The organism is Pyruvatibacter mobilis, assembly GCF_012848855.1.
Classification (GTDB): domain Bacteria; phylum Pseudomonadota; class Alphaproteobacteria; order CGMCC-115125; family CGMCC-115125; genus Pyruvatibacter; species Pyruvatibacter mobilis.
This window is the reverse complement of the sequence record NZ_CP051630.1, coordinates 2,389,414-2,445,316: the sequence shown is the minus strand read 5'-3', so window position 1 is coordinate 2,445,316 and position 55,903 is coordinate 2,389,414. Positions and strand designations below refer to the sequence as shown.

The window sequence follows — 55,903 nt, the reverse complement described above, 5'->3', positions numbered from 1 at the left end:
TGGACACGATCATCCCCTGGAAACCGGCTTCGATGGCAGCGTCCACCGCGTCCACGATGTCGTCCTCGGCAAGGTCCGGGGCGATCTTCAGCACCAGCGGCAGGATCCGCGTCTCGTAGCCGTCCAGCGCGTTCCGCGCCGAACTCACCCGTGCCGCAAGGTCGCGCAGGGCATCCCGCGCCTGCAGGTCGCGCAGGCCCGGTGTGTTGGGGGAAGAAATGTTGACCGTCACATAGGACGCATAGGGCGCCACGCGCGACAGCCCGGTCACATAGTCGGCGACGCGGTCGGCACTGTCCTTGTTGGCCCCGATATTGGCGCCCACGATGCCAGGCTGCCCCTGCCGCGCCGCCAGCCGGGCGCAGAAGGCATCAAGCCCCTGATTGTTGAAACCCAGCCGGTTGATCACGCCCTTGTCTTCCGTCAGGCGGAACATGCGCGGGCGCGGATTGCCTGGCTGCGGGCGCGGCGTCACCGTGCCGGCCTCAGCAAAGCCGAAGCCCAGCGCCAGCAGCGCGTCCGGCGCGCGGGCATCCTTGTCGAAGCCCGCGGCGATGCCGACCGGGTTGGGAAAATCGAGCCCCATGGCATGAATGCGCAGCACCGGGTCGGGGATCTGCGGCTCCATCGGCCCCAGCCCCATGGCCAGCGCGCGCACGGCGATCACATGGGCGGTTTCAGGCGGCAGCAGCCGCAGCAGCTTGGCGGCGAAGAAGGCAGGGCTTGTCATGATGGGGCAGATGTCGCGTCCGGACCGGCCTCGCTGTCCAGCGCCGGGAGCTGCGGCACGCCGTCCTCGCCCAGGGGCAGGGGAATGACCGCGGTTACGGCTGCCAGCGGCAGCGGGCCGTAGAGATGGGGAAACAGGTCACCGCCGCGCGAAGGCTCCCATTTGAGAGCCTCCCCGAGCAGGGCCGCATCCACCGCCACCAGCACCAGCCCGCTCTGCCCGGCAAAGTGCAGCCGCGCGGTCTCCGGTGCCTGTTCGGCAGTGGAAAAATGGATATAGCCATCCACAAGATCGATGCCCGCCCCGGCAAAGGCGCCGGCCGGCCGGGCCTCGTCCCAGACCGATTGCGGACAGATTTTGTAGATCACCGTCATAGGCCGTGACGTGCCATAGGCCGCGCGGCACGGCAACACCCTGTGCGCGTTCATCGCGGCGCATCAGCCATGCCACCCTGACGTGAGACCAAAGGGCGCAGGGGACTGCTTGCCGGTAAAGGAATTTGTTCCTATGGTGGCGTCTAAGTGATTCTCTCCCCGTCTCTTGCAACGCGTCCCTCTACCCATGAATGCCGAACCATCCCTTACCCATCGCCAGATCTGGCAGGCGATCGACATGCTGGCCCTGCGCTCGGGCCTCAGCGCCTCGGGCCTTGCCCGTGCCGCCGGGCTTGACCCCACCACCTTCAACCGGTCAAAGCGCCTGGCAGCCAACGGCAAGCAGCGCTGGCCCTCCACCGAAAGCCTGTCCAAGGCGCTGGAAGCGGCGGGCACCAGCATGGAGGAATTTGTCGGCTTCCTGCGCAGCGGCGGCAACCTGGCCGACCCGGCCCAGGGTGAGTTGGCCAGTGGCCTGGGAAGTGATCTGGCGGGCGTGCTGATGGGCAATGGCGAACCCACCTCCGGCGTGCCCGTCATCGGCCTTGCCCAGGCGGGCAGCGGCGGCTTCTTCGATGATGGCGGCTTTCCCGTCGGCGGCGGCTGGGACCGGGTGGACCTGCCCGGCGGGGCCGCGGGCGCGGCGGGTGACGACAACATGTATGCGCTGGAAATCTCCGGCGACAGCATGGCGCCCGTCTACCGCAAGGGCGACATCATCGTGGTGTCGCCTGCGTCCCCCGTGCGCGTCGGCGACCGGGTGGTGGTGAAGACGACCGAGGGCGAGGTGCTGGCCAAGGAGCTGAAGTCACGCAACACCCGCCGCATCGTGCTCGCGTCCCTCAATCCTTCGTTCGAGGACAGGGTCTTCGCCCCCGCCGACATCGAATGGATCGCCCGCATCGTCTGGGCGCGCCAGTAAGGCTGCCCGGCAGGGGCGCCTCTTCCCGATCAGAAGGTCAGCCGCTCGCGCTCGATCTCGCGGGCCAGCATGGCGTGGCTGCCGGAGCGCAGGGCGCGGAGCAGGCGGTCGGCCTGGCGGGCCATGTGGCGCTCGAAATGGGTGCCGGCGTCCCTGGCGCGGGCGGCCATCAGCATGCGTTCCGCCTGGCGGGCGAAGCTGCGGCTGTCATAGCTGAGCAGGTGCAGGGCCATCTGGTGCAGCACCAGCAGGCTCACCTCCGGATGCGCTTCTGCTGCGCGGAAGGCTTTGAGCCCCTCGTCGAGGCTCGCTCCATAAAGCGTTGCCGCCAGCAGCGGCCCCGCCCCGGTGACGATCTCCACATGCCAGCTGCCCAGAAGCGCCTGCGCCCACGGGTTGTCCGGGGCAACCGCCAGCGCCGTGTCGATCGCTGCCCGTGCCTCCTCCGCCAGCCCGCGCTGATGCGCGGCGAGATTGCCCATCGCCCGGCCCTGATAGCCGAGCGCCAGGGCCAGTTGCAGATTGCCTTCAAGATGCTGCGGGTCGCGGGCAACGGCACGGCGTGCGGCCTCAAGCGCCCGGCCCACGAGACCGGCCCGCTCTCCGCGCGGGGCCAGCCGCGCCTGCGCCAGCAGGGCCCGCGCCGCCAGCGCGTCCATGCCGGCATCGCCATGGGCGTCACCAAGCGCAAGAGCGGCGGCCACAGCCTCCGCATAGGCCCCCTCCGCATAGAGCGCAGCGGGGGAGGGGGCGGCCTGCTCAGCGGGGACAGGTTCAATGGGGGCAGGCTCAGGGGGGGCAGGCTCAGTAGTGGCGGGCTCGGGCACCTCGGCCCGCGCGGCCCCTGCCATCCCGATCCCCGCCACAGGCAGGAGGAGGAAGGCCAGACCGGCAATGATGCGGGTGCGGAGCAAGTTCATGACCCCAACACTCGCCCCGATGGGCCGGGTGCGCAAGCGGAAGCCGGGTCACATAAGTGCCATCAGGCGACGGGCGCGGCTCAGGCCGGAAGTGCCTCAGGCCGGGCGTGCAAGTGCCTCGTCGATCATCGCGCGGGTCTCGGCAATGCCGTAGAGCGCCACGAAGGAGCCGAAGCGCGGCCCCTGGCTCTGGCCCAGCAGCACTTCATAAAGCGCGCTGAACCATGCCCGCAGCGGTTCGAAGCCATGCTCCTTGCCCACCGCGAAGACCTCGTTCTGGATCGTTTCCGCGTCCGCATCCTTATCCAGCTTCGACAGCCGCTCGGACAGATCCCGCATGGCGGCCTCTTCCTGCGCGGTGGCCGGGCGGAAGGTCTTGGCCGGCTTCACGAAGTCATGGAAATAGGTGATGGCGTAGCCCACCATCTCGTCCAGCAGCGGGTGCGTCTCGGGCGAGGCCTCCGGCACATAGCGCGAAATGAAGCCCCACAGCACGTCCTTGTCCTCCGAGTTGGAGGCGCTCACCAGATTGAGCAGGATGTTAAACGAGATCGGCGCGTCCGTAGCGGGCGGATTGCCCTCATGGATATGCCAGACAGGGTTCGTCAGCTGCTTGGCCGGCTCAAGCTTCGGATAGCTCGCCAGATGCGACAGATATTCGTCCACATTCTTGGGGATCACATCGAAATACAGACGCTTCGCCTTGCGCGGGGCGTTGTACATGAAATTGCTCAGGCTCTCGGGCGAGGCATAGCGCAGCCACTCATCAATGGTGAGGCCGTTGCCGCGCGACTTCGAAATCTTCTCGCCGTTCTCGTCGAGGAACAATTCGTAGTTGAAGCCTTCCGGCGGCGTGCCGCCCAATGCCGCGCAGATGCGGCTTGAGAGCTTCACGGAATCGATCAGGTCCTTGCCCGCCATCTCGTAGTCGACGCCAAGCGCGAACCAGCGCAACGCCCAGTCGGCCTTCCACTGGCACTTCACCGCACCGCCCGTGACCGCAACATCCACCGGGTCGCCGGTTTGCGGGTCTTCATAGGTGACGATGCCGTTTGCCACGTCGCGCTTTACCAGCGGCACCTGCAGCACCACGCCGGTGCGCGGGCAGATCGGCAGGAAGGGCGAGTAGGTCGCCCGCCGCTCCGGGCCAAGCGTCGGCAGGATGATGTCCATGACCTTGTCATAGACCTCCAGCATCCGCATCAGCGCCTCGTCGAACCGGCCGGACGTATAATTGTCGGTTGCGCTTTCAAACTCGTAGTCGAAACCGAAGGTGTCGAGGAAGGCGCGCAGGCGGGCATTGTTGGCAGCGCCGAAGCTCGTGTGCTCATTGGAAAACGGGTCCGGCACCTGGGTCAGTGGCTTGCCCAGATGGGCCGTCATCAGCTCCTTGTTGGGCACATTGTCCGGCACCTTGCGGAAGCCGTCCATGTCGTCGGAGAAGCAGACAAGCCTGGTCGGCGCATCGCTGAGCAATGAGAACGCGTGCCGCACCATGGAGGTGCGGGCCACCTCGCCGAAGGTGCCGATATGCGGCAGGCCGGAGGGGCCGTAGCCCGTCTCGAACAGCACGAAGCCCTTGTCGCCGAGACCCTGTTTCTCCACCCGCGCCACCAGTTTCCGGGCTTCTTCGAAAGGCCAGGCTTTGCTGTCGGCAGCCAGTGCCGACAGGGTGGGGTCGAGGGCGGATTGAGCTGTCTCACTCATGGAAAAGGTCCCGGTTTCAGCGGTTTTAGCGTTAAGGGAATTTAAGGCCGCGGACCCTAGGCTTGCCGGACTGTGCCGTCAATTCGCTTCGGCGCATGGCAGCAGCCCCAAAAACCGGGGCACCCCGGGGCATGTAGGCCGCGGGGCGGGGGCAATGAGTAAACGAGAGTAATGCCGGCAATGGCTCTGGGTCATGTCAGGAACTGGGTTGCGCGCAGGTTCGGGGAGAAAAACCCCGACGCCGTTCTGCTGTCCCCCTGGCCGATCCTGCTGTTCGGCGGCAAGGCCCGCTCTCCATCTGGAAAGGCGTCCGGAGTGACCAGCGACGAAGCACGGCTCAACAAGAAAGCCGCCGATGATGTTGTGGACTTCCTCTATGCCCAGTCCGCCAATGGCCGCCTGACCCCGACCTTCTGCTTTCTCATCACCTACATGGTCTTCCTCGAGACCGTGGCCTGGTGGTCGATCATTCCCATTCTCGGTTTCCAGCTCGGCGGCACCGCCATTTGCGAGGTGCTGCGCCGCCAACACGCGCGGCTGGAGCCTGACGCCGACCGCACGCCCTGGGCCTATGGCTATGCGGCGGCCAGCGGTATCTGCGGCATCAGCTGGGGGCTTGCGGGCGTGCTGTGGTTCATCCCCGGCGACCCCATGCAGCAGCTCGTCGTCGCCGTGCTCATCCTCGCAGGCATCACGGGCTCCGTCGTCTCGCGCTCCGGCTATCTGCCGAGCCTTGTGACCTTCCTTGCCGGCATCAACGTGCCGTTCATCCCGGCGCTGCTGTTCATCGGCACGCCTCTGAGCTTCGCCATGGCCTTCATGGGCCTGTTCTACGTGGTGGGCTCCTATGGCTGGGCCTGCGGCCTCAACCGCATGTATCTGCGCGAGGCCCATGCGCGCCTGCGCGGCGACCAGCTGGTGCATGACCTCGAGATCGCCCGCGACGTGGCCGAAGCCCGTGCGGAGGATGCCGAGCGGGCGAAGATCGCAGCGGAAGCCGGCGAGCGCGCCAAATCGCAATTCCTCTCCACCATCAGCCACGAAATCCGCACGCCGCTGAACGGCATCCAAGGCATGGCCGAGCTGCTCGACGGCAGCGACCTCTCCGATGACCAGCGCGAGAATCTCGCCATCATCCGCCAGAGCTCGGACGCCCTGCGGCTGCTGCTCGAAGACGTGCTGGAAATCTCCCGTATCGACGCAGGCGTGCAGAAGCTCGACATCGCCGAATTCGAGCCCGAGGCCATTGCCCGCCAGGTGGTGGACATCATGGAGCCGGAAGCCCGCCGCAAGGGGCTGACCCTCAACGTCACCATCATGCCGGACGTGCCGTCCCATTCCCGCGGCGACGAGAAATGCTGCCGTCAGGCACTGCTCAACATTCTCGGCAACGCGGTGAAGTTCACCGATCAGGGCCATGCCACCGTGCGCCTGTCGCTGGAGCCGGGCCGCGAGGGCGACGAGCTGGAATATCTGCGCTTCGCCGTCCGCGACACCGGCCCCGGCATCGCCGCCGACCAGCTCTCGGGCCTGTTCACCGAATTCGCCCAGGTCGATCAGTCCATGACCCGCCGCCATGGCGGGGGCGGGCTTGGCCTGGCCCTGGTCAAGCGGCTGGCCGACCAGATGCAGGGCAGCGTCGGCGTGCGCTCTACTGAAGGGGAGGGGGCTGAATTCTGGTTCGACGTCCCCGTCGTCATCCCCGCCCACCGCAAACAGGACATGATGATCGAAGCTGTTTCGGCTCCGGCGTTGGACAGGGCCCGCATCGAGGCCCTGGAAACCGTGCTCGGCCCCGACAAGGCGCTTGAGATCGTCGAGGCCTGCCTCGACACCGCCTGGGAGCTTACCGAAACCATCGAGATCGCCCGCCGCGACCGGGATTCGGACGCCATGGCGCGCGCTGCCCACGATCTCAAATCCGCTGCCGGCAATGTGGGCCTCACCGCCCTGTCTGACAGCGCCGCGCGCATTTCAGCCGCCATCCGCGACGGCGATTTTGCCGAGGCCTTCGACGAGGCCGCCCGCCTGCCGGGCGAAACATCCAAGGCGCAGGATGATCTGCTGCGCGCCTATCCGCCGCTGGCTGCCGCAAAAGCCTCGTAAGCCCCGCCCGCATCGCTATGATGCGCGCATCCATGGCTGATGCGTCTGATTCAGATCCCGACATGCCGTCCCCTGACCGGTCTCCCACCGGGCCAGCGACAGGCCCGCTGACGCGCCGCGTCATGCTGCCTGCGATCCCGGCGCTGGTCGCAACACCCACGGGCGCCGTCATCCTCACGCCCGATGGCGAAGTGGTGGAGACCGACAAGGCGGAGGCCGCTGCCCGGCTCAAGCGCGAGCCCCACCTCATCGTTCATACGCGTTTCACCGCCCGCCGCTTCCGCGTGCGTCTGGGCGACATGGCCCAGCCATATGATGCGCTGGAGCTGTTCGGGTTCACTTTCCCCGCGCGCTTCTGCACCCCGACGCCCCAGGGCCTCGCCCGTGCCCTCGGCCTTGAAGACCTGCCTGCCGTGCCGCAGCCGGAAGACCTGGTGATTGCGCTTGCCACTGCTACGCACCGCATGGTGGCCACCCTGGCGGACGCAGCCTATCCGGGCCGCGAGCAGGCAGCCGCCCTCGCCGCCACAATGGATAAGGCCGGTTGGGCCTGGGGCCCGTCCGTCACCGCAGCCCTCGGCGCGCCCGCGCCTTACGCGGAGACCGGCTGGCTCACCGGGCTTGAAAGCTGGAAGAAGCTTGCTGAATGGGAGGAGCCCGCCCCGCGCGGCCGCCCGGGCAACCGCCCCGTGGCCCCGGAGGAAGCCGGCGGCCGCCTGCGCCAGCTCGTCGGCCCCGGCGCCGAAGACCGCCAGGTGCAGCGCGACTATGCCGCCGCGGCCTCCCGCGCCTTCCTGCCGCGCGAGCCGGGCGAACCCCATGTGGTGCTGGCCGAAGCAGGCACCGGCACCGGCAAGACCCTGGGCTATATCGCCCCCGCCAGCCTGTGGGCCGAGCGCAATGATGCGGCCGTCTGGCTGTCCACCTATACCAAGAACCTCCAGCGCCAGCTCGACCAGGAGCTCACGCGTCTTTATCCGGACCCGGAGGAAAAGGCGGAGAAAATCGTGCTGCGCAAGGGGCGCGAGAACTATCTCTGCCTGCTCAATTTCGAGGAGGCCGCAGGCCGCGCCAATGCGGGCGTGGCGCTGGGGGCGGGCGGCGGCAATCCGTCGCTCATCCCGCTCGGCCTCATCGCGAGATGGATCAGCGCCACCCGCGACGGCGACATGCTCGGCGGTGACTTCCCCTCCTGGCTGGTGCCGGGCGCGGCTCGGGCCGGCAATGAAGGCGGCATCGGCCTCACTGACCGCCGCGGTGAATGCGTCTATTCCGCCTGCACCCATTACCGCCGCTGTTTCATCGAGCGCGCCGTGCGCCGGTCCCGCGCCGCCGACATCGTGGTTGCCAACCACGCGCTGGTGCTCACCCAGGCGGCCAACGCCCATATCCCTGATGCATCCGGCGAGCCGCTGCAATCGGAGATGACCGAACGCGTCGTGTTTGACGAGGGGCATCATGTCTTTGATGCCGCCGACAGTGCCTTCGCCGTGGTGCTGTCCGGCCAGGAAACTTCCGAATTGCGGCGCTGGATCAGGGGCGCTGAAAACCGCCGCAGCCGCCGCAGCCGCGGCCTGCGCGAGCGCATCGGCGATCTCGTCGAGGGCGAGGACGAAGGCATGGCCCTGCTGGAGGAGGCGGAAGCCAGGGCCCGCGTGCTCGCAGGCCCCGGCTGGCAGTCGCGGTTGGATGCAGGGGCCCCGACCGGGCCTGCCGAGCAGTTCCTGTCCCTTGTCCGCCTGCAGGTCTTCACCCGCCACCCGGATGACCGCACACCGTTTTCCCTCGAGACGGAAGTCTCCCCGCCCATTGAGGAACTGCCGCGCGCGGCATCAGCCTTTGCCTCCGGTCTTGCGGAGCTGGCCCGCCCCTTGCGTGCGCTTGCGGGGCTTCTGTCCAAGCGGCTGCAGGAGGATGGCGACAGCCTGGATATCCAGACCCGCATCCGCATCGAGGCGGCCCATCGCGGTATCATCCGGCGCACCGGCGGGCTGATCCCCGCCTGGACGGCCATGCTGCAGGGTATCGGCCACGAGCCCGATGAGGGCTTCGTTGAATGGTTCGAGATCGAGCGCAGCGACGGGCGCGAGCGTGACGTGGCCATGCGCCGTCACTGGCTGGACCCCACACGGCCCCTGGCCGACGTGGTACTGGACCGGGCCCAGGGCGTGCTGCTGACCTCCGCCACCCTGCGCGATGAACCGGTGATGGCACCGGCGGGCGACCCGCTTGATCCGTTCCCGGACCATGCCCCGGCCGGCGACGACATGCACCCGGACGACCGCCCGGCGGACCTGCACTGGGCCAGCGCCGAGGTGCGCACCGGTGCCATGCACCTGCCGGTCCCCGCCATCCGCGCCACCTTCCCGTCGCCCTTTGACTATGCGCACCAGGCAAAGGTCATCGCCGTGCACGAAATGGCGCGGGTGCGGCCGGATGTGCTGGCGGGCGCCTACCGCACCCTGTTTGAAGCCTCCGGCGGCGGGGGGCTGGGCATCTTCACCGCCATCGCCCGCCTGCGCGCGGTGCAGGAGCGGCTGGCCCCGGCCATGGCGGCGCGCGGCATCAACCTCTATGCCCAGCATGTGGACGCCATGGATGTGGGCACGCTGGTGGATATCTTCCGCTCCGAGCGCGACAGCTGCCTGCTGGGCACCGACGCCGTGCGGGACGGGGTGGACGTGCCGGGCGACGCCCTGCGCATGCTTGTCTTCGACCGCGTGCCGTGGCCGCGCCCGGACATTCTCCACAAGGCGCGCCGGGCGGCCTTCGGCGGCGGACGCTATGACGACCTGATCGCCCGTCTGCGCCTGCGGCAGGCATTCGGGCGGCTGATCCGCAGCCGCGATGACAGGGGCGTCTTTGTCATCCTCGCGCCCCTGCCGACCAAGCTGCTGGGCGCCCTGCCGCGCGGGGTAACGGTGGAGCGCATGGGGCTGGCTGAGGCTGCTGAGGCCAGCGCTGCCTTCCTCCGCCGCGGATAGTGCGCCAACGGGGCGCCGCCTTGCAGCCCGTCCCGCGATTGCCTAGTGTCCGCGCTCCCGGCATCCATTCCGCAAGGCACACCACCCCATGGATTCGACGATCAACCCGCAGGCAGCCCTCATCTACGTCATGGTCACCATGGCGGCGGTGGACGGCAATATCTCTGAAACCGAACTGAGGAAGATCGGCAACATCACGTCGATGCTCCCGGCCTTTGCGGGCTATGCCAAGGAAAAGCTGATCCCCACGGCCCAGCAATGCGCCGCCATCCTGCAGGAAGATGACGGCCTGCAGACGGTGCTGGGGCTCGCCAAGGAGGCCTTGCCCGGCGACATGAAGGAAACCGCCTACGCGCTCGCCACCGAAGTGGCGGCGGCGGACCTCCAGCTCGGCCAGGAAGAGTTGCGGCTTCTGGAAATCATCCGCGCCAGCCTCGGCATCGACCGCCTGGCGGCTGCCGCCATCGAGCGCGCCACCCGCGCCCGTCACCTCAAGCCGTAAACGCTGCTCGCATCACTTTGCCCGCGTCAGTTGCTGCAGGGCGCTTCGTAGACTTCGCTCAGCAGCGCGTCGCTGTCCGCGCCGGTCAGCAGCGCCTCCGCCGTCACGCGGCCCTTGGGTTCATAGGCGGTGGTCATGCATTTGCCCGCCTCATCGAACACCGACACCGTCCGCTTGCGGAGCACCAGCTCACCGTCATCCCAGGCGAAGCTGTCCGTCCCATGGGTCACCGCATTGCCGCGCCACTCGCTGACCACGAGTTTCTCAGCCGCATCAAATGACGGCGCGCTCACCATGTTGAGCGCGTCCGCCGTCACGTGGCGGCCCTTACGGGGGTCATAGAGGGCATTGTAATAGGCGACATTCGGGCCTGCCGGTAGGAACTCGATCAGCCGGAAATCCTGATAGCCGTCGAAATTGAAATCCCCGAATTCAAAGCCGTTGGCGCGCATGGACAGCGGGGCCCGGCTGTCGAGGTCAAGCGTGGCCATGGCCTTGCCCGTTTCGCTGCGGGCGGTCTCGATGCGGAAGACATGCCATTCATCCGTATCCGCCAGGATATCCCAGTAAAGGCGCACCACCAGGGGCTTGCCCTTGGCGGACAGCTGCGTCCGGCAGATCACCGGCTCGCCCATCTCGGCCTCTTCGGGCGCGCTGCAGGCAAAGCGCTCCTCCGCCCCCACCGGCGCCGCCGCCTGCGCAGGCAGCGACGTGATGGCAAGGCCGAGGGACAGGAAAAAGGCCGGAAAACCGGTGCGGATGGTCGGAAAAACAAAGCATGTCTTGATCATGGGCGGGAGTTTTCCAGCCCCTCGCGAAACCGTCAATTGACTTGGCGCGCGCCGGAGACATTTTTGGGACCATGGAGCAATTTCTCGTCAGCCATGAAGGGACCGTGCGGCTTTTCGCGTTCGCCGGGCTGCTGCTTGCGTTTGTGGCGGCGGAAGCCCTGTGGCCCCGGCGCGACCGCCGGCAGCCGCGCCTGCGCCGCTGGGCCACCAATGGTGCGATCACCCTGCTCAATACTGTGGCCCTGCGCGTGGCTGTGCCGGTGCTGGCGGTGGGGGCGGCGGGCTTTGCCCAGCGTCTGGATGTGGGCCTACTCAACCTGTGGGATCCCGCGCCCTGGCTGGCCTTCGTCATCGCGCTGGTGGTGCTTGATCTTGTGATCTATGCGCAGCATGTGGTCTTCCATCACGTTCCGCTGCTGTGGCGCATCCACCGGGTGCACCATGCCGACCGGGACATTGATGCGTCCACCGCGCTGCGCTTCCACCCGGTGGAAATCATCCTCAGCATGGGGATCAAGATCGCGGTGGTGATGGCGCTCGGCGCCCCGCCCGCGGCGGTCATCGCCTTTGAAATCATCCTCAACGGCATGGCCATGTTCAACCACGCCAACCTCCGCTTGCCCGGCGCGCTGGACGGCCTGCTGCGCCTTGCTGTGGTGACGCCGGACATGCACCGGGTCCATCATTCGGTGCATATGCGCGAAACCAACAGCAATTTCGGCTTCAACCTGTCGCTTTGGGACCGGCTCTTTGGTACCTATAGGGCGGCGCCGGCGGATGGGCATGACCGCATGACCATCGGCCTCGCCGAGTATCAGGATGACCGTCCCTCGCAGTTGGGTTTTGCGCTCTGGCTGCCTTTCACCAAGGGGCGCTAACGCGGAAGACCCGAAATCCCGTGAAACGGCTGCTGCTTCTCCGTCACGCCAAGTCCGACTGGTCGGATGATGATCTCGATGATCACGCCCGCCCGCTCAACGCCCGTGGCCGCGCGGCGGCAACCCGCATGGGCCAGTATCTGCGGGATAACGGCCTCAGGCCGGACCTCGTGATCTGCTCCACCGCGACCCGCACCCGCGAGACCCTGGACCGCATTCTCGAGGTGCTGCCGGTGGATGCCGAGATCATCCACGACCGGGGCATGTATCTCGCCATGCCGGACCGGATGCTGGAACTGGCGCTGGACCATGCGGCGGCGGTCGATTTCGACCCGTCCGTGATTCTCGTCATCGCCCACAACCCCGGTACGCACAGCCTGGCGCTGGAGCTGGCTGCCGAGGGCGACCCTGAGACCCTCCGCACCCTGAACATGAAATACCCGACCGGCAGCCTGACGGTGATCGAGAGCGACAGCGACAGCTGGCCCGACATCATGAAGGGCGGCCGCCTCGCGGGCTTCATCATGCCCCGCGCTCTGCCGCCCGTCGGCGGCTAGCTGTCTTCCCCCGGGGCGAGGGGGAAGGGCAGGTAGCGGTCGGTGATTTCGTCGATCCGGCCTGCGGCCCTGAGCCGGCTGAGGGCTGCGTCAAGCGACGCGGCCAGCGCCTCGTTCTCCGCCGCTACCACGAACCCCACCCCGCGCCCCAGCGCCATGTCATCAAAATGCGGGCCGCCGGTCATGCGGCAGCAGCTGCCGGACGCATCATTGAGCCAGCGGTCAAGCCGCACCGCGTCATCGACAATCAGCGTGACCTCGCCGGTGATGAGCCCGGCATAAAGCGCCCGTGCGCTTGGATAAGGGCGCATCTGCATATCCGGCCGGTGCGCCGCAAGCCAGGCGGCCGGCCGCGTGTCCGCGACAACGCCGACCGGCGGGGCAGCGGTGCCGGCGGCGGGGACATTGCTGTCCTTCCGGGCGGCGAAGGCTATGGCGTGGGACAGATAGGGCTGCGTGTAACGGACGGGGCCTGAGACCGTGTCTCCCTCCGGCAGGCGGATCGAGGCTGCCACCGCCTCATGCTCCCCGCGCGCCAGGCCGGGCAGCAGGGCGTCCCAGGCCACGGCCCTGATCTCGCACCGCACCAGAAGATCAGCGCAGACCGCATGGATGATGTCGATCTCGATGCCGCGCAGGGCACCGGTCGCGTCAACGAAGTTAAATGGCGGATACGCGCCCTCGGTGGCGAAGCCCAGCACGTGACCAGTATCGGCCCCGTCCGGAATGATGATGTCCGTCTGCGTGCCTTCAACGGGCAGCGGCACGCCATCCGCCAGCATGCGCCCATAGGGCACATCCATCAGCGCCAGCCCATCGATCCGGGCACTGACGAGACCGCCGGCCCAGAAGGCCAGAAGCAGCAGCACGGCCGAGCGGCGGCGATGCGGCCAGGTGGTGATCCACCTCACCGGCGCACTTCGCCACAGCCTGCCAAGCCTTGCCCGCATGATCCCCGATGCCGCCCCCAAGCGTGTTCCGTCTGCCACCCGGCTGCGCGTTGGCCGGGCAAGGCAGCATGACGCGCCTTTATGACGGTTTGCTGCCGCCGAACAGGATGTCGAACAGGCGCACGGCGATCCAGATCGGCACCACGATGATCGCGCCCATCACGAGATACTTGCCCGCCCAGACGAACCAATCCAGCGCATAGCCCCACACTTCGCCGATGGTGGAGAAAGCGTCTTCCCACACCATCAGCGGGTCCATGCCCGTGATGGCGAGCAGAAGTCCCACGCACACGCTGGCGATGGCGATTTTCAGAATGACGGCCGGCGGTGATCCGCCGAAGAGATTGTTCATGACCTGTCTGCCCTCGTGTCGGGGCACCCGCGCAATGGTGATTGGCGCACCATAGGCCACAAAAACCTGGCGCGAAATGTGGCGGGCGCGATTGGCTGCGCGCCTGCGTCAGCCGGGCAACAGCGCTTCCAGCGTCTCCAGCCGGTCCGCTTCCGCCGGCGGCTTGTCCCAGCGCAGGCGGGAGACGCGCGGAAACCGCATGGCAACGCCGGATTTATGCCGCGTGGAGGCGTTGAGCCCCTCAAACGCCACTTCCAGCACAAGGCCTTGCTCGGCCGTATGCGTCACCTCCCGTACCGGCCCGAAGCGGTTGGTGGTGTTGTTCCGCACGAACTTGTCGATCTGCTTCAGCTCCTCATCGGTGAAGCCGAAATAGGCCTTGCCGACGGGCACAAGATCATCGCCCCGCCAGACGCCGAACGTGTAGTCCGAATAAAATGACGACCGCTTGCCGTGCCCGCGCTGGGCATACATCAGCACCGCGTCGATGATGTGCGGGTCGCGTTTCCACTTCCACCACGGCCCCTTCGGGCGCCCGGCTTCATAGGTGCTGTCATGGCGCTTGAGCATCAGCCCCTCGACGCCGGTCGCCTGATTGGTCTCCCGCGCAGTGGCAAGCTCGTCCCAGGTCGAGAACGGCACCATTTCCGACAAGTCGATGCGCGCGGGTTTGGTGGCGGTATGCCAGGCTTCGAGTCGCGCCCGGCGGTCATCGAAGGGCAGGGTGCGCAAATCTTCCCCGTCCAGCACCAGCGCGTCATAGGCGCGGATGAAGGCAGGGCTGTCCGCCAGCATCTTCTTCGACACAGTCTTCCGGTTGAGCCGCTTCTGAAGGACGCTGAAGGGCCGCGGCACGCCGTCTGCCCCCACCAGCAATTCGCCATCAAGCGCGGCGTCGAAATCAAGGGCCTCGATCACATCCGGGAAGGCATGGGAAATGTCGTCGCCGGTGCGGCTGTAAAGCCGCCGCGTGCCGCCCTCGCTGACGGCCTGCACGCGGATGCCGTCCCATTTCCACTCGGCACGGAAATCACCGGGGGCGAGCCTGTCGAAGTCCTTGTCCTCAATCGGGTGCGCCAGCATGACCGGGCGGAACGGGGCAAGCGCTGCGTGTTCGGGCTTTGCCGCTGTGCCCTCGGCCCAGGCAAAAAGCTCCGTATAGGGCATATCGAGCCCGTGCCACAGTTCCTCCACCTCGGCCACCGGCAGGTCACCGAACTGGGCAACGGCGGTCTTCGCCAGCCGCGCCGACACGCCCACGCGCAGGCCGCCGGTCACAAGCTTGATGAGCGCCCAGCGGCCATTGGCATCCAGCGCGTCGAGCCAGCTTTCGATCAGCCGCGGCGTCTCGCTCTTGGCCGCCCCGCGCAGGGTCTCCACCACGTCCGACAGGCCTGGCACCCGGTTGGCACCGGGCTTGGCAGGCCAGATCAGCGCGGTGGTCTCAGCGAGGTCGCCCACATAATCGTAGGACAGCGCAAACAAAGTCGCGTCCACGCGCTGGGTCACCAGTTCGCGGATCAGCGCCGGCTTGGCATGGCGGAAATCAAGCCCGCCCGTCAGCGCCGCCAGCGCATAGCCGCGCTCGGGGTCCGGCACCTCGGCGAAATAGGCGGCCATCAGGGCAAGCTTGCCGTTGCGGCGCGGCTCATAGGAGAGCGCGTCGAGAAACTGCGCGAAGCGGTTCACGAGGTCGCCTCCGCGACAGCATCAGTATCCGCGTCACCATCCTCATCGTCATAGCCGACAAGGCTCAGCGGTTTGGCCTTGATCCCCATCTGGGTCGCCGCATGCACCAGGGCGTCCTCACGCCCATGGGTCACCCACAGATGCTCGGGCGCCAATTCCTCGATGGTGGCGATCAGCTCGTCCCAGTCTGCGTGGTCCGAGATGATCAGCGGCAGTTCGACCTGCGATTGCCGGGCGCGCGCCCGCACCCGCATCCAGCCGGACGCAAACGCCGTCACCGGGTCCGCAAAGCGCCGCGACCACCGGTCCCGCGTGGCGGAGGGTGGGGCCACCACGATCTGCCCGGCCAGTTCCTCCCTGGAGCGCTTGGCGACCGGCAGCAACTCACCGAGATCAACGCCGAAATCCTGATACAGCGCGCACAGCTTTTCCATCGCCCCATGCAGATAGATGGGCCGGTCATAGCCCTGCTCGCGCAGATGCTTGATGACCCGCTGCGCCTTGCCCAGCGCATAGGCGCCGACAAGATGTGTGCGGTCAGGAAAATTGCCGAGCGAGGTCAGAAGCTTGCCCACTTCCTGCGCCGTCGGCGGATGGCGGAAGACGGGCAGGGCGAAGGTGGCCTCGGTGACGAAGACATCGCACGGCACCGGCTCGAACAGGGCGCAGGTGGGGTCGGGCCGCCGCTTGTAGTCGCCGGAGACGACAATGCGCGTGCCCCTGTGGGTGATGACCGCCTGCGCTGAGCCCAGCACATGGCCGGCGGGCACGAGACACACATCGACGCCGTTGATCGTCACCCCCTCGCCATAGCCGAGCGCCTGGCGCTGACCGGTGAAGTCCTCGCCATAGCGCACCGCCATGATGGCGAGCGTTTCAGGCGTTGCCAGCACCGCCCCGTGGCCCGCGCGGGCGTGATCCGCATGCCCATGGGTGATCACCGCCTTGTCCACCGGACGGACGGGATCCACATAGAAATCGCCCGGGGGGCAATAAAGCCCCTGGGGCGTCGGGTGCAGAAGTTCGTCCGGGGGCATGGCCATGGGCCTGAATCTAGGTGAACATAGCAAGAACCCAAGCACTTTGTTTCAGGCCGCCCAAAACCCGCGCATGACCGCCAGTCCCGCCACCACGAATGACGCTGATTTGCCGGCACCGGTCCTGCCGGACGCCTTTGCCGCGTGGTTTGCCTCCCGCGGCTGGCAGGCGCGGCCGCATCAGCTGGCGCTGGCCGAAGCAGGCCTTGCGGGCCGCTCGGCGCTGCTGATCGCGCCGACGGGCGGCGGCAAGACGCTGGCGGGCTTCCTGCCGAGCCTCATCGACCTGGCGGAACGCGGCCCCCGCAAGCCGGGGCAGGTGAAAAAGCTGCACACGCTCTACATCTCGCCGCTCAAGGCACTGGCCGTGGACGTGGCGCGCAACCTTGAAATGCCCATCGCCGAAATGGGCCTCGACATCCGGGTCGAGACGCGCACCGGCGACACGCCGCAGAACCGCCGCCAGCGCCAGCGCCGCGACCCGCCGGACGTGCTGATGACAACGCCGGAACAGCTGGCGCTGCTTCTGTCCTATGCCGACAGTGACACATTCTTTTCGGGCCTCAAGGCGGTGGTACTGGACGAGCTGCACGCGCTGGCCCCCTCCAAGCGCGGCGACCAGCTGGCGCTGTGTCTGGCCCAGCTGCGCCGCTTCGCGCCGGGCCTGCGGCTCACCGGCCTCTCCGCCACCGTCGAAAACCCCGACCGCCTGCGCCGCTACCTCGTGCCCCAGGACGGCACGGAGGAGGCGCTGGCTGAGCTCGTGATCGGCGCGGGCGGCACGCTGCCCGATGTCTCGATCCTCGACAGTGCCGAACGCATCCCATGGTCCGGCCACTCGGCCCGCCACGCCATGCAGGAAGTCTATGACGCGGTATGCGCCAACCGGCTGGTGCTGATCTTCGTCAACACCCGCAGCCAGGCGGAATTCGTGTTCCAGAGCCTGTGGCACCTCAACGAGGACACGCTGCCCATCGCCCTGCATCACGGCTCGCTCGCCACCGAGCAGCGCCGCAAGGTGGAAGCCGCCATGGCGGCAGGCGAGCTGCGCGCGGTGGTGTGTACCTCGACGCTTGATCTCGGCATCGACTGGGGCGACGTGGACCTTGTGGTGAATATCGGCGCACCGAAGGGTGCAAGCCGCCTGCTGCAGCGCATCGGCCGCGCCAACCACCGGCTGGATGATCCAAGCCGCGCCCTGCTGGTGCCCTCCAACCGCTTCGAGGTGCTGGAATGTGAGGCCGCGCGCGAAGCGGCATTGACGGGCACCCAGGACGGCGATATCGACCGCCCCGGCGCGCTCGACGTGCTGGCCCAGCACATTCTGGGGATTGCCTGCGCGGCCCCGTTTGATGCGGACACGCTCTACCGTGATGTCATTTCGGCGGCGCCCTATCGCGAGCTGCCGCGCGATACCTTCGACCGCGCGGTGGAATTCGTCGCCACCGGCGGCTACGCGCTCAAGGCCTATGACCGCTTTGCCCGCCTGCGCAAAACGCCGGAAGGGCTGTGGCGGCTGGCGCATCCTTCCATCGCCCAGCGCTTCCGCATGAATGTGGGCACCATCGTTGAAGCGCCGATGCTGAAGGTGAAGCTGGTGCGCAAAGGCGGCCGCGCGTCGCGCGGCGGGCGCTATCTGGGCGAGATCGAGGAGTATTTCATCGAGCAGCTGGCACCGGGTGACACTTTCATGTTTGCCGGCCACATCCTGCGCTTTGAGGGCATTCACGAGCAGGAAGCGCTGGCGTCCAAGACCAAGGACGATACGCCCGCCATCCCCGCCTATTATGGCGGCAAGTTCCCGCTCTCCACCTATCTGGCCGAGCGCGTGCGCGAAATGCTGTCGGACCCCAAACACTGGTCGGCGCTGCCGGGGCAGGTGTCCGAATGGCTGACGATCCAGCAATGGCGCTCGGTGCTGCCCAAGCCCGGCGAACTGTTGGTGGAAATCTTTCCGCGTGCGGACAAGTTCTACATGGTGATGTACCCCTTTGAGGGGCGGCTGGCACACCAGACCCTCGGCATGCTGCTGACCCGGCGGCTGGAACGCTTCGGGGCGCGCCCCATGGGCTTTGTCGCCAGCGAATATGCGCTCGCCGTCTGGTGCCTGCGCGACCCGGGCCTGATGGCCGAACGCGGGCTTTTTACCTTCGGCGATCTGTTCGACGAGGACATGCTGGGCGATGACCTCGAAGCGTGGCTGGCCGAGAGTTATTTGCTCAAGCGCACCTTCCGCAATTGCGCGGTGATCGCGGGGCTGATCGAGCGCAAGTTTCCCGGCCACGAAAAGTCAGGCCGCCAGGTCACCTTCTCGTCTGATCTCATCTATGACGTGCTGCGCGAGCACGAGCCGGATCATCTGTTGATGCAGGCGACCTGGGCGGATGCGTCCGCCGGGCTTCTGGACCTGAAACGTTTGGCCGCATTGCTCGCCCGGGTGAAAAACAGAATCGTGGTAAAGCGCTTGGACCGGGTGTCACCGCTGGCGGTGCCGGTGATGCTGGAGATCGGCAAGGAGCAGGTGGCGGGCGAAGCCAATGAGGCGCTGCTGGCCGAAGCGTCCGAGCAACTGATTGACGAGGCGATGAGGCTCATATGATTTCGATCTGCGGGGAACGCCTGGTGCCGGACGCCTCAGGCGCGCTGCACCTGCCCGCCCACAACACCCTCATCGTCTCGGACCTGCACCTTGAGAAGGGCTCGTCCTATGCGCGCCGGGGCATCAACCTGCCGCCCTATGACACGCGCACGACCCTGAAAACGCTTGCCCGCGTGATCCGCAAATACAAGCCCGCCCGCGTGGTGTCGCTGGGCGACAGCTTCCATGACCCCGAAGGGCCGGAACGGCTGACGCAGGCCGACCGTGACGCGCTCCTTGCCCTGACGCGCGCCCATGACTGGCTGTGGATCGCGGGCAACCATGAAGGGCTGGTGGACGGCAATGCCCTGGGCGGCACGGCGATCGAGGAAATGGAGCTGGGCCGGCTGATCCTGCGCCATGAGCCTGCACCCGCGCCCGCCACCGGCGAGATCGCCGGCCATTTGCATCCCTGCGGGGTGGTGCGCCAGCGCGGCCGCCGCCTGCGCAGGCGCTGCTTTGCCTCCGACGGCACGCGGCTGGTGATGCCCGCCTTCGGCGCGTATACGGGCGGCCTCAACGTGCTCGACCGGGCCTTCGGCCCTGTCTTCGACGGCCGGTTCAATGCCTGGCTGATGGGGGATGCACAGGTCTATCCCATGCCCGCCGCCCGGCTGGTGCCGGACGAGCTGGAGCCCGCGCGCGCTAGCTCCGCAGCAGCATACCCGCGGCGCTCACTAGCAGGGCGGCCACGACCAGGATCGTGATCCGCACGCGGTAGCCGCCATACCAGCGCGGGGCCTGATTGCGTTTGGTCGCCGCAACGTCCGACGACGCCTGCGCCCAGAAAGCCGCGATCAGCAGCGGCAGGCCCCAGGCCGGCGGCACGATCAGCGCCACCCAGCCGGTCAGCGCGGGCAGGGTGGAGAGTGCCAGCTTTTTCAGCAGCGCCTCGTCTTCGGGAAACAGCATCGCCAGCGCCCAGCGGATGCCGCCGAGGAAGGAGAGGATCACAGCGCCATAGCCGATCTGGATCGCCAGCACGGTCTGCGCTTCGTCGCGCGGATAGAGGAAGAAAACGATCACCGCCGCCGTGATGAAGGGAATGGCGCCTGCATAGCCCAGCAGCGCCGCTGCGCGCGGCGGATCCAGCGGGTCGCGCGGATCAGCGGCCGCAGGCGTCTGGGCGGTGTCGTCAGTCATGGCAGATATCCCCCGTCGCAGGGCGGCGACACGCGCCGTCCCGTCCCCCGTCAAAATCCCCTGCCGACAGTCTTACCCCAGCTTGGCCAGACCGGGAAAGGCGTCGATCAGCCAATAGGCGATGGTCTCAAGCGACCCGAAGAAGATCAGCAGGCCCGTGCCCACCAGCAGGACGCCCGCCGCAATTTCGACCTTGTGCATGTGCCGCTTGAAACGGGCGGAGAACGCCAGGAACGAGCGGATGCCGAGCGCCGCCAGGATGAAGGGCAGGCCGAGCCCCATGGAATAGACGCTGAGAAGCGACACGCCATAGCCCAGATCGTCCCGGCTGGCGGCGATGGAGAGGATGGTTGCCAGGATCGGCCCGATGCACGGCGTCCACCCGAAACCGAAGGCCAGCCCGATGCCATAGGGCGCCAGCGCCTGCATGACCGGGGAAGGGCTTGCGTCATCGCTGCCCGACGGCCCAAGCGTCGCCGGCATCAGCCGCATTTCCCTGTCCAGCAGGCGGATGCGGAACAGGCCCATGTAATGCAGGCCGAGAATGATGATGACGCTGCCGGCGACATAGCCGATCACCACCTTGTTGGCGAGGATCAGCGGGCTGATGGCCGAGGCCGTGGCCCCCAGCGCAACAAAGACGGTGGAAAAGCCGAGCACGAAGCCGAAGGACCCCACCAGCGCCCGGCGCGTGACATCTTCGTCTTCCGAGGACAGGGCCTCGAAGGTGGTGCCCGCCATGTAGCTCAGATAGGCCGGCACCAGCGGCAGCACGCAGGGGCTCAGAAAGCTGATGAGCCCGCCCAGAAATGCTGCGAAATAGGAAATGCTGCCGGTATCCATGAAGGCTGTGTCCGAGGGATGGGGAGAATGTGTCCGTGCCCGATCATATGGGGCGGCACGCATCATAGGCCCGTCAAAGCCGCGTGAGGCGTGCGAAAAAACCGCGCGGGGCAGGATGGGCGGGAGCAGGCGTGGTTAACGCCCTAGCGCTCGCGGAACACGGTGCCCGCGATCCAGCCCGCCAGCAGCGCCACCAGCACCGACGCCACGCCATAGAAGAACGGCGTCTTCTGCGCGAAATTGTACATGAAGCGTTCGATGCCGCTCTTGTTGATGATGAGATTGATCGAGCGCTGATTGGTGATCTGCCCGTCGCGCAGCAGATAGACGGTCGCGATGTAGGAGCCCACCGGCACATTGGCGGGCAGGGCGATCTCGGCGCGGAACAGCGACGGGCCGACGAAGGTGATCGAGCCCGGCGCCTGGGCATAAAGCCCTTCGCGCGTCTTGGCGCGCAGGATCGCCTCCCGGTACGCCTCCGGCAGCGCTGCGCTGCCGTCACCCTTCAGCTCGATGGCCTCAAGCCCGATCTGCGCGTCCGCATAGACATCCGCATCGGCAATCTCTGAAAGAAGCCGTGTGCTGGCCACGTGATAGAAGCCGGGCGCCGCGGGCACTTCCTCGGCATCGCTGTTGACCCAGATGCCTGCCACGCGCTGCTTGCGGCGCACGGTCAGCGGCTCATAGGGCCCGCGCACCACGGCCACCACGTCGCGCTGCAGGGCGGGCGTCACCATGTCCGGCGCATCCACATTGCCGAACAGCAGAAGCTCCGCCCCGGTGAAATTGGACGTGATGGCGATCAGCTTCTCGCTGAGATCAGCCACCACCGCTTCGCCGCGGCCGGCCTCCGGCCCGCGCGAGAGGGGCTCCTGCGCGGAGGCGGGCAGCATCAGCGCCAGCAGGGCAGCAACGGTCAGGCCGGAGAGCGGAAAGGAGAGGGCACGGCTCATGCGCCACCCCCGATCATCACCGTGAAGAGGTCTTCCGGCGTTGCCACCAGGTCCCACGCAAGCCGCAGGCAGACCAGCAGAACCATCGCGGCCAGCAGCGCGCGCAGCTGTTCGCCGCGCAGCTTGTGCCCGACCCGCACACCGATCTGTGCGCCCAACACGCCGCCCACCAGCAGCAGCATCGCCAGCACGATGTCCACGGTCTGGTTCAGGGTCGCATGCATGATGGAGGCAAGGGCCGTCACGAACATGATCTGGAACAGCGAGGTGCCCACCACCACATTTGTCGGCATACGGAGCAGGTAGATCATGGCCGGCACCATGATGAAGCCGCCGCCCACGCCCATGATCGCCGAGAGGATGCCGACCAGCAGGCCGATCAGCAGCGGCGGCACGGCGGAGATGTAGAGCCGCGACCGGCGGAACCGGACCTTGAGCGGCAGGCCGTGGATCCAGCCATGGGTGCCGGGCTTGCGCACCGCCACCGAGCGGCCCTGCCGCTGGGCGCGGATGGCACGCAGGCTCTCATTCATCATCAAGGCGCCGATGACGCCGAGAAACACCACATAGGCCAGCGAGATGAAGAGGTCGATCTGCCCTTCATTGCGCAGGGCGGAGAAGATGAGGACACCGGTGACGGACCCGACCGCACCGCCTGCCAGCAGCACGCCGGCCATCTTGAAGTCCACCGCCTTGCGCCGCCAGTGCGCCAAAACGCCGGACATGGAGGTGGCGACGATCTGCACGGCTTCAGTGCCCACCGCGACGGCGGGCGGAATGCCGGTGAAGATGAGGAGCGGGGTCATCAGGAAGCCGCCGCCGACACCGAACATGCCGGACAGGAACCCCACCGCACCCCCGAGCCCGAGCAACACGAACGCGTTGACCGAAAGCTCAGCAATGGGGAGGTAAATCTGCACCCTGATTATCGACCGTTACTTGAGTATGTGTCTGCCTTCGTGGCGGGCAGCGCTGAAGTGCTTCCTTGCTATCACACAAGAAACGCCGCTGCCACGGAAACCCGTCGCGCGGCCAGGATCCGGGCGGGAAGGGGATCAGATGGCGGCGCGCTCAAGCGCGTCCAGCAGGCGGGCATCGATCCGGCCGGTGACGGCCATGCCCTTGTCGCGCTCGAACTGGCGCACGGCATCCAGCGTGCGGGAGCCGGGCTGGCCGTCTGCCGGGCCCGCGTCATAGCCAAGCGCGCCCAGAAGCCGCTGGGCCTCGCGCACCATGGCAGCCGTGGTGAGCTTCGGCGCCCAGGCCACTTCGTTGGCGGCAGGGTCGGAGGCCTTGGGGGCGAAGGTGCGCGCGGCAAGCTCCGCATCCACCAGCTTCGCCGCATCAACCGAGTTCTTCAGCGCTTCAGCCCGCGCGCCCGCATCGGCGTCGCCATTGGCGGCGGCGACCGAGAACCACTTGTAGGCTTCCGCCAGATTGCGCTCCACGCCCAGGCCGCGCTCATGCAGGATGGCGAGGTTGTACTGGGAATCCGCAAGGCCACGGTCGGCGGCGGCGGTGAAGCTGCGCGCGGCAGCAGCGAAATCCTGCGGGCCCCCGGCCCCTTCCGCCAGCATCACGGCCAGATTGTGCATGGCCTTGACGTTGCCCTGACCGGCTGCACGCTCATACCAGCTACGGGCCTTGGTCGGGTTCTCCGGCACGCCCACGCCCTTTTCGAACATGGTGCCGAGGCGGTACTGCGCCGGGGCAAGGCCCTGCTCGGCGGCGCGGGTGATCCAGTAGGCTGCCTGATCGTCATCCTGCGGCAGGCCGCTGGAGCCGGTCGCATAGCGCTGGCCGATTTCATATTGCGCGGCCGCATCGCCATTGGTGGCCGCTTCGCGCAGGGTCTGGCGGGCGGGAGACGTTGCCCCCGGCTCCAGCGACGCCACATCCACGTTCTTGCGCGGAGTAATTGCCTTGGGCCCGTTGATCGCTTCACCAGCGACGGCCTGCTCGGCGGAGCGCGGCACATCGGCGGGCGCGGACGCCTGCGCGTCGGTCACCACATCCGGCAGCTCGCGCGCCGGGGCGCGTTCCGGCGCAGGTGTTGGCGCGGGCGCGGCCTCGGCCACATCCGTCGTGTCCGGTGCGGCTGCATCCGCCCCATCGGTGCCGCCGGCATTGTCAGCGGGGGAGGCTCCGTCCGGAGACGCCGTGAGGTCCGTCACCGTGCCTTCGACGATCATCGGCTCGCTGCCAGTGGCGGCGGGTGTGATGTCGGTGGCATCGCCGTCGATCTCCGCCAGCACGTCTGACGGGATGGCCACATCGTCCGGCGGCCCGGCGACATCTTTCTGGCCGCCGCCCATCAGCGTGACCACAAGGCCCGCCACCGCCACCACGGCAAGGGCCGCAGCGATCAGCGCCAGCGGCTTGCGGCTGGAGGAGGACTGGGTGTCGTCATAGGCAGCGGCGGGATCCGCAAAGGGAGAGCGGGCGCTTTCGCTGCCCGGCGCGCCGGCAGCAGCGCGGGCTGCCTGACGGGCGCTTTCAAGAAAGCTGTTGCGGCCGCCGGCGTCCGGCTGGGCTGCCTGGGCGTCCGGCTGCTGGGGACCGAAATCCGGGAAGGGCGGTTCGCCCGCACCCTGGGCGCCGTCGAAGGGCGGGGCGCCCATGGTGCCTGCTTCCGGCATCGGGCCGAAGCCGGAGGTGAAGGGGCCGTCCTCGCGGGTGCCGGTCCAGTCGCCCTGGGGCGGCGGCGGCGGCGCGACGGCGGTATCGGCCTGCGGGGCGCTGGCCATGAACCCCATTTCCGGCGCGGCGGGCGCTGACGTGTCGGTCTTGGCGCTGGCCTCGATCAGATTCAGCCGCGCATCCACATTTTCGACGCTGGCCTTGATCTCGCGGATGTCGTCCGACGCCTGGTTGCTGTCGATCTTGCGCAGCAGCTCGTCGGACACCTCTTCCACCTTGGCCAGGGCCTGGGCGGAACGCTGGTCGGTCGTCTGCAGCCGCTCGCCCATATCGGCGATGGCGGCTTCGAGCGCGGCCAGCGGCTCGGCAAACACGCTCTTGCCGCCATTGGTGAGGTCGGCGATCTGGCGCATCTGGCCGGCGATGTCGCTGACGCTGGTCTCGATGGTCTGGATGGCGTCGGCGCTGTGCTGCTCGGCCTGGGCGATGCGGCTGTTGGTGGCCTCGATCTTCTCGCTGGCATCCGCTGCCTGCTGGCGCGTGGCTTCCACCCGCTCTTCAAGCTGGGCAACGAGCTGGGCGGTGGGGCTGGTCTCCTTGCGCGCCGCCTCGGCGGCAGCGGCAATGGCGCCTTCGCGGATACCGTCCAGACGACCGCCCATGTCGTCGATGGCGCGGGCGATCTGGTCCACGTCGCGCTGGGCATTTGTCTCCACCTGGCCGATGCGGCCGGTGACCTCGGCAAGGTTCTGCTGCAGGGCGGCGATGGTGCCTTCAAGAGACTGGATCGCCTCCACGCTGACGCCGGGCTTGGTGTCGGCAGCGGCCTTCTCGAGCTTCTCAAGATCACCGCGCAGGCCCGACAGCGCCTTTGCGGTGCGCGTATCCGAGGCTTCGATGTGGTCCACCACATTGCCGATGGCACGCTCGAGCGCTGAGACGGCGTCGTCATTGCTGGTCGACCGCGCCGTGGCGGCAGATGCGGCCTGCATGGCCTGCTCGCGCGCCGCATCAACGGCGGTTTCGGTCTTGTCGAGGCGGCGGGACAGGTCGGACAGGGAAGATTGCAGGCTGCGCACGACTTCCGGCGTCTGGGTATCGACGGAGCGCGCCCGCGTGGCGGCTTCCTCGGCCCGGCGCTCGGTTTCCTCCAGCCGGTTGGAGATGGCGCGCAGGCCGCGCTCCACCGTGCGCATGGCATCGGTGTTGAGCATCTCGGCCTTCTCAAGCCCGCGCTCGGACTTTTCCAGCCGCTCGCGCAATTCGGACAGGGTGGTTTCAAGGCCGGAGTTACCGCCCATGCCGCCGTCGCGGCTCAGGCGCTCGGTCTGGTCCAGCCGCGCGGACATGTCCGCCAGCGCGTCGTCAAGACCGGACAGGGCCGTCTCGCTGCGCCGTTCGGACCGTTCCAGACGATGGACGAGGTCTCGCAGCGCGTCAGTCACGGGGCTGAAGTCGATCTGTAGCGCCTGCTGGGGCATGGGGGTCCCTGTCGGCGACGCAGGCGGTGTGGAGGCGGGTGCGCCGGGCATGTCCGGCATATCCGCGTCCGACGCGTCGATGATCTTTTCGTTGAGCCATTGCCCAAGGGTTTTCCCCTCGCGACGCGCTGCACTCTTGGCCGCTTCGCGAGCTTCCGGCTCTATGCCTTTTACGCTCCAGGGAACCCCAGGTCTCATCCGAATCGCATCCGCCCTCTTTGATTCGGAACGTATCCATGGGTGAGTCTTGTGTAAAGCTGCGCGCCAGCCCCAAAATCTGGGCCAAACACGCGCGATTCAAGGTTAATGGCGGGGCGCACACGGGCCCCCCGGCCGGTGAATTCGTTAAGGCTAGTTAAGAGGGGGTAAAGAAGCGGTTAACGCGGGCCCGCCCCTGTGGATCATTTCCGCTGTTTTCTGCGGATTTTGGCGGGGTTCGGCGCGGTGCGGCGGCTCAGGGGCGTGGGGACAGACCGTCCGCATCCGGATCTGCGTCGGCGGAACCGTCCGTTTCAGGCCCCGGCCCGGCCTCTGTATCGGGCTCCGGCTCCGGCTCCGGTAGGGGCCGCAGCGACGGCTCACTGGCCAGCAGCATCACGATATAGACCGCCCGGCCATTCTCAGCCGCTCCCAGCCCCACATGGCCGTGGCGCTGGTCGAACAGGTTGCGCCGGTGCGGCGCGCTGTCGATCCAGGCCTCGACGGCTGCCAGCGCCGTGTCGTCGGCATCCTCGCGGGGGCGGATCGTCCGCATGGCAATGTTCTCGCCCGCAATGCCGATGAAGTCCGGGAACTTGGCCATTACCCGCTCGCGCGGGCCGTCCCCTTCCGGTGACCGGTGAGCCATGTAGCGGCGTTCTACCATGTCGCGGGCATGCTCGATGGCGATGGCCTCAAAGCCCGCATCCCGCTCCACCCGGCGCGCGCCGACCCCGCCGCGGGCCTTGTTGACCTGTTTGTAGAGCGCCAGGCGCAGGGCGCGCATGGCCTCGGTCTCGCTGTCCAGCACGGACGAGATATCTGAGTCGCCGGACGCGCTTTCGGTGGCCTCGGCGGTTAATTTTTTTTCATCACTCCCCCGTGACCGGTCGTCGTCGCGGGCGGCGGCAGGCAGCGCGAGGGTTGAGCCGAGCAGCAGGGCAAGGCCCAGCGCCGCGGCGGACAGGCCACGGCAGGTGCCGGTCAGGTCGTTGAATTTATTATGCTTTCCGGCCATCTGGTCCGCCCCTGAGGTCCCCGCTCCGGCGCACTATGGCCCAGCCGGCCGGGCGGCGGAAGGCGGGCTGCGCCGCATGATGAATTGACAGGTTCTGAAAAAGAACTCAGTGTTGACGTTTACGTCAACGGAACCTAGAGTTCTTGTGTGAAAACTGGACACTGTGTTCAGTTTTTGCGATCAACCGGCCTGGCACCCCTCTAACCGGCCATTCAGGGAGGGGCGGCACCCGCAGCGGCAAGCGCCGCGCGGCCCGCTTTGATGAAACGGCCCCGTTCACAACGGACGGACCAGGAAGAAAGGTAGAGCACCATGGATACCCAGACCGCCCACAAGGACAGTTCAGCCGCCAATGCGGCCCTGCCGGCCCACGCCGCCCGCCCGGGCGAGCCCGGCCATGACGCCGACGGCCCCACCTTCTCGATCACCCAGCTGGCCGAGGAATTCGACGTCACCACCCGCGCGATCCGCTTCTACGAGGACAAGGATCTGCTGCACCCGGCCCGTGACGGCCAGACGCGCATCTATTCCGCCCGCGACCGCGCCCGCCTGCTGCTGATCCAGCGCGGCAAGCGCGTCGGCTTCTCGCTGTCGGAAATCCGCGAGATCATCGACATGTATGACCTGCGCGACGGCCTCACCAAGCAGCTGGTGCATGCGCGCGGCAAATATGAAGAGCAGATTGCCAAGCTCGAATCCCAGCGCAAGGACATTGATGAATCCATCAAGCTCCTTCGGACCGGCCTTGAGTTTGTCGACGGCGAGCTTACCAAGCGCAAGGGCGCAGGTGAGTGCGCAAAGGCCGCAAAGAGCCCAAAAATCACAAGCGCCGAGCAGCCTCAGGCGTAAGTTTCAGGGAGATTGGCGGGATGCGGCTGTCGCATCCCAGTGATCAACTTATTTCAGATTGCAGCGGGCCCCTCTCCCGCAAGGAGAGGGCCGGCCCCACATCCACCCCCGGCATACCCGCGCAATCAGGAGCAAGATCCCCATGCCCACATACAAGGCCCCCACGCGTGAATATGGTTTCCTGCTGCATGAGCTGCTGGACCTGTCCCGCTTTTCCAACCTTCCCGGTTTCGCCGAGGCGACGCCTGATCTGCTCGACCAGATCATGGAGCAGGCGGCGAAATTCACCGAAGAAGTCCTCCAGCCCCTCAACAAGGTGGGCGACGAGCAGGGCTGCACCCTGAAGGACGGCGAAGTCACCACGCCCGACGGGTTTGCCGATGCCTACAAGCAGCTGGTGGACGGCGGCTGGCCGGCGCTGGTGTGCGACCCGGATTATGGCGGCCAGGGCCTGCCCAACACGGTGGGCGTGCTGTTCAACGAGATGGTGTCCTCCGCCAACATGGCCTTCGGCATGTATCCGGGCCTGAGCCATGGCGCCTATTCCGCGCTGATCCACCACGGCTCCGACGAGCAGAAGGACATGTATCTGCCCAAGCTCGTCTCCGGCGAGTGGACCGGCACCATGAACCTGACCGAACCCCATTGCGGCACCGATCTGGGCCTGCTGCGCTCCAAGGCCGTGCCCGATGGCGACGGCAGCTACGCGATCTCCGGCCAGAAGATCTGGATCTCCGCCGGTGAGCATTCGATGTCCGACAACATCATCCACCTGGTGCTCGCCCGCATCGAGGGCGCACCGGAAGGTGTCGGCGGCATCTCGCTGTTCATCGTGCCCAAGTTCCTCGTCAACGACGACGGCTCACTGGGCGAGCGCAACACGCTTCAGTGCGGCGGCCTCGAAGAGAAGATGGGCATCCACGGCAACGCCACCTGCGTGATGAACTATGACGGCGCCAAGGGCTGGCTGGTCGGTGAGGAGAACAAGGGCCTGCGCGCCATGTTCACCATGATGAACGAAGCGCGCCTCGGCGTCGGCCTGCAGGGCATCTCCCAGTCGGAAGTCGCCTACCAGAACGCCCGCGACTTCGCGCTTGAGCGCATCCAGGGGCGCGCGCTTACCGGGCCGAAAAACGAGGACGGCCCGGCCGACCCGATCATCGTGCACCCGGATGTGCGCCGCATGCTGCTCAATGTGCGCACCTTCAACGAAGGCGCCCGTGCGCTGCTGGTGTGGACCGCCCTGTGGGGCGACCTCGCCGAAAAGGCCGAGGATGAGGAAACCCGTCAGAAGGCGGATGATCTCATGGGCCTGATGACGCCCATCCTCAAGGGTTATTGCACCGACAAGGGCTTTGCCAATGCGGTGGAAAGCCAGCAGGTCTATGGCGGCTCCGGCTACACCCGGGAATGGGGCGCTGAACAGTTTGTGCGCGATGCGCGCATTGCCATGATCTATGAGGGCACCAACGGCATCCAGGCGCTGGACCTTGTGGGCCGCAAGCTTGCCGCCAATGGCGGCCGCGCGGTCTTCACCTTCTTCAAGGAGGTGGACGACTTCATCGCCGCCAACAAGGACGACGAGACGCTGGCCGAGATCATCGCACCCCTCGGCGTGGCCCGGAAGCAGCTCGAGGAAGCGACCATGTGGTTCATGGAAAACGCCCTCAAGAACCCGGATCACGCAGGCGCGGGTGCGGCTGATTACCTGCACCTCTTCGCCCTCACGGCCATTGGCCTGATGTGGGGCCAGATGGCGAAGATCGCCCATCAGCGCCTCGCAGGCGACGCGGCGGGCGACGCCTTCTACGAGACCAAGCTCGTGACCGCCCGCTATTTCGTGAACCGCATGCTGCCCCAGGCCGCAACCCATCTCGCCGCCATCAAGGCCGGTGCCGATGATGTGATGGCCCTGACGGCAGACGCCTTCTGACACGCATCCTATACAGACAAGACGACAGGGAGACGCAATCAAGATGTCGGCACTACAGGTCGAAACCCCGGACTGGATGACCGAAGATCTCCAGATCTTTTCCGACGCCGTGGGCAAGTTCTTTGAAAAGGAACTGAAGCCCCACGTGGACAAGTGGGAAAAGCAGGAAATCGTCGATCGCGACGCCTGGACCAAGGCCGGTGAGGCCGGCATCCTGTGCGCCTCCATGCCGGAGCAATATGGCGGCGGCGGCGGCACCTTTGCCCATGAGGCGGTGATCATCCACCAGATGGGCAAGCAGGGCATCGGCGGCTTCGGTGCCTCGCTGCACAACGCCATCATCGCTCCCTACATCAACGAGTACGGCACCGAGGAACAGAAGCAGCGCTGGCTGCCGAAGATGGCCACCGGCGAACTCGTCGGCGCCATCGCGATGACCGAGCCGGGCACCGGCTCCGACCTTCAGGCGGTGAAGACAACCGCCAAGCAGGACGGCAACGAATACGTCATCAACGGTTCCAAGACCTTCATCACCAACGGCCAGACGGCAAACCTCATCATCGTGGTTGCCAAGACCAACCCGGACGAGGGCGCCAAGGGCATCTCGCTCATCATCGTCGAAACCGACGAGGTGGAAGGCTTCAAGCGCGGCCGCAACCTCGACAAGATCGGCCAGAAGTCCCAGGACACCTCCGAGCTGTTCTTCGACAATGTCCGCGTGCCCACCTCCAACCTTCTGGGTACGGATGAAGGCCAGGGCTTCATCCAGCTGATGCAGCAGCTCCCCTCCGAGCGCCTGCAGATCGGCCTCCAGGGCGTTGCCGCCATGGAATCCGCGCTGGACGAAACCATCGCCTATGTGAAGGAGCGCAAGGCCTTCGGCCGGTCGATCCTCGATTTCCAGAACACCCAGTTCAAGCTCGCCGAGTGCAAGACCAAGGCGACCATCGCCAAGGTGTTCTGCGATTACTGCACGGGCCTTCTGCTCGAGGGCAAGCTCGATGCGTCAACGGCTTCCATGGCCAAATACTGGGTCTCCGATGCCCAGTGCGAAGTGGTGGACGAGTGCCTCCAGCTCTTCGGCGGCTATGGCTACATGAACGAATACCCGATTGCACGGCTGTATCGGGACAGCCGTGTGCAGAAGATCTATGGCGGCACCAACGAGGTGCAGAAGCTGCTCATCGCGCGCACGCTCTAGCCGCCATAAAAAGTCAGACTACGGATTAACAGCAGTTACTTTGCCAACAGGGAGAACGACCTATGGCTGAATGCTATATCTACGATCACGTGCGCACACCGCGCGGCAAGGGCAAGTCCGACGGTGCGCTGCACGAAGTGACCGCGCTCGAGCTGTCCACCCAGGTGCTGAAGGCCCTGCGCGACCGCAACAACCTCGACACCTCCAAGGTGGACGACGTGGTGCTGGGCTGCGTGGACCCGGTGGGTGAAGCCGGCTCCAACATCGCGCGTATCGCCGTGATGAACGCCGACTATGCCGAAACCACTGCCGGCGTGCAGATCAACCGCTTCTGCGCCTCGGGCCTCGAAGCCACCAACATGGCAGCGGCCAAGGTCATGTCCGGTGAGGCCGACATGGCCATCGGCGGCGGCATCGAGAGCATGAGCCGCGTCGGCATGGGTGCCTCGGGCGGTGCCTGGTCGTCCGACCCGTCCATCGCGCTCAAGTCCTACTTCACCCCGCAGGGCATCGGTGCCGACCTGATCGCCACCAAGTACGGCTTCTCCCGCGATGACGTGGATGCCTATGCTGTGGAAAGCCAGAAGCGCGCCGCCAACGCCTGGGACAACGGCTATTTCGACAAGTCCGTGATGGCCGTGAAGGACATCAACGGCCTCACCATCCTGGACAAGGACGAGCACATCCGCCCGGACGCCACCATGCAGTCCCTGGCCGCCCTGCAGCCGTCCTTCGCCGGTCTTGGCGAGTTCGCCTTCGACGGTGTGGCCACCGACCGCTACCCGGAAGTGGAGCAGATGAACCACGTGCACCACGCGGGCAATTCCTCGGGCATCGTGGACGGCTCCGCCGGCATCCTGCTCGGCACCAAGGAAATGGGCGATGCCCTCGGCCTCAAGCCGCGCGCCAAGATCCGCACCATGGCGTCGATCGGCTCCGAGCCCTGCATCATGCTGACGGGCCCTTCGGACGTGTCCCGCAAGGCGCTGAAGAAGGCCGGCATGGAAGTCGGTGACATCGACCTCTACGAGCTGAACGAAGCGTTTGCCTCCGTCGTGCTGCGCATGATGCAGGCGCTGGATATCCCGCATGAGAAAATGAACGTGAACGGCGGCGCCATCGCCATGGGTCACCCGCTGGGTGCCACCGGTGCGATGATCCTCGGCACGGTGCTCGACGAACTCGAGCGCCGCGACCTCAACACGGCGCTCGCCACCCTGTGCGTCGGCGCCGGCATGGGCACCGCCACCATCATCGAACGCGTCTAAGGCGAGGCTGTTTCGAAGGCTGGCGGGCTGTCGCCCGCTGACCCTCACCCCAACCCTCCGCACAAGGGGGAGGGGGACATCTCTCACCCCTCCCCTTGATGGGGAGGGGCCGGGGGTGGGGTGACGCCCCACGGGGCCAGCCAGAAACTGTCCTCCGCAAACGGAGCATTTTGAAAATGTCAGACTACGAGAATTTCGGATTTGAAGTGGATGGCGACGGCATTGCGGTCGCCACCTGGGACATGCCGGGCCGCTCGATGAACGTGCTGAGCCAGTCCTCCATGAAGGATTTGGCCGACATCATCGAGAAGGTGGCAACGGACGATGCCATCAAGGGCCTCGTCCTCACCTCCGGCAAGGGCGCGTTCTGCGCCGGTGCTGATCTGTCCATGATGGGCTCCAATGCCGGCGGGGGCGCCGGCGGGTCCGAACAGGACAAGGTGAAGGCGCTGTATGAAGGCAACATCGCCTTCAACATGCAGCTGCGCCGCATGGAAACCTGCGGCAAGCCGATTGCGGCCGCCATCACCGGCACGGCGCTCGGCGGCGGCCTTGAAGTGACGCTGGCCTGCCACGCGCGCTTTGTGGCCGACAACCCCAAGGCCCAGCTCGGCCTGCCGGAATCCAAGGTCGGCCTGCTGCCCGGCGGTGGTGGCACCCAGCGTCTGCCGCGCATGATCGGCGCCGCAGCCGCCCTGCCGCTGATCCTGCAGGGCCAGGCCCTGTCGCCGGAAAAGGCGCAGGCCACCGGCATCGTCAACAAGGTCGTTCCGGCGGACAAGCTGGTGGACGAAGCCAAGGCGTGGATCAAGGAAGGCCTCACCGCCGAGCCGATCAAGCTTGGCAAGCGCGGGCCGGAGCGTCTTCCGGCAGCCGTGCAGCCCTGGGACATGCCGAAATACCGCATCCCCGGCGGCGGCCCGCACGACAAGGGCGGCGGGCAGACCTTCACCATCGGCAACGCGATGCTGAACAAGACCACCCATCGCAACTACCCGGCGCAGCAGTACATCCTCTCCTGCGTCTATGAAGGCCTGCAGGTGCCCATCGAAGCCGGTCTGCGCATTGAATCGCGCTACATGACCAAGCTGATGATGGACCCGCGCTCCAAGGCGATGATCCGCTCCCTGTTCCTCTCCATGCAGGAACTCAACAAGGGCGCGCGCCGTCCCAAGGGCGTGGACAAGTGGGAAGTGAAGAAGCTCGGCATCCTCGGCGCCGGCATGATGGGCGCGGGCATTGCCTATGTCTCCGCCAAGGCCGGCATGGATGTGGTGCTGCTCGACACGGATCAGGCGAATGCCGACAAGGGCAAGGCCTATTCCGAGGGCCTGCTCGACAAGGCCATCTCGCGCGGCAAGTCCACCGAGGAAAAGAAGCAGGCGCTTCTCTCCAAGATCACGGCCACCACTGACTATGACGATCTGGACGGCTGCGACCTGGTGATCGAGGCGGTGTTTGAAAGCCGCGAGATCAAGGCCGAGGTCACCAAGAAGGCCGAACCGAAGATCGCCAAGGGCGGCATCTACGGCTCCAACACCTCGACCCTGCCGATCACCGGCCTGGCCGAGTCCTATTCCAAGCCGCAGGAATTCATCGGCATCCACTTCTTCTCGCCGGTGGACAAGATGCAGCTGGTGGAAATCATCATGGGCGAAAAGACCAATGATGAGACGCTGGCCAAGGCCATGGACTATGTGGCGCAGATCCGGAAGACGCCGATTGTCGTCAATGACAGCCGCGGCTTCTACACCTCGCGCTGCTTCGGCACCTATGTGTCCGAAGGCATCTCCATGCTGGCAGAGGGCATCGAGCCCGCCATCATCGAGAATGTCGGCAAGATGACCGGCATGCCCATGCCGCCGCTGGCGCTCAACGACGAAGTGTCGCTCGACCTCGGCTACAAGGTGCGCCAGCAGACCAAGAAGGACCTCGGCGACAAATATGTCGAAGGTCCCGGCGACAAGATCATCGAGGACATGGTCGTCACCCATGGCCGCCTGGGCAAGAAGGTGGGTAAGGGCTTCTACGACTGGCCGGCGGAGAAGGGCGGCACCAAGCGCCTGTGGCCGGACCTGCACAAGGTCGTGGAGCACACCAAGGGCATCGAGGACGTGGATACCGAGGAGCTGCGCAACCGCTTCCTCTTCATCCAGGCGCTCGAAGCCGCCCGCTGCTTCGAGGAAGAAGTGGTGACGGACGTGCGTGACGCCGATGTCGGCGCCATCCTCGGCTGGGGCTTCGCCCCCTGGTCCGGCGGCCCGCTGTCGCTCATCGACATGACGGGGACGGAAGAGTTCGTGAAGCAGTGCGACGCGCTCGCCCAGAAATACGGCGACCGCTTCAAGCCCAACGCCCTGCTGCGCGACATGGCCTCGAAGGGCGACACCTTCTACAGCCGCTTTAACCCGGCAGCCAAACAGGCCGCTGCTGCTGAATAAGCGGGGCGCCTGAACAACGAGACGACAAAGGGCCGCTGAGGAAACTCAGCGGCCCTTTTTGTTTGGGCTGGGGTTAGAAAACCCAAACCGCTCACCCTCCGGCTTGACCGGAGGGCCCATCTGACTCGCGAACTCCCATGGACCCTCCGGTCAAGCCGGAGGGAGGGCGGAGGGGGAGTGAGGGAGTGAATTGGGACTTCCAGCCGACCGCATCCCCGGGCTTGACCCGGGGCCCACTCGCGATTGCTGCGGGTGAGGGCGGGGGCGAGTAGGCCCCGGATCAAGTCCGGGGCGACCGGGAGGGGCTAACAACAGGATGAACTAAGCTTCGCTAAGGGAATTAGCACCACCTTGCATTGCTATTGCTTGTCGGTGCGAGCGTCCACAATTCGCATTAGATGACTTGCGAGAAAAATCATCTCCGCAGCTTCGCTAGCTTCGATTATTGTCACTGTGCGATGGCTAGATGGGTTCTTGTAGGAGCCAATCGCTCCAGCGAACAATTCGGCCAACGATTCTTGCTCTGCGACTGGCATGTTTGCGTCAGTCAACGGGCCATCGATTTTCGCAAAAGCCTTTCGCATCATTGGTCGTCCAAAGTCTGATTCCGAGTAACCGCATGCCTCTCGAACGGCGACTTCCACTTGCTTGAAGGCACAGAACACGGCCGTATCAAAATCACCCTGGCGAAAAATCGGGAGTGCACGTTCCTGAATTCTCGGATGAAGGAGTTCGGCGGGCAATGCGCTTGATCTAATGTATGCTTCTAGAGTGGCTTCCTCCGCGGCCTTACGTGCGCGTCTTGCTGGTCGGTACCAAATTCCGGTTGATGCTTGCCGAGGGTCCGGGACAATCAAGCACTCAGATACCAGCCATGACCAAGCCTCTGAGATTGCGACCATCAGGTCTTCCGAATGACCATGTGATCTGTATTCACGCTCCAGATCATTGATTAAGTTAGTGAGGCATGCCGTTTGTCCCTTTTTTTCGTTTGAAACTAAGTGCTTGAGCATTACCCAAGCTAGTTCTTCATGATTAGCGTGTGCTGCGGCTTCTAAGTCCTTAAAGTGTTCATCCAACCAGGTAGTCATTTCGTAAGTCCTGTATGCGGCCGTTCTGGGTTAAGCCTGTGCACATCGAACATCATCGCAAGGCCTGAGAGAGACAAACTCACCCAAACCCCACCAAGAGCTCTGTACCCGTTGCTTCGGCCACTTTCATCAGCGTCTTCGTGCTCGGCATCTGGCGGCCGCTTTCCATGCGGGCGATGGCGGATTGGGTGGTGCCCATGCGGGTGGCGAGGTCGGCCTGGGTGAGGCGGGCCGTCTTGCGCGCGTCGATGATGGCGCGGGCGATGCGGAACTCAGGACCGAGCCGCTCATACTCGGCTTTCACCGCCGGGTCGCGCAGTGCCTTTTTCCGATAGGCCTCAAGGGTCTTGGTCATCTCACCTCCTCGGCCCGCGTGCGGGCTATCTCCAGGGCGCGGCGCGGGGTCTTCTGCGTCTTCTTGACGAAACCGTGCAGCACAATCACGCGCCGGCCGGTCGCGGTGACGTAGATGGCGCGGGCAATGCCGTCCCGGCCTTTCATCCGCATCTCCCACAGCTTGCCGTCGGGATGCTTTATATGCGGCGCGCCGACGGCAGGCAGGCCGACACTTTCAATCAGCTCCGCGATCCGCAGAAACCGCGCCTGCATATCCGCAGGCAGGGCCTCAATCTCGGCGACAACACAGTCATCCAGAAATTCGACACGCCAGGACATATAGCAAAAATGATATTTTTGTTCAAGTGTTCCCGGGTAAGTAGATCGGGGTTGTGGAGGCGGTGCAAGCAGGAAGCCGCGAGACAGATGGGCCCTCCGGTCAAGCCGGAGGGAGGGCGGGGTAGGTAGAGAGTTGGGACCTCCAGCCGACCCCATCCCCCATCCCCGGGCTTGACCCGGGGTCCAGTCGCGATTGCTGCGGGTGGGGGCCGAGGCGAGTAGGCCCCGGATCTGGTCCGGGGCGACGGAGGGTGGCGTGAGGGAAGCGCGACATTTCACCTCTCCCCTTGCGGGAGAGGTCGGTGCATGAGCACCGGGTGAGGGGGGTGGGCCTGTCAGCCGTCGCGACCGTCGGAATTGGGTCACAGGCGCTGTTGCCCCCTCACCCTCCCACGGCCTGATGGCCGCGGGCCCCTCCCTCTCCCGCAAGGGGAGAGGGGGAGTGGGCGTGCCGGGCGTGATGTCAGAACCGTCTGCTCCGCTGCCGTCTGATACTTTTGCTGTCTGCTGCTAGGCCGCGGCGGAGGCGGCCTGTGGCGGGGCCTTGTCGGTGAGGAGCAGCGGAGGGACTGCCACGACACCGGCATTGGCATCGACATCAAGGCTCTCGATCAGTGCGCGGCGGAAGGCGAGCGGGTCGGCGATGGCGGGGAGGCCGAAATCGCCGATGTCTTCGCCGCGGATATTGAGCCGTCCGCAATCGAACAGGCGTTCCAGCAGGCTCTGCTCCAGCGTGATGGCATGGATGCGGCTGGCGGTGAATTCATCCGTATGCCGCGAGATGAAGCCGCGCTTGTAGATGAAGCGCCGGTTGGTGATGACGAGCTCCGTCGTCCATTTGCGCATCTGCCGCGACAGGAATACCGCGATGCCGATCAGCGCCCAGCCGGCCAGCAGCAGCCACAGCCAGGAGATGAGGTTGTATGTCCAGTGGAACCGGCCTTCCGCGAGAATGACTTCGCGGGGCGCAAGGGTGCGGGCGGCATAGGACATGACGGGTCTCCGGATGTGTGGGTGGGGCTTTCGGGGCCGGGAGGCATCGGGAAGCGGCAGGCATCTCCTCTGGCTGAGCGGGTCTCGCTACGGACTGGATATGGGGAGACGCGCGGTACCGGGAAAGCAAAATCGGTCACGGCTGCGCCGGTTTTCGTGGGGGGGCTCTGGAGAGTTGTTTCTATCCGCTCTCCCTCCGGCTTGACCGGAGGGCCCACCTGACTAGCGGACTCCCATGGACCCTCCGGTCAAGCCGGAGGGAAGGCGGGGGGGAGTTGGAGCGTCCAGCCAACCCCCCCCCATCCCGCATCCCCGGGCTTGACCCGGGGTCCACTCGCGGCTGCTGCGGGTGGGGGCTGAGGCGAGTAGGCCCCGGATCTGGTCCGGGGCGACGGGGGGTGGTGCGAGGCAGGCGCGAAACGGCACCTCTCCCCTTGCGGGAGAGGTCGGTGCGTGAGCACCGGGTGAGGGGGGTGAGCCTGTCAGCCGTCGCGACCGTCGGAATTGGATCGCGGGCGCTGTTCCCCCTCACCCTCCCACGGCCGGACGGCCGCGGGCCCCTCCCTCTCCCGCCAGGGGAGAGGGAGATTGGGAGCGGCTCTCGGCGAAATGGGGCGAGCCATTTGCCGTCGCCCCTGGGACGATCTGGCTGTAAGGTGCTCCCATCACGCCATCAAAAAACACAATTATCACTCACACAGGGAGAGACACCCATGGCCAGCGAAGGCGCAAAGCAGGTTCTGGAATTGCTCGCATCCACCCCGGCGCCGGCGGAGCCGCCGACTGTGGCGCAGCAGCGGGCCAATATGGAAGCGGCCACGGCTGCCTTTCCGGTGCCCGAGGACGCGACCATTACCCCCGTCACCGCCAATGGCGTGCCTGGCGAGTGGGTGGCCATGCCCGGCGCGTCAGAAAAGCATGCGGTGCTCTATCTGCATGGCGGCGGCTATGTCATCGGCTCGCCCAAGACCCACCGCTCTCTGACGGCCGCGCTGGCGACGGAAATGGGCGCGAAGCTCCTGGTGATCGACTACCGCATGGGGCCGGAAGACCGCTGCCCGGCGGCGATCGACGACGCGGTGGCGGCCTATGAGTTTTTGCTGGCCGAAGGCTATGACGCAGCCAACCTCGCCATTGCGGGCGACAGCGCCGGCGGCGGGCTGACCATTGCCACGCTGGTGGCCCTGCGCGACAAGGGCGTGGCCCTGCCCGCGGCCGCAGCCCCCATCTCGCCCTGGGTGGACCTCACGGGCAACTCGCCCACCATGGAAACCCGCAAGGATGTGGACCCGATGGTGCAGAAGGAGGGCCTGCTCGCCATGGCAGCGCATTATCGCGGTGATCTGCCTGCGGAGGACCCGCGGGTCTCCCCGCTGTTTGCCGACCTCAAGGGCCTGCCGCCGCTTTTGATTCAGGTCGGCGATCATGAAACGCTGCTGGGTGATTCCGAAGAACTCGACACGCGTGCCCGCGCCGCCGGCGTGGAAACGCGGCTCGAGATCTGGGACGAGATGGTGCACGTCTTCCACATGTTCCATTTCATGATGCCCGAAGCCGCTGAAGCCAACCGCCGCATCGGCGAGTTCTTCCGCATCAAATGGGGTGTCGAAGCCGCCAGCGCGGCGGAATAAAAAGCTGTGCCGTCCCCGTCCTGTCATTCCGTGGCTTGACCGCGGAAGCCAGGGCGGCGGGCGGTGAGCCATGTTGCTTTGGACCCCGTGGTCAAGCCACGGGGTGACAGGGTATGGGGCAATCCCTGATGCCCGGGGCACCACATACTGACGAACAGGAACCAGGATCACATGCGGACCAACACGCTCTATGGCGGGCCGATCTCGCTTTATACCGGCAAGGCGCGGGCCTATCTCGACTGGAAGCAGATTCCGTATACGGAAGTTCTGTCAACGGCGGAGGTCTACAAGGAGATCATCCTGCCGCGTGTTGGCTGGCCGGTGATCCCCGTTGTGGTGACGGCGGATGACGAGACCCTGCAGGACACGACCGAGATCATCGATCATTTCGAGGCCGAAGAGCCCGAGCCGTCCGTCTACCCGTCCGGCCCGGCGCAGAAGCTGGCCGCGTTGCTGATTGAAGTCTTCGGCGATGAATGGATGAAGATCCCGGCGATGCACTATCGCTGGAACTACAATGAGGACTGGATCCTCACCCAGTTCGGCGCCCTGTCGGCACCGGACGCGTCGCCCGAAGACCAGCGTGAGATTGGCGAAAAGCGCGCCGGCCCTTTCCGCGGGGCGCTGCCCTTCCTCGGCGTCCACCCGGAAACGCGCGGCGCGGTGGAGGAAAGCTACGAGGGGCTGCTGGCAGAGCTGTCCGCGCATTTCGAGACCCATGACTTCCTGTTCGGTTCACGGCCCTCCGTCGGTGATTACGGCCTCATCGGCCCGCTTTACGCGCATAATTACCGCGACCCCAAATCCGGCGAGATGATGAAGGCGACCGCCCCGCGCGTTGCCCGCTGGGTGGAGCGCATGGTGACGCCGCCCGCCCCGCGCGGCGGCGACTTCCTACCCGACGACGTGGTGCCGGAGACGTTGGTCCCGCTGCTGGCGCGCTTTGCTGTGGAATATCTGCCGGTGCTGGAAAAGACGGTTTCAGCGTTCACCGCCTGGGCGCACGACCAGGCGCCGGGCACGGAAATCCCCCGCGCGCTGGGCATGCATGAATTCACCCTGGGCGGCGTTACCGCCGAGCGGGCGATCTTCACCTTTGACCTGTGGATGCTGCAGCGGCCGCTTGATTTCTATCGCGGGCTTGAGGGCGACGCGAAAGAGGCAGCGGACAGGCTTCTCGCACGCGCCGGGCTGGGCGGCATTGTCGCACTGCCGGATTATCCACGAATTACCCGTAAAAACTTCAAGACGGTTCTGGCATAGTGACGGCATCAATCTCCCCTGACTGAATACGGAGTGCCCTATGTCCAGTGAAGGCCTGCACGAACCCATCGAGAAACTGAGCGATAAGACGCTCAACATGCATCGTGCCATCGTGTCGCTGATGGAGGAGCTCGAGGCTGTGGACTGGTATGGCCAGCGGGCCGACGGCTGCTCGGACGCCGATCTCAAGGCGATCCTCATTCACAATATGAACGAGGAAATCGAGCATGCGGTGATGGTGATGGAATGGCTGCGCCGCAACAACGAGACCTTCGCCAGGGAAATGAAGGAGCGTCTGTTCACGGACGATCCCATCGTCAAGCCGCACAGCCACCCGGACGACCACTAGGAGCGTCTCCTGCCGCCGCAAATGACCGTTTCCCCGGCGGCAACCGGCCCGCCGGGGAACAAGGCTTGCCGCCGCCTTCCTGCTTGCTAGACTTTTGATCAAGCACACGAGAGCCCGCTCAGAACAGGGCCCGTGACGGGAGGAAGACATGGACTACACGCAGATCGCCTATCGGCGTGACGGCACGCTCGGCGTCGTCACCATGAACCGGCCGGACAAGCTCAACGCCTGGACCCCGCGCATGGCGGAGGAAATGGCGCATGCCTTCCGCACCGCCAATGATGATTCCGAGGTGGCGGTGATCGTGCTCACCGGCGAGGGCCGCGGCTTCTGCGCCGGGGCCGACATGGAAGACACTTTCAAATCGCGGCTCGACGGCACCGATCCCGGCTCGAACACCGCGGGCGGCTCCGGCGGCCTGCCGGAAGGCCTCGACTGGATCGGGCTGGTGCGCTCATCCAAGCCGATGATCGCCGCCGTCAACGGCCCCGCCGTCGGCATTGGCGTCACGCAGATCCTGCCATTCGACGTCATCATTGCCGCCGAGGACGCCAAGTTCGGGCTCGTCTTCGTCAAGGTCGGCATCGTGCCGGAACTGGCGTCATCGCATTTTGCGACCGCCCGCATGGGCTTCGGCAAGACGAGCGAGATGATGCTCTCCGGCAATCTCTATACGGGCCGTGAGGTGGCGGAGTTTGGCCTCGCCGACCACGCCGTGCCGGCAGATCAGCTGTGGGACAAGGTGCGCGAGGTGGCGGCGCTGTTCGAGAACAACCCCGAGCCGATGATGCGCATGACCAAGCAGCTCCTGTCGCAGAACCTGGCCGAGCATGACCTGACATTGGTGCAGCGGCGCGAGACCGAGGCGCTGAAACAGTGCTGGTCCATGGCCGAGCACCATGAGGCGGTGGATGCCTTCCTCAACAAGCGCCAGCCGGACTTCAAGGCCGCGGCAGCCCGCAGGCGTGCGCAGGCAGCTGAATAATCATCAGAGAACGGAGCATCCGATGGCCGAACAGCGTGCGTATGAGGTCGAGCGCATTCCCTTCTTCCTGCACTGGCAGGAAAAGGCCGCCTTCAAGGAAACCTATGCCGGGGCCATGGATACGGTGGTGGTGGAAGGCCAGCACCTGAAGCCCAAGGGGTCAGCCTCAAAGACCGTGCTGATCTTCATGCACCCCACGGGCACGATGAACCTGCTGCCCATGCCCAACGCGCTGGCGGCATCGGGCATTCCCTGTCTCACCTGCGGCAGCCGCTACCCGCATAACGACACGGCGCTGATCATGGAAAAGGTGATCCTCGATATGGGTCACTACATCCGCTACGCAAAAGAGAAGCTCGGCTATGAAAAGGTGATCCTGGCCGGCTGGTCCGGCGGCGGGTCACTGTCCATGTTCTACCAGTCGCAGGCGGAGAACCCCACCATCGAGGCAACGCCCGCGGGCGATCCGGTGGATGTGAAAGGCGCGGGGCTGATCCCGGCGGACGCTGTGCTGCAGCTTGCCGCCCATGTCAGCCGCGCCATCACCCTGACCGAGTGGATGGACCCGGCGGTGGCCGATGAACTGGACCCGGAAAAGCGTATCCGCGAGCTGGACCTCTATGACCCGGAGGCGCCCAACCAGCCGCCATATTCAGCTGAGTTCCTGGCAACCTTCCGGGCCGCGCAGATTGCCCGGTCCCGGCGCATCGATGACTGGGTGCGCGAGAAGCTGGCGCATCTGAAGCGCACCGGCCGCGAAAACGAGGAGCACTGCTTTGTCGTCTACGGCACCATGGCCGACCCGCGCTGGCTCGACCCCACGATCGACGCCAATGACCGCAAGGGCCCCAACTGGTGCTACATGGGCGAACCGCGCGTGGTGAACATGATGCCGGCGGGCCTTGCCCGCTTCTGCTCCCTGCGCGGCTGGCTGTCGCAATGGTCGTACACGGAAAGCCGTGCCGACGGGCCGAAATGCGCAGGCGCGATCAATGTGCCGTTCCTGGTGATCGACAACTCAGCCGATGATGCCTGCACGCCGAGCCATGCGGACCGCATCTATGCCAGCATCGGCCATGACGACAAGGAGCGCTACACCATCAAGGGCGCGACGCATTATTACATCGGCCAGCCGGACAAGATGGCCGAGGCCGTGGGCCTCACTATCGACTGGTTGGGGCGGAAGGGGATGCTCGTCTAGGCGCTGCTTCACATTCTGGCCGGAATTCGCGTCTATCCCGGACGCGGGTGCCGGGAAGGATGAAACCATGACACGCTTTACGTTTGCTGCCACGCCGCTTTTCGCTGCGGGGCTCCTTGCCTGCACGGTCTTTCCGGCCGCCGCCGAAGAAGCCGGCCGCTACACCATGCAGCCCATCGAGGACGGCTTCCTGCGGCTCGACACCCGCACCGGGGCCGTGTCCGTCTGCGCGGGCGAGGGCAAGGACTGGTCCTGCACTCCCGCGAGCGATGAACGCTCCGAGCTCGAGGAAGAAAACGCCCGGCTGCGCGCCGACAACGCCGTGCTGCGCGAGCAGGTGGAGGAGCTCGGCGCCAAGCCTCGCGTGACCACCCCGGAAGACGTGGACGCCGCCATGGACGCCTTCGAGACCGTGGCAGAGCGCTTCGGCAAGATCATCAAGATCATGCGCCGTGAAATGGAAGAGCTCGACGAAGAGCTCAACGCGCCGGTCGAGGATGCGCCGGAACCGTCCGAAGGCGAACCGCTGTAAGCGGTGAGACAGGTCTTCATCCCGTCCCCCCAATCCGCTCTCCCTCCGGCGTGACCGGAGGGTCAATGGGAGGTTGTGAATCTGATGGGCCCTCCGGTCAAGCCGGAGGGAAAGCGTGTGTGCGAGACGTGGGGGGAGAGTACCAAGTCACCTCGCCCGCAAGGGGAGAGGCAGCTCCCCCTTCCCCTTAGCCTTACGCGCCGATGCCTTCCACGAGCTGGCTTTCCAAATGGGCGCGCATGGCGTCGGGGATGGGGATGGCCTTGCGGGCAACGAGGTCGAGGGTGACGGCGACGGCTTCGGCGGTGGCGACGGCTTCGCCGGTTTCGAGGTCGAACAGCCAGTGCGCCCAGATATAGGTCTTGGGGCCCACATGCTTGAGGCCGCTGCGCAGGGTGAGAATGTCGCCGCGCTTCGGCCAGCTGCGATAGACGAAGCGGTATTCAAGCGCTGCGCCGCCGATATTGGGATCACTGGAGCGGTCATCCCCACGGGTCTGCGACAGGAGATTGGGAATCGAATCCGAAACCAGCCCCATGAAGTGCCGGTGGCCCATGAAGCCATGCGCGTCGCACAGCTCGGGCTTCACCACGCCCTGCCAAGTATAGACAAGACCCATATCATCTGCCTGCTGAAGGGTAGGTGCGGTGACCGGCGCACCAAGCTCGAGTCCGCGCGCCTTGCCGTGCTCCGGCAGTGGCGTGCTCATGTTGGCAACCGCTTCATCGAACACAGACGGCAGGGCGCGCGGGGCGCGCGTGTCGGCATCGGCCAGGATGACATCTGCCTTCACCGTCGCCGCGACCGCGCCGGAGGCCGTGTTGGTGAGCTCCTCATAAAGATGCAGCGTGTTGCCGTCGCGGCCCAGAACGCCGCCTTCCAGCGTCAGCGGCGCGCCGGGACGCTGCTCCCGGTGGAAGCGGATGTGATGCTCGCGCGGCAGCAGCACCGTGTTGTCCGCCCGGCGGGCACGCGGGCCATAGCCCATTTCATGGGCCAGCACGTCAAGGCCCTCGCCGGCCTTGGCCACGTAGAACTGCACGTTCATGTGGCCCATGTCGTCGCACTCCCAGGTCTGCACGCTCGTGCGTAGCAGCGGCACCAGATTTGTCATTGTTCTTACTCCGAATACTGAGGAATTGGGTTCCGGTCAGGCGAATTGCGTGTCGGGAATGGGCGGCACCACGGCTCGGCGGGTGGACAGATCCATCATCACGCCCACGCCTTCGGCGATGAAGCACAGGGCACCGGTCATGGCGTCGAAACCAAAGTGCCGGTAGTGCAGCGCCTTGCCCGTGGGGGGCGTGAAGCCCGTGAGAATTTCAAGCGCCCGGCCGGGCGGGGCGGGCGCGAGCCGCGTCACCCGCAATTCAAGCGTCGCGGTACCGAGGCCGGCCTCCGCCTGCTGGCGGCGGCCGAAGCCCACCAGCGACCACAGATGCGACTGACAGCGGGAAACACGCTGCAGGAAGGCGGGAATGGTCATCGCATCCGCATGGCAATCCGCAGCCGCGATGGCCGACAGATGCGTGCGTTGCAGATGCGCCGCCCCGGCTTCCTCGCGCGTCAGCCCGGAGGGGGCGGGCGCGGTGAGGGAGCGGGGGGCAGCCTCATCCGGCAGCGCGCCGTCCGGGGCGCGCGGGGCGGCGTCATCTCCATAGGATGTGACGGCGGTGGCGCAGAGAAGCCCGGTCCCCACATTCTCGATGCGGTGGACAAGGCGCGGCCGCCGCGCCGGGCCGTCCTCAAGGTCGCAGCGCGCGGACATGACCCGCACCCGGTCCCCCGCCAGCATTTCCCGGTGGAAGCGCAGATGCATCTGGTCCGGCTGCGCATAACCGCGCGCGGTGGGCCCGCCAAGGGCTGCCAGCACATGCGCGGCCGCCTCGGCCTTGCCCGCATAGTGCTGGATGTTCATGTGGCCCATCTCGTCGCATTCCGCGAGGGCGACCGCACTCAGAAAACTCTCGATCATCTTGATGTCGCTGCCGGTCAGGAAGAAGCGCCGCCGAAGCGGCCCAGGAGGGAGGCGAGCACGCGGTCTTCCTCCAGATCGAGGGAAGCAAACCGCCCGCAGCCGGACAATAGCGCAATCCCCACCAGTCCGGACCACAGGGCGACGGTGTCGTAGGCCCTGTCGCTCGGGGGTGTGCGGGCGGGATCATCATGATCCCCGCGCGCTGCGTCGAGGGCCCGCAGCACGGCGATGATCCGCCCGGTCAGCGCCCGTTCCGTCGCCTCGGGCACGTCTCCGCGGCGGGCGGCCATGAGAAGCGGCACCTGATCGCGCAGGGTGTCGAGCGCCAGATCGGCCCGGATGTCCAGATCAGCAGGCGCGCCGCGCAAGGCCTGGACGAGCCCGTCCATCTCGTCCACCACCAGCGCCGCCAGCAGGGCCTCCTTGGAGGGGAAATAAGAATAGACCGACCCCGCCACGTAGCCCGCCCGCTCGGCCACGGCGCGGATGGTCAGCCCGCGCGGGCCGTCCTCGGCGAGCAGGGTGCGGGCTGCCAGGCGGATGCGCGCCGCCCGCTCTTCCTGCTGGGCGGCCCGGCGGCCGGTGGTCTGCTGCGGGGCGGGGCTGGGTGTCATGAGCTCAGTATGGCCGCGATCAACTCTGATTCAAGAAAATAAACAACGTTCAAAGAATGCGCCGCCCAAGGGTGGTTTGACAGGGCCGGGGAATCCTGCCCAACGCGCCGGTGTATGAACAATGTTCACAAATTGAACAGCGTTCAAGTATGTGATTGGAAGAACCTGTCGATCTGCGCCAGGGCGGCTTCCGCAAGGGCGCCGGGGAAGGCGATGAAGCCATGCGCGCCGCCGGGATAGATGCCCAGCTCCGCCGTGTTGCCCGCCGCCAGCCAGCGCGCATGCATGAACAGGCTGTCATCCAGCAGCCCGTCCCGCGTGCCGACCACGAACAGCGCGTCCGGCAGGCCGCCGAGATCCGCATAAAGCGGCGAGATGTCCGGATCGGACAGGTCGGTGCCCTCCGGAATGAAGCTCTGGCGGAAATGCGCCACGTCGCGCGTGGAGAGGGTGGGCCCCGTATCCCCGAAGGCGCGCATGCTGGGGGTCATGCCCATGTCGAAACAGCCGAAGGTGAGGTTGGCCGCCTTGAACGGGGTCATGCCGTGCTTCTGCTTGAGGCGCAGCAGGGTGACGGCGGACAGGTGCCCGCCCGCTGATTCCCCGCCGATGAACAGCGGCCCGTCGGCGAAGTCTGCGGCATTGCGGGTCAGCCACAGGGCTGCGGCCTCGCAGTCATCCGGTGCGGCGGGATAGGGGTGCTCCGGCGCCAGCCGGTACTCGACCGAGATGCAGGCAAGCCCGCACTTGTCCGCCAGCCGCTCCAGCAGCGAATCCTGCTGCGCCGCGCCGCCGAACACCCAGCCGCCGCCATGGATATGCAGGTAGACACCCTTCGCCGCGGCCTTGCCGCCCTCGGGCTCGATGATGTGCAGGCTGATCTTGCCGCCGGGCCCGTCAATCTCGATGTCGCGGGCGCGCGGGCTGACCGGCGCCACGGGAAACGGCCCCTCGCCGCGCTCGCGCATGGCGCGCGCTTCCGCCGCGGTCATCGACCAGGGGTCCGGCGCCTGGGCCACGAGCGCTGCGACCGCCTTGTTGATCTCATCGGTCTCGCGGCTCACGGCGGCAGAACTGAACAGGGCCGGGGTGAGGGTGGCATTGTCGGCGCTGGTGGTCATGGCATCCCTGAAAAGTGAGTCGGCATTATTGTTGCCCCGCAGCCTACCTCACACGGGCGTGATCACCGAACCGGCACGATCCGCCCGTCTCTTACTCCTTGGTGCAGACCATCTGCCGCCGGACGATCCGGACGCCGGTGCGGTGAGGCCAAACAGCCACTGTGCGCGGATGTCGCATGCAGCCCGTCCGGTTTCGTGACACAGATCAATTACCCTCACGCAGTCGTGATCTACACATCGCCCATACCCAATACCTGTACTCATCGGGGGACTGGAGCGATGAAAAAGACACTGAGCATGATGGCTGCCGCGCTGCTGGGCGCCACGGCCCTGACCCTGCCGGCCATGGAAGCCGCCGCCGCTGACGGCGACAGCCCGTGGAAGGTCCGCGCCCGTATCGTCGGCGTGTTGCCGGACGAAAGCTCGAGCGTCACGCCGAATATCGGCAGCATTGATGCCGATGGCGCCGTGGTGCCGGAAATCGATATTTCCTACTTCTTCACCCCCAATATCGCCGTCGAGCTGATCGCGGCCACCTCCCCGCATGACATGAAGGTGGACCTCAATGGCGGCGGCACGCTGGACCTGGGCGATGTGTGGGTGCTGCCGCCCACCCTGCTGCTGCAATACCACTTCATGCCGGACGGCCAGGTGCAGCCCTATGTGGGCGCCGGTGTGAACTACACCCACCTCTACAATGCCGACGACACCGCCGGCACCTCGGTGGATTATGACGGCGGCTTCGGCTGGGCCCTGCAGGCAGGCATGGACGTGCCCATCGGCGGCAACTGGTCGTGGAACCTCGACGTGAAGAAGATCTGGGTCAATGTGGACGCCACGGTGAACGGTGCCGTAAAGGCCGACGTCGATCTCGACCCCTGGGTCATCGGCACCGGCATCGGCTACCGCTTCTAGGCGTCAGAGCTTCCTCCCGCCAAACTGAAAGGGCGGCACCCATCGGGTGCCGCCCTCTTTGTTTTTTGTTTTTGCCGTGGGATGTGCCGGGGAATGTTCCCACCCCCCGGCCATGTCCTAGTGCGCGTGGGCCTGGGCGGCACCGGTAGGCACGCGGATGTCTTCCACCATGTCCTGCACCTGGGCGGGCGGGGCGCTTGTGGCCAGCCGCACGGCGAACGCCACCAGGAAGTTGAGCACCATGCCTATTGTGCCGATCCCCTCCGGCGAGATGCCGAACAGCCAGTTATCCGCCGTGTTGAGTTCCGGCGAGATGAACTTGAAGTAGACGATGTAGCCGAAGGTGAAGGCGAGGCCCGTCACCATGCCGGCAATCGCGCCTTCCCGGTTCATCCCGCGCATGAAGATGCCCATGAGGATCGCCGGGAACAGGGAGGAGGCCGCAAGCCCGAAGGCGAACGCCACCACCTGCGCCACAAAGCCCGGTGGATTGATCCCCAGATAGCCCGCGACACCGATCGCCACCGCTGCGGAGATGCGCGCATAGAGCAGCTCCTGCCGGTCGGTGATCTGCGGCATCAGGGTTTTCTTCATCAGGTCATGGCTGATGGAGGTGGACACCACCAGCAGGAGACCCGCCGCGGTGGACAGGGCGGCTGCCAGTCCGCCCGCTGCCACCAGTGCGATCACCCAGCCGGGCAGCTGCGCGATCTCGGGATTGGCGAGCACGAAGATGTCGCGGTCCACATAGATCTCGTTTTCCGCCTCGCTCGGCGCGTTGGCCAGAAGCCGTTCGCCGTTGCTGCCGGTCTCCCCGGTGAACTCCGGCTTGCCCGCATAGGGCGCCCCGGCACCGTACTGGATGACGCCGTCACCGTTCTTGTCCATCCAGCCGATGAGGCCGATATCCTCCCAGTTCTTCAGCCAGCCCGGCGCTTCCTGATAGGCGGTGTTGTTGACCGTATCGATGAAGTTGATGCGGGCAAACGCCGCGACCGCCGGAGCGGTGGTATAAAGTAGGGCGATGAAGATGAGTGCCCACAGGGCCGACACACGGGCGTCCGACACCTTGGGCACGGTGAAGAAGCGCACGATCACGTGCGGCAGGCCCGCGGTGCCCACCATCAGCGCGAAGGTGATGGCGAAGACATCGATCACTGCTTTCGAACCGTCCGTATAGGCGGTGAAACCGAGATCGACCAAGGTCGCGTCCAGCTTCTGCAGCACCGAGACGCCGGACCCGTCAGCCACAGCCGAGCCGAGGCCGAGCTGCGGAATCGGGTTGCCGGTCACCAGGATAGAGATGAAGATCGCCGGCACCAGATAGGCGAAGATCAGCACGCAATACTGCGCCACCTGCGTATAGGTGATGCCCTTCATGCCGCCCAGCACCGCATAGACGAAGACGACCGCCATGCCGATGATGACACCGAGGGTGATGTCCACCTCGAGGAAGCGGGAGAACACGATGCCGACGCCGCGCATCTGCCCGGCCACATAGGTGAAGGAAATGAAGATCAGGCAGATGACGCCGACAATGCGCGCCGCCGACGAGTAATACCGCTCGCCGATGAAGTCGGGCACCGTGAACTGGCCGAACTTGCGCAGATAGGGTGCCAGCAGCAGGGCCAGCAGCACATAGCCGCCCGTCCAGCCCATGAGATAGACCGATCCGTCATAGCCCGCAAAGGCGATGATGCCCGCCATGGAGATGAATGAGGCCGCGCTCATCCAGTCCGCAGCCGTCGCCATGCCGTTGGCGACCGGATGCACGCCGCCGCCGGCGACATAGAACTCGCTGGTGGACCCGGCGCGCGACCAGATGGCAATGCCGACATAAAGCGCGAAGCTGGCGCCGACGAAGATGTAGATAAGGGTCTGTGTGTCCATGTCACCGCCTCCTATTCGTCGTCGTCCACGCCATAGGCGCGGTCGATGCGGCGCATGGCGAAGACATACCAGGCGATGAGCAGGATGAAGACATAGATGGAGCCCTGCTGGGCCCACCAGAAACCGAGCTTGAAGCCGAAGAACTGGATGTCGTTCAGCGGTTCGGCGAACAGGATGCCGAAGCCGAAGGAAACGATGAACCAGATCGCCAGCAATACGCCGAGCAGGCGCAGATTGGCGTGCCAGTAGCCGCGCACCCGCTCCTCGGTGAGAACTTCCGTATCGTGATGATCATGCCGCGGCTGGTTGCCGCCTTCATGGTGATAGACGGACGCGCCCGCGCCGGTCTCACCGCCGTCCTGTGTGGACATGTGGTCCCTCCCTGAAACCTGACCCGGAACCCCGGGCTTTCGCAGCCGGAATTCTTCTTATTATTTGTGTGGATACACGCTAACGATCCCGGCGCGGGATGGGAAGCGCCGGGAGCGTTGATTTGGGTCAAGCCTTCGGGGGGCGGGGGGAGGGAGCAGGGAAGACAGCGGAGAGGCGGGGAGTGCCTAGAGGCCGAGCTGACGCGCTGTCAGGTCCCGCATGATTTCTTCCGAGCCGCCGCCAATGGCATTGACCCGCACCTCGCGATAGATCCGCTCGACCCGGCCGCCGCGCAGATAGCCGTTGCCGCCCAGGATCTGCATGGCTTCGCGCGCGCAGAATTCCATGGTGGTGGTGGCCTGCACCTTGAGCATGGAGAGATCCGCCACCGGCGTTTCCCCCTGCATCACCCGCCAGGCACAGATTTCGAGATAGGCCTGGGTTGCCTGAATGCGTTGATACATGTCGGCGATCTTGTGGCGGATGACCTGGTGGTCGGCCAGCCGCTTGCCGAAGGTGGTGCGCTCACGCGCCCAGGCGGCGGCGTCTTCCATGCAGACACGCGCCATGGCGTTGGCGCCTGCCGCCATGCCCAGCCGCTCTGAGTTGAAATTGAGCATGATGCCGATGAAGCCGTTGTTCTCGGTACCGATGATGTTCTCCTTCGGCACCTTCACATCGTCGAAATAGATCGCCGCCGTATCGGACGCCCACCAGCCCATCTTCTTGAGCGGCGTGCGCGACACGCCCTCGCGGTCAGTCTCGATCAGCAGGAGCGAGATGCCCTTGGTGCCCGGACCGCCGGTGCGCACGGCGGTGGTGATGTAGTCCGCCCGCATGCCGCCGGTGATGAACATCTTCGAGCCGTTGACAAGGTAATGGTCGCCCTTGTCCTCGGCGCGGGTCTGGATATTGGCAACGTCCGAGCCGCCGGACGGTTCGGTGATGCCCAGCGCGATATGCTTGTCGCCATTGAGCACATCCGGCGCGATGCGCTCCTTCATTTCCTCCGAGCCGATATTGATGATCGGCGGCAGGCCGATGCCGTGCACCATGAGGCTGGCATTGATGCCGCCCGCGCCCACCCGCGCCAGCTCCTCGGAGGTGACGATGCCGTGGAACTGGTCAAGCCCCTCCTGGATGCCGCCATATTGCTCCGGATACCCCATACGCAGGAGGCCCACATCGGCGGCCTTCTTGTAGAGCTCCTCGGGAAACTCTTCCGCCTCGTCCCACTCGGACGCGAACGGCATGATTTCCTTCTCCACCCATTTGCGTAGGGTCTGCCGCCAGGCTGCGTGGTCCTCGTTCATGAAAGGCGACGGCGGCCGCGTGGTATCGAAATTGAGGTCCGGCAGGGATTTGATCGGGGTGGCGGCTTGCGACATGGCGGGCATTTCCTTGGATAAACTCGGGCGGCCTGCTTCGACGCCGCATCACTTTGTGACCCGCATTGTGCGCCTCGCTTGACCTGCGTCAACGCGCCTTGCCGCCACCTGTTCCTAGGGTGAGGCTGCCCCTACGTTTCCGGGGGCCGAGTACGCAAGGTGTGACACGCGATGGAAAAGATCTGCCTCGACCGCATGGCCAATGTGCGCCAATTGCTGGAATACAACATGGTCAGCGATGCCGCCGACCAGATGCACGCCTTCCATGCCTGCTCCGAAAAATCGGATTGCCGATACTGGCTGACCTGCGCCAAGCACATCGAGGACCTGTGGTCCCGCCAGCAGCAGGCTGAAGCAGCTGCGAAAGACCGCAAGCCGAGCTAGGGATGCGGACGGCTCAGACCGCCGCCGTGTAGGGCGGGGCGGGGTCGTATTCCATGGCGCGCTGGGTGTTGCGCGCATGCTGTTCCCCGTGCCACTGGCCGACGAGCCACAGCGCCATGTCGATGCCGGCGGAGACGCCTGCCGCCGTCACGATCTTGCCGTCGCGCACATAGCGGATGTTCTTGAGAACGTCGGCTGCTTCACCGCGCGCGGCAAGCTGGTCCACGAAGGCCCAATGCGTTGTCACGCGCTTGCCCTTCGCAACGCCTGACCCGGTCAGCAGCAGCGCGCCGGTGCAGACGCTGGTGGTCCAGGTGGTGGATTTGTCCACCTCCGCGACCCAGGCCATGAGCGTCTCGTTGTTGACCTCGGTGCGCGTGCCCTGACCGCCGGGGATCAGCAGCACGTCGAGTTTCGGCGCCGTTGCGATACTCTCATGGGCGGCAATGGTCATGCCCTTGCGGCAGCGCACCGGGTTGCCGTCCTCGGAGATCAGGATCACCCGGTCCGGCTCCGGCTTGCCCTCCAGCTCGAACACCTCGTTGGACATGGTGAAGACCTCGTAAGGCCCCACGAAATCCAGCTCCTCGGCATCGGGAAACATCAGTAGACCGATATTCATGGCGTGACTTTCTGTGTGCGTGCTCGGCGGCGTTTTTGGGGGATGCCTATTGCATGAAGCCCGAGGGCTGCGGCAGCGAGGTGCGCTGCATGGCTGGCTGGCCTGCTGCCGGGCTTCCTGCCTGTATCGGGCCGTGCGGGCCCATCACCGGCATGCGGCGGAAGCGGGCGCGGTAATCCGCGGGGCTCACGCCGACGCGGCGGTGGAAGGCGCGGCGCATCTGTTCAGCGCTGGAAAAGCCGCAGGCCCAGGCAATGGTCTCGGTGTCGTCGGCGGTTTCCTCGAGGTGGCGGCGGGCAGCTTCCACCCGCACCACTTCCACGAACCGCCCCGGCGTCAGCCCCGTCTCGCTGACAAAGGCTCTTGCAAGCGTGCGCTCGCTCATATGGGCGCGCTCGGCCAGCGCCGGAACCGACAGGTCAGCCGCCACATTGTCGAGCACCCACTGGGTGATCTCGCCGATGCGGCCCTTCGCGGCATGCTGCGCCACGAGCTGGGCTGAAAACTGCGACTGGCCGCCCGGGCGGATCATGAACAGCACATGCCGCCGGGCCACCGCCAGTGCCATGTCGCGCCCGCAATCTTCCTCAACCAGCGCCAGGGCAAGGTCCATGCCCGCCGTCACCCCGGCAGAGGTCCACACATTGCCGTCGCGCACATAGATGGAATCCGCGTCAACCGTCAGGGTAGGGAACATCTCGTCGAGGTCGCCGGCGACGTTCCAGTGCGTCGTCACCCGCCGCCCGTCGATCAGCCCGGCGCGGGCAAGGATGAAGGTGCCGGTGCAGACGGACGTGATGCGCTCGGCCGCAGCGCCCGCGCGGGCCACCACGTCCAGCACCGCGTCATCGCGCATCGCCTGGATCGTGCCTTCACCGCCGGGCACGACAAGCGTGTGCAGGCCCGAAAGATAGTCATCGGTGAGGTCGGCAAAGCCGATATCGGCAACCAGCTGCAGGCCCGAGGTGGTGCGGAACGGCCCGGCCTCAGCGGCTGCGATGGTGATCTCGTAGGCGTCGCTTGGCGTGTCCCCGTCATCCGTCTGCGGCGTCAGCCCCTCCGGCGCCCACAGGCGCGGATTGGCGCGCGCGTCATTGACGCTGGCGAGAATTTCAAGCGGCCCGGTGATGTCCAGCACTTGCACATCCGTGTAGGCGATCATCAGCACGCGCCGGGGCTCGGCCGGGCGGCTGGGGGCGGATTTCGCAGGGGTTGTCTCGGATTTTGTGCTCATGCGGCAAAGCATAGGCGCAAAGCCGCGCTGACCGAAAGGCCATTCACCCCGCAAATTTAGTCACGGTTTCGGGAGGGGAGGCATGAGCAAGCTGAGAGAGAGATCCTCCGGTCGAGCCGGAGGAAGGGCGGCTAAATATAACCGCTGTCCCTCCGGCTTGACCGGAGGGTCCATGGGACTCAGCAGTTTTTGTCTGAAAATGCCGCACCGCCGTCATCCTGGCCGGCACAAACCATCCCGCAGACTCGGATAGGCCCTCTGGTCAAGCCAGAGGGCGAGCGGGGTTGGGGGTAGGTGAGAAGCCGCGAGCGTCCGGACCAACCCTCCCCTTGATGGGGAGGGTCGGCGGCAGGGCCGCCGGGGTGGGGTGACAGAGGCGGCGGGGAGGGCGATGCCATCCGTTCCATTCACCCCCCACCCCAACCCCTCCCCACAAGGGGGAGGGGCTATGGATGCGTCAGGCTTTCAGCGTGCATTTGCCGTTGTTGATGACCACCGCGTCGCGCTCCTTGAGGCGGGCGCGGAAGGAGGCGATGGGGCCGTCTTTCCACACATCCACCAGGATCGTCTCGCCGGGGAAGACGGGGGACGAGAAGCGGACGTCGAAGCCTGTGATCGCGGTGTGGTCATAATCGGCGACGGAGCCGAGAATGGCGCGGCAGCAGGTGCCGTAGGTGCAAAGCCCGTGCAGGATCGGCGCGGGGAACCCGGCGGCGGTGGCGAATTCCGGGTCCGCATGCAGTGGATTGCGGTCACCGGACAGCCGGTAGAGCAGCGCCTGATCAGCCCGGGTGTCCACCTCGATGGTCTGGTCCGGGGCGCGGTCGGGCAGGGCATGCGGCTTGGGCGCGCCGTCGGTCGGCCCGCCGAAGCCGCCATCGCCGCGGGCAAAGGTGGTGCTGGTGAGCGTGCACAGCTTGTCGTCCGTGTCCGCCAGGCGGATGTCGGTCTCGGTGACGATCACCGCCCCCTTGTCCGCGCCCTTGTCCCAGGCGCCGACGACGCGGCTGTCGGCGATGATGTCGGCCGCTGCCGGCAGCGGCCGGTGCAGGGTCAGCTTCTGCTCCCCATGCACCACCATCAGATAGTTGATGCCGCTGTCGCGCAGCGGGCCCGCGCCCCAGGCAATGACCGTCGCCATGGTCGGCACGGTCTTTAGGTCTTTTTCATAGACATAAGGCAGCTCCTTTGCTGCCAGCGGATCGCGGCCCATGCCGACGCCGAGCGCATAGAGCATGGTCTCCCGGTCCCCATAGGAAAACCGCTCGCCCTCGGATGTGAGGGACATCAGGTGATCGTAATCAATGGCCATGGACGTGCTCCCGGTCTGGCTTTGCGTGTTTGCGCCAAGCAAAGCGCGGGAGGCAGGGGAGGGCAAGTGTTTGTGCGCCGACCCGTTGCTCCGGACTTGATCCGGAGCCTACTCGCCGTGCCGCATGGCAAAACGTAAAAGCTGACGCCTCTACCTGCCGATCCGCGAGTGGACCCCGGATCACGTCCGGGGTGACGCAGAGTGGGGTTTGCCCTGCGCCCACCCAACCGCTTTCCCTCCGGCTCGAC

The 55,903-nt window shown here is 65.9% G+C and carries 50 protein-coding genes (1 of these 50 cut by a window edge); 21 read left to right on the top strand and 29 right to left on the bottom strand.

Annotation, left to right across the window (positions count from 1 at the left end):
- A protein-coding gene (locus HG718_RS11390; RefSeq protein ID WP_160586847.1) for a quinone-dependent dihydroorotate dehydrogenase crosses the window boundary here: on the bottom strand, positions 1 to 730 show its 5' portion. The gene continues 335 nt to the left of window position 1, outside the view; 730 of the gene's 1,065 nt are visible here — the first part of the coding sequence; the start codon lies at positions 728 to 730; the stop codon falls past the left edge of the window.
- On the bottom strand, positions 727 to 1,104 hold the full coding sequence (locus HG718_RS11385) for a DUF952 domain-containing protein (protein ID WP_027842578.1): 378 nt from the start codon (positions 1,102 to 1,104) through the stop codon (positions 727 to 729). Before HG718_RS11385 ends, HG718_RS11390 begins: the two co-directional genes overlap by 4 nt.
- A 187-nt stretch (positions 1,105 to 1,291) precedes the next feature.
- On the opposite strand from HG718_RS11385, the gene HG718_RS11380 reads away from it, so the two are divergent.
- Positions 1,292 to 2,026, top strand: coding sequence for a S24 family peptidase (locus HG718_RS11380; protein WP_160586846.1), 735 nt, complete (start codon positions 1,292 to 1,294; stop codon positions 2,024 to 2,026).
- Positions 2,027 to 2,055: 29 nt separating this feature from the next.
- Here the strand turns inward: HG718_RS11380 and HG718_RS11375 are convergent, their stop codons facing one another.
- Entirely contained in the window at positions 2,056 to 2,946 is an 891-nt protein-coding gene (locus HG718_RS11375; protein WP_160586845.1) for a tetratricopeptide repeat protein, read from the bottom strand.
- A gap of 96 nt (positions 2,947 to 3,042) precedes the next feature.
- Positions 3,043 to 4,653: a lysine--tRNA ligase gene (locus HG718_RS11370; protein ID WP_160586844.1), complete on the bottom strand. Its 1,611-nt coding sequence runs from the start codon at positions 4,651 to 4,653 to the stop codon at positions 3,043 to 3,045.
- Positions 4,654 to 4,968: 315 nt separating this feature from the next.
- Between HG718_RS11370 and HG718_RS11365 the strand changes: the two genes are divergently transcribed.
- The 3 genes from HG718_RS11365 (at position 4,969) to HG718_RS11355 (ending at position 10,245) form a co-directional block, all read left to right on the top strand.
- On the top strand, positions 4,969 to 6,759 hold the full coding sequence (locus HG718_RS11365; protein WP_160586843.1) for a sensor histidine kinase: 1,791 nt from the start codon (positions 4,969 to 4,971) through the stop codon (positions 6,757 to 6,759).
- Between the two features lie 32 nt (positions 6,760 to 6,791).
- Entirely contained in the window at positions 6,792 to 9,743 is a 2,952-nt protein-coding gene (locus HG718_RS11360; protein ID WP_205345626.1) for an ATP-dependent DNA helicase, read from the top strand.
- A gap of 88 nt (positions 9,744 to 9,831) precedes the next feature.
- Entirely contained in the window at positions 9,832 to 10,245 is a 414-nt protein-coding gene (locus tag HG718_RS11355; protein WP_027842090.1) for a tellurite resistance TerB family protein, read from the top strand.
- 26 nt (positions 10,246 to 10,271) lie between these two features.
- Here the strand turns inward: HG718_RS11355 and HG718_RS11350 are convergent, their stop codons facing one another.
- A complete protein-coding gene (locus HG718_RS11350; protein ID WP_160586842.1) occupies positions 10,272 to 11,036 on the bottom strand; it encodes an XAC2610-related protein in 765 nt (254 codons plus the stop codon).
- 71 nt (positions 11,037 to 11,107) lie between these two features.
- On the opposite strand from HG718_RS11350, the gene HG718_RS11345 reads away from it, so the two are divergent.
- Both HG718_RS11345 and HG718_RS11340 read left to right on the top strand, forming a co-directional pair.
- Positions 11,108 to 11,914: a sterol desaturase family protein gene (locus HG718_RS11345; protein ID WP_160586841.1), complete on the top strand. Its 807-nt coding sequence runs from the start codon at positions 11,108 to 11,110 to the stop codon at positions 11,912 to 11,914.
- Between the two features lie 20 nt (positions 11,915 to 11,934).
- Positions 11,935 to 12,471 (top strand): SixA phosphatase family protein, encoded by a 537-nt coding sequence (locus tag HG718_RS11340; protein WP_160586840.1) that lies wholly within the window; start codon positions 11,935 to 11,937, stop codon positions 12,469 to 12,471.
- On the opposite strand, the gene HG718_RS11335 is transcribed toward HG718_RS11340, so the two are convergent.
- The 4 genes from HG718_RS11335 to HG718_RS11320 all read right to left on the bottom strand — a co-directional run bounded on the left by HG718_RS11335 (position 12,468) and on the right by HG718_RS11320 (position 16,505).
- A complete protein-coding gene (locus tag HG718_RS11335; protein WP_160586839.1) occupies positions 12,468 to 13,382 on the bottom strand; it encodes a transporter substrate-binding domain-containing protein in 915 nt (304 codons plus the stop codon). The two genes, HG718_RS11340 and HG718_RS11335, sit on opposite strands and share 4 nt — an antisense overlap.
- 118 nt (positions 13,383 to 13,500) lie before the next feature.
- A complete protein-coding gene (locus tag HG718_RS11330; protein ID WP_036264963.1) occupies positions 13,501 to 13,773 on the bottom strand; it encodes a DUF6460 domain-containing protein in 273 nt (90 codons plus the stop codon).
- 108 nt (positions 13,774 to 13,881) lie between these two features.
- On the bottom strand, positions 13,882 to 15,462 hold the full coding sequence (locus tag HG718_RS11325; RefSeq protein ID WP_160586838.1) for a cisplatin damage response ATP-dependent DNA ligase: 1,581 nt from the start codon (positions 15,460 to 15,462) through the stop codon (positions 13,882 to 13,884).
- Positions 15,459 to 16,505: a ligase-associated DNA damage response exonuclease gene (locus tag HG718_RS11320; RefSeq protein ID WP_244617609.1), complete on the bottom strand. Its 1,047-nt coding sequence runs from the start codon at positions 16,503 to 16,505 to the stop codon at positions 15,459 to 15,461. Before HG718_RS11320 ends, HG718_RS11325 begins: the two co-directional genes overlap by 4 nt.
- Positions 16,506 to 16,572: 67 nt before the next feature.
- Between HG718_RS11320 and HG718_RS11315 the strand changes: the two genes are divergently transcribed.
- The gene (locus tag HG718_RS11315; protein WP_160586837.1) at positions 16,573 to 19,098 is read left to right on the top strand and encodes a ligase-associated DNA damage response DEXH box helicase; all 2,526 of its coding nucleotides are present in this window, start codon (positions 16,573 to 16,575) and stop codon (positions 19,096 to 19,098) included.
- The gene (pdeM, locus tag HG718_RS11310) at positions 19,095 to 19,844 is read left to right on the top strand and encodes a ligase-associated DNA damage response endonuclease PdeM (RefSeq protein WP_160586836.1); all 750 of its coding nucleotides are present in this window, start codon (positions 19,095 to 19,097) and stop codon (positions 19,842 to 19,844) included. Before HG718_RS11315 ends, pdeM begins: the two co-directional genes overlap by 4 nt.
- Here pdeM and HG718_RS11305 read toward each other — a convergent pair.
- The 6 genes from HG718_RS11305 to HG718_RS11280 all read right to left on the bottom strand — a co-directional run bounded on the left by HG718_RS11305 (position 19,783) and on the right by HG718_RS11280 (position 27,413).
- The gene (locus tag HG718_RS11305) at positions 19,783 to 20,280 is read right to left on the bottom strand and encodes a DUF3429 domain-containing protein (protein WP_160586835.1); all 498 of its coding nucleotides are present in this window, start codon (positions 20,278 to 20,280) and stop codon (positions 19,783 to 19,785) included. The genes pdeM and HG718_RS11305 overlap by 62 nt on opposite strands.
- Before the next feature lie 72 nt (positions 20,281 to 20,352).
- Positions 20,353 to 21,123 (bottom strand): cytochrome c biogenesis CcdA family protein, encoded by a 771-nt coding sequence (locus HG718_RS11300; RefSeq protein WP_027842099.1) that lies wholly within the window; start codon positions 21,121 to 21,123, stop codon positions 20,353 to 20,355.
- Positions 21,124 to 21,266: 143 nt separating this feature from the next.
- On the bottom strand, positions 21,267 to 22,076 hold the full coding sequence (locus tag HG718_RS11295) for a TIGR02186 family protein (RefSeq protein ID WP_160586834.1): 810 nt from the start codon (positions 22,074 to 22,076) through the stop codon (positions 21,267 to 21,269).
- Entirely contained in the window at positions 22,073 to 22,996 is a 924-nt protein-coding gene (locus HG718_RS11290; protein WP_027842101.1) for a sulfite exporter TauE/SafE family protein, read from the bottom strand. The genes HG718_RS11295 and HG718_RS11290 overlap by 4 nt, the downstream gene beginning before the upstream one ends.
- Before the next feature lie 135 nt (positions 22,997 to 23,131).
- A complete protein-coding gene (locus HG718_RS11285; RefSeq protein ID WP_160586833.1) occupies positions 23,132 to 26,395 on the bottom strand; it encodes a peptidoglycan-binding protein in 3,264 nt (1,087 codons plus the stop codon).
- 256 nt (positions 26,396 to 26,651) lie between these two features.
- Entirely contained in the window at positions 26,652 to 27,413 is a 762-nt protein-coding gene (locus tag HG718_RS11280) for a CAP domain-containing protein (RefSeq protein WP_160586832.1), read from the bottom strand.
- A gap of 312 nt (positions 27,414 to 27,725) precedes the next feature.
- Here HG718_RS11280 and HG718_RS11275 point away from each other — a divergent pair, with 312 nt between their 5' ends.
- From HG718_RS11275 to HG718_RS11255, 5 genes are all read left to right on the top strand, one after another.
- Complete coding sequence (locus HG718_RS11275) at positions 27,726 to 28,262, top strand: MerR family transcriptional regulator (protein ID WP_160586831.1); 537 nt, start codon at positions 27,726 to 27,728, stop codon at positions 28,260 to 28,262.
- A 142-nt stretch (positions 28,263 to 28,404) separates the two neighbouring features.
- Positions 28,405 to 30,195, top strand: coding sequence for an acyl-CoA dehydrogenase C-terminal domain-containing protein (locus HG718_RS11270; RefSeq protein WP_160586830.1), 1,791 nt, complete (start codon positions 28,405 to 28,407; stop codon positions 30,193 to 30,195).
- A gap of 43 nt (positions 30,196 to 30,238) precedes the next feature.
- Complete coding sequence (locus HG718_RS11265) at positions 30,239 to 31,396, top strand: acyl-CoA dehydrogenase family protein (protein WP_027842105.1); 1,158 nt, start codon at positions 30,239 to 30,241, stop codon at positions 31,394 to 31,396.
- A gap of 62 nt (positions 31,397 to 31,458) precedes the next feature.
- On the top strand, positions 31,459 to 32,664 hold the full coding sequence (locus HG718_RS11260) for an acetyl-CoA C-acetyltransferase (RefSeq protein WP_160586829.1): 1,206 nt from the start codon (positions 31,459 to 31,461) through the stop codon (positions 32,662 to 32,664).
- A gap of 176 nt (positions 32,665 to 32,840) precedes the next feature.
- Entirely contained in the window at positions 32,841 to 35,105 is a 2,265-nt protein-coding gene (locus HG718_RS11255) for a 3-hydroxyacyl-CoA dehydrogenase NAD-binding domain-containing protein (RefSeq protein WP_160586828.1), read from the top strand.
- A gap of 359 nt (positions 35,106 to 35,464) precedes the next feature.
- Here the strand turns inward: HG718_RS11255 and HG718_RS11250 are convergent, their stop codons facing one another.
- The 4 genes from HG718_RS11250 to HG718_RS11235 form a co-directional block, all read right to left on the bottom strand.
- Positions 35,465 to 36,196, bottom strand: a complete 732-nt coding sequence (locus HG718_RS11250) for a TIGR02391 family protein (protein WP_160586827.1) — start codon at positions 36,194 to 36,196, stop codon at positions 35,465 to 35,467.
- Positions 36,197 to 36,275: 79 nt separating this feature from the next.
- Positions 36,276 to 36,551, bottom strand: coding sequence for a helix-turn-helix domain-containing protein (locus HG718_RS11245; protein ID WP_160586826.1), 276 nt, complete (start codon positions 36,549 to 36,551; stop codon positions 36,276 to 36,278).
- Positions 36,548 to 36,871, bottom strand: coding sequence for a type II toxin-antitoxin system RelE/ParE family toxin (locus HG718_RS11240; RefSeq protein WP_160586825.1), 324 nt, complete (start codon positions 36,869 to 36,871; stop codon positions 36,548 to 36,550). The genes HG718_RS11245 and HG718_RS11240 overlap by 4 nt, the downstream gene beginning before the upstream one ends.
- A gap of 510 nt (positions 36,872 to 37,381) precedes the next feature.
- On the bottom strand, positions 37,382 to 37,864 hold the full coding sequence (locus HG718_RS11235) for a PH domain-containing protein (RefSeq protein ID WP_160586824.1): 483 nt from the start codon (positions 37,862 to 37,864) through the stop codon (positions 37,382 to 37,384).
- A gap of 713 nt (positions 37,865 to 38,577) precedes the next feature.
- Between HG718_RS11235 and HG718_RS11230 the strand changes: the two genes are divergently transcribed.
- The 6 genes from HG718_RS11230 to HG718_RS11200 all read left to right on the top strand — a co-directional run bounded on the left by HG718_RS11230 (position 38,578) and on the right by HG718_RS11200 (position 43,825).
- Positions 38,578 to 39,495, top strand: coding sequence for an alpha/beta hydrolase (locus HG718_RS11230; protein ID WP_160586821.1), 918 nt, complete (start codon positions 38,578 to 38,580; stop codon positions 39,493 to 39,495).
- A gap of 171 nt (positions 39,496 to 39,666) precedes the next feature.
- A complete protein-coding gene (locus HG718_RS11220; RefSeq protein ID WP_160586820.1) occupies positions 39,667 to 40,758 on the top strand; it encodes a glutathione S-transferase family protein in 1,092 nt (363 codons plus the stop codon).
- Between the two features lie 40 nt (positions 40,759 to 40,798).
- Complete coding sequence (locus HG718_RS11215; RefSeq protein WP_160586819.1) at positions 40,799 to 41,107, top strand: ferritin family protein; 309 nt, start codon at positions 40,799 to 40,801, stop codon at positions 41,105 to 41,107.
- Between the two features lie 148 nt (positions 41,108 to 41,255).
- Positions 41,256 to 42,092 (top strand): enoyl-CoA hydratase/isomerase family protein, encoded by an 837-nt coding sequence (locus HG718_RS11210; RefSeq protein ID WP_160586818.1) that lies wholly within the window; start codon positions 41,256 to 41,258, stop codon positions 42,090 to 42,092.
- Positions 42,093 to 42,114: 22 nt separating this feature from the next.
- On the top strand, positions 42,115 to 43,293 hold the full coding sequence (locus HG718_RS11205; RefSeq protein ID WP_160586817.1) for an alpha/beta fold hydrolase: 1,179 nt from the start codon (positions 42,115 to 42,117) through the stop codon (positions 43,291 to 43,293).
- A gap of 67 nt (positions 43,294 to 43,360) precedes the next feature.
- Positions 43,361 to 43,825 (top strand): hypothetical protein, encoded by a 465-nt coding sequence (locus HG718_RS11200; RefSeq protein ID WP_160586816.1) that lies wholly within the window; start codon positions 43,361 to 43,363, stop codon positions 43,823 to 43,825.
- A 193-nt stretch (positions 43,826 to 44,018) separates the two neighbouring features.
- On the opposite strand, the gene HG718_RS11195 is transcribed toward HG718_RS11200, so the two are convergent.
- The 4 genes from HG718_RS11195 to HG718_RS11180 form a co-directional block, all read right to left on the bottom strand.
- Positions 44,019 to 44,939, bottom strand: a complete 921-nt coding sequence (locus HG718_RS11195; protein WP_160586815.1) for an acyl-ACP thioesterase — start codon at positions 44,937 to 44,939, stop codon at positions 44,019 to 44,021.
- Between the two features lie 36 nt (positions 44,940 to 44,975).
- A complete protein-coding gene (locus HG718_RS11190) occupies positions 44,976 to 45,800 on the bottom strand; it encodes a thioesterase family protein (RefSeq protein WP_160586814.1) in 825 nt (274 codons plus the stop codon).
- A 17-nt stretch (positions 45,801 to 45,817) separates the two neighbouring features.
- Positions 45,818 to 46,417, bottom strand: coding sequence for a TetR/AcrR family transcriptional regulator (locus tag HG718_RS11185; protein WP_160586813.1), 600 nt, complete (start codon positions 46,415 to 46,417; stop codon positions 45,818 to 45,820).
- Between the two features lie 143 nt (positions 46,418 to 46,560).
- Positions 46,561 to 47,538 (bottom strand): alpha/beta hydrolase, encoded by a 978-nt coding sequence (locus tag HG718_RS11180; protein WP_160586812.1) that lies wholly within the window; start codon positions 47,536 to 47,538, stop codon positions 46,561 to 46,563.
- 279 nt (positions 47,539 to 47,817) lie between these two features.
- Between HG718_RS11180 and HG718_RS11175 the strand changes: the two genes are divergently transcribed.
- Positions 47,818 to 48,453, top strand: coding sequence for an OmpW/AlkL family protein (locus HG718_RS11175; RefSeq protein WP_160586811.1), 636 nt, complete (start codon positions 47,818 to 47,820; stop codon positions 48,451 to 48,453).
- A 117-nt stretch (positions 48,454 to 48,570) separates the two neighbouring features.
- On the opposite strand, the gene HG718_RS11170 is transcribed toward HG718_RS11175, so the two are convergent.
- The 3 genes from HG718_RS11170 to HG718_RS11160 form a co-directional block, all read right to left on the bottom strand.
- Entirely contained in the window at positions 48,571 to 50,343 is a 1,773-nt protein-coding gene (locus tag HG718_RS11170) for a sodium:solute symporter family protein (RefSeq protein ID WP_160586810.1), read from the bottom strand.
- 11 nt (positions 50,344 to 50,354) lie between these two features.
- Positions 50,355 to 50,714 (bottom strand): DUF4212 domain-containing protein, encoded by a 360-nt coding sequence (locus tag HG718_RS11165; protein ID WP_160586809.1) that lies wholly within the window; start codon positions 50,712 to 50,714, stop codon positions 50,355 to 50,357.
- 186 nt (positions 50,715 to 50,900) lie between these two features.
- Entirely contained in the window at positions 50,901 to 52,028 is a 1,128-nt protein-coding gene (locus tag HG718_RS11160; RefSeq protein WP_244617608.1) for an acyl-CoA dehydrogenase family protein, read from the bottom strand.
- Positions 52,029 to 52,274: 246 nt separating this feature from the next.
- Between HG718_RS11160 and HG718_RS11155 the strand changes: the two genes are divergently transcribed.
- Positions 52,275 to 52,487: a hypothetical protein gene (locus tag HG718_RS11155; RefSeq protein WP_027846234.1), complete on the top strand. Its 213-nt coding sequence runs from the start codon at positions 52,275 to 52,277 to the stop codon at positions 52,485 to 52,487.
- Positions 52,488 to 52,500: 13 nt separating this feature from the next.
- Here HG718_RS11155 and HG718_RS11150 read toward each other — a convergent pair whose 3' ends face one another.
- The 3 genes from HG718_RS11150 to HG718_RS11140 all read right to left on the bottom strand — a co-directional run bounded on the left by HG718_RS11150 (position 52,501) and on the right by HG718_RS11140 (position 55,655).
- Entirely contained in the window at positions 52,501 to 53,109 is a 609-nt protein-coding gene (locus tag HG718_RS11150) for a DJ-1/PfpI family protein (protein ID WP_160586807.1), read from the bottom strand.
- A gap of 46 nt (positions 53,110 to 53,155) precedes the next feature.
- Positions 53,156 to 54,343, bottom strand: a complete 1,188-nt coding sequence (locus HG718_RS11145; protein WP_205345625.1) for a GlxA family transcriptional regulator — start codon at positions 54,341 to 54,343, stop codon at positions 53,156 to 53,158.
- 457 nt (positions 54,344 to 54,800) lie between these two features.
- Entirely contained in the window at positions 54,801 to 55,655 is an 855-nt protein-coding gene (locus HG718_RS11140) for a MaoC/PaaZ C-terminal domain-containing protein (RefSeq protein ID WP_160586806.1), read from the bottom strand.
- Between the last annotated feature and the right edge of the window lie 248 nt (positions 55,656 to 55,903).

What these genes read in the sequence shown, in the direction of transcription:
- HG718_RS11385 (WP_027842578.1), bottom strand. Translation starts at nt 1,104, where the DNA reads ATGACGGTGATCTACAAAATCTGTCCGCAATCGGTCTGGGACGAGGCC.
- HG718_RS11380 (WP_160586846.1), top strand. Translation starts at nt 1,292, where the DNA reads ATGAATGCCGAACCATCCCTTACCCATCGCCAGATCTGGCAGGCGATC.
- HG718_RS11375 (WP_160586845.1), bottom strand. Translation starts at nt 2,946, where the DNA reads ATGAACTTGCTCCGCACCCGCATCATTGCCGGTCTGGCCTTCCTCCTC.
- HG718_RS11370 (WP_160586844.1), bottom strand. Translation starts at nt 4,653, where the DNA reads ATGAGTGAGACAGCTCAATCCGCCCTCGACCCCACCCTGTCGGCACTG.
- HG718_RS11360 (WP_205345626.1), top strand. Translation starts at nt 6,792, where the DNA reads ATGGCTGATGCGTCTGATTCAGATCCCGACATGCCGTCCCCTGACCGG.
- HG718_RS11355 (WP_027842090.1), top strand. Translation starts at nt 9,832, where the DNA reads ATGGATTCGACGATCAACCCGCAGGCAGCCCTCATCTACGTCATGGTC.
- HG718_RS11350 (WP_160586842.1), bottom strand. Translation starts at nt 11,036, where the DNA reads ATGATCAAGACATGCTTTGTTTTTCCGACCATCCGCACCGGTTTTCCG.
- HG718_RS11345 (WP_160586841.1), top strand. Translation starts at nt 11,108, where the DNA reads ATGGAGCAATTTCTCGTCAGCCATGAAGGGACCGTGCGGCTTTTCGCG.
- HG718_RS11330 (WP_036264963.1), bottom strand. Translation starts at nt 13,773, where the DNA reads ATGAACAATCTCTTCGGCGGATCACCGCCGGCCGTCATTCTGAAAATC.
- HG718_RS11320 (WP_244617609.1), bottom strand. Translation starts at nt 16,505, where the DNA reads ATGGCCATGCCCCCGGACGAACTTCTGCACCCGACGCCCCAGGGGCTT.
- HG718_RS11315 (WP_160586837.1), top strand. Translation starts at nt 16,573, where the DNA reads ATGACCGCCAGTCCCGCCACCACGAATGACGCTGATTTGCCGGCACCG.
- pdeM (WP_160586836.1), top strand. Translation starts at nt 19,095, where the DNA reads ATGATTTCGATCTGCGGGGAACGCCTGGTGCCGGACGCCTCAGGCGCG.
- HG718_RS11305 (WP_160586835.1), bottom strand. Translation starts at nt 20,280, where the DNA reads ATGACTGACGACACCGCCCAGACGCCTGCGGCCGCTGATCCGCGCGAC.
- HG718_RS11300 (WP_027842099.1), bottom strand. Translation starts at nt 21,123, where the DNA reads ATGGATACCGGCAGCATTTCCTATTTCGCAGCATTTCTGGGCGGGCTC.
- HG718_RS11295 (WP_160586834.1), bottom strand. Translation starts at nt 22,076, where the DNA reads ATGAGCCGTGCCCTCTCCTTTCCGCTCTCCGGCCTGACCGTTGCTGCC.
- HG718_RS11285 (WP_160586833.1), bottom strand. Translation starts at nt 26,395, where the DNA reads ATGAGACCTGGGGTTCCCTGGAGCGTAAAAGGCATAGAGCCGGAAGCT.
- HG718_RS11280 (WP_160586832.1), bottom strand. Translation starts at nt 27,413, where the DNA reads ATGGCCGGAAAGCATAATAAATTCAACGACCTGACCGGCACCTGCCGT.
- HG718_RS11275 (WP_160586831.1), top strand. Translation starts at nt 27,726, where the DNA reads ATGGATACCCAGACCGCCCACAAGGACAGTTCAGCCGCCAATGCGGCC.
- HG718_RS11270 (WP_160586830.1), top strand. Translation starts at nt 28,405, where the DNA reads ATGCCCACATACAAGGCCCCCACGCGTGAATATGGTTTCCTGCTGCAT.
- HG718_RS11265 (WP_027842105.1), top strand. Translation starts at nt 30,239, where the DNA reads ATGTCGGCACTACAGGTCGAAACCCCGGACTGGATGACCGAAGATCTC.
- HG718_RS11260 (WP_160586829.1), top strand. Translation starts at nt 31,459, where the DNA reads ATGGCTGAATGCTATATCTACGATCACGTGCGCACACCGCGCGGCAAG.
- HG718_RS11255 (WP_160586828.1), top strand. Translation starts at nt 32,841, where the DNA reads ATGTCAGACTACGAGAATTTCGGATTTGAAGTGGATGGCGACGGCATT.
- HG718_RS11250 (WP_160586827.1), bottom strand. Translation starts at nt 36,196, where the DNA reads ATGACTACCTGGTTGGATGAACACTTTAAGGACTTAGAAGCCGCAGCA.
- HG718_RS11245 (WP_160586826.1), bottom strand. Translation starts at nt 36,551, where the DNA reads ATGACCAAGACCCTTGAGGCCTATCGGAAAAAGGCACTGCGCGACCCG.
- HG718_RS11240 (WP_160586825.1), bottom strand. Translation starts at nt 36,871, where the DNA reads ATGTCCTGGCGTGTCGAATTTCTGGATGACTGTGTTGTCGCCGAGATT.
- HG718_RS11235 (WP_160586824.1), bottom strand. Translation starts at nt 37,864, where the DNA reads ATGTCCTATGCCGCCCGCACCCTTGCGCCCCGCGAAGTCATTCTCGCG.
- HG718_RS11230 (WP_160586821.1), top strand. Translation starts at nt 38,578, where the DNA reads ATGGCCAGCGAAGGCGCAAAGCAGGTTCTGGAATTGCTCGCATCCACC.
- HG718_RS11220 (WP_160586820.1), top strand. Translation starts at nt 39,667, where the DNA reads ATGCGGACCAACACGCTCTATGGCGGGCCGATCTCGCTTTATACCGGC.
- HG718_RS11215 (WP_160586819.1), top strand. Translation starts at nt 40,799, where the DNA reads ATGTCCAGTGAAGGCCTGCACGAACCCATCGAGAAACTGAGCGATAAG.
- HG718_RS11210 (WP_160586818.1), top strand. Translation starts at nt 41,256, where the DNA reads ATGGACTACACGCAGATCGCCTATCGGCGTGACGGCACGCTCGGCGTC.
- HG718_RS11205 (WP_160586817.1), top strand. Translation starts at nt 42,115, where the DNA reads ATGGCCGAACAGCGTGCGTATGAGGTCGAGCGCATTCCCTTCTTCCTG.
- HG718_RS11200 (WP_160586816.1), top strand. Translation starts at nt 43,361, where the DNA reads ATGACACGCTTTACGTTTGCTGCCACGCCGCTTTTCGCTGCGGGGCTC.
- HG718_RS11195 (WP_160586815.1), bottom strand. Translation starts at nt 44,939, where the DNA reads ATGACAAATCTGGTGCCGCTGCTACGCACGAGCGTGCAGACCTGGGAG.
- HG718_RS11190 (WP_160586814.1), bottom strand. Translation starts at nt 45,800, where the DNA reads ATGATCGAGAGTTTTCTGAGTGCGGTCGCCCTCGCGGAATGCGACGAG.
- HG718_RS11185 (WP_160586813.1), bottom strand. Translation starts at nt 46,417, where the DNA reads ATGACACCCAGCCCCGCCCCGCAGCAGACCACCGGCCGCCGGGCCGCC.
- HG718_RS11180 (WP_160586812.1), bottom strand. Translation starts at nt 47,538, where the DNA reads ATGACCACCAGCGCCGACAATGCCACCCTCACCCCGGCCCTGTTCAGT.
- HG718_RS11175 (WP_160586811.1), top strand. Translation starts at nt 47,818, where the DNA reads ATGAAAAAGACACTGAGCATGATGGCTGCCGCGCTGCTGGGCGCCACG.
- HG718_RS11170 (WP_160586810.1), bottom strand. Translation starts at nt 50,343, where the DNA reads ATGGACACACAGACCCTTATCTACATCTTCGTCGGCGCCAGCTTCGCG.
- HG718_RS11165 (WP_160586809.1), bottom strand. Translation starts at nt 50,714, where the DNA reads ATGTCCACACAGGACGGCGGTGAGACCGGCGCGGGCGCGTCCGTCTAT.
- HG718_RS11160 (WP_244617608.1), bottom strand. Translation starts at nt 52,028, where the DNA reads ATGAACGAGGACCACGCAGCCTGGCGGCAGACCCTACGCAAATGGGTG.
- HG718_RS11155 (WP_027846234.1), top strand. Translation starts at nt 52,275, where the DNA reads ATGGAAAAGATCTGCCTCGACCGCATGGCCAATGTGCGCCAATTGCTG.
- HG718_RS11150 (WP_160586807.1), bottom strand. Translation starts at nt 53,109, where the DNA reads ATGAATATCGGTCTACTGATGTTTCCCGATGCCGAGGAGCTGGATTTC.
- HG718_RS11145 (WP_205345625.1), bottom strand. Translation starts at nt 54,343, where the DNA reads ATGAGCACAAAATCCGAGACAACCCCTGCGAAATCCGCCCCCAGCCGC.
- HG718_RS11140 (WP_160586806.1), bottom strand. Translation starts at nt 55,655, where the DNA reads ATGGCCATTGATTACGATCACCTGATGTCCCTCACATCCGAGGGCGAG.